We start from the raw sequence: 57,671 nt of genomic DNA, 5'->3' as shown, positions 1-57,671 counted from the left end.
GTGATGCTGACGGAAAAGCCAGATGCAGTCCTGGTGTATGGCGACACCAACTCGACGCTAGCGGGGGCGTTGGCAGCCGCCAAATTGCACATCCCGGTTGCGCACGTCGAGGCGGGGTTACGGTCGTTCAACATGGTGATGCCCGAAGAAATCAATCGCATACTGACTGACCGGGTAGCGGAATGGCTGTTTACGCCCACGAGTGCCGCGGACCAGCATTTGTTGCGCGAAGGCGTAGCGGAGAATCGCATACACCAGGTCGGCGACGTCATGTTCGACGTCGCGCTTCGCCATGGCGCCCGTGCCAGCGCCCAGAGCGATCAGGTGCGCAAGCTCGACCCTGCGCTGCAGTCGCAAGCATACTGCCTGATCACGATTCATCGTGCCGAAAACACCGACAATCCGGCACGCATGGGCGTCATCGTCGATGCCTTGGCAGCCTTCGCCGAGCAAACGCCGGTGATCTGGCCCCTGCATCCGCGCACCCGCGCTGTGTTTGCCAAGCAAGGCACGCTGGAAGCCCTGGCACGTTCGGTGACCCTGCTCAATCCGCTGGGTTATCTGGACATGGTCTATCTTGAAAAGCAGGCCTCCCTGATAGCAACGGACTCAGGCGGTGTCCAGAAGGAGGCCTTCTTCTATCGCGTGCCGTGCGTCACCTTGCGCGACGAGACGGAATGGACCGAGCTGGTGGAGGGAGGATGGAACCGCGTGGCGCCGCCCACTGGAGCGGCAACGGTCCTGGCAGCGCTGCGGGCCAGTCTCGGTACCTGTGGCGATGACATCATGCCTTATGGCCGCGGCGATGCTGCCGAGCGCATCGTCCAACAGCTCGTCACAGACCTGGATTGAGCTCGATCAGAACCCGACCGCAACTCTCTCGCAAGGCCTTCCACTATGGAGTCACTCGCCCGTCACTTCGCCACCATCGTCGAGATCATCCGGCTGCCGGTCGCCGCGCTGAACTTCCATTCGCACATCGATCCTGCCGGGATTCCGGAAGCGTACCGCTACCATACCAAGCCCCACCCGAAATACCGCATCATCCAGAACAAGAGCGTGGGCGCCGCGCTGATCGACCTGCGCGCGAGCGCGGACCGCGACAGTTACTTGGAACAGATCCGGGGTAAAAACCGCGGAGCCTTCCATGCAAAGCGCGCGCGGGCGCGCGGCTACGTCGTCACCGAAATCGAACGCAACAATTTTGTCGACGAGATCCACGCCATTAATACCTCGGTCGACATCCGGCAGGGCCGGCCGATGGAGGCGCACTATCTGCAGAAAGTGTCCCACTTCGAAAAATTGCCATATTTTAAGTACTTCGGTGTGTTCGACGCCAAGGGCAAACTGATGGCTTACGCCAATCTGGCCATCTACGGTGATTTCTGCGCCTTCTCGCACGTGATCGGCCACCGCAACAACGACGGCATCATGCACCTGATGGTAGTCGACATCGTTTGCAGCCTGATCGAGGAAAGGGCTCTGAATTACATCATGTACGACACGTTCTTCGGCGCTCAGCCTGGGTTACGGCAGTTCAAGCTGGCCCTCGGTTTCAAACCGTACCGCGCCAAGTACCGGCTGAAATGACTTTCGCCGACAGGGAATCGTCAGGATCGGGCATGCGCTCCGACTGCAGATAGGAATCATATGAGCACCCTACGGCCCGATTTTTGGCGCAACGTCGTTACCGTTCTGACCGGGGCGACCGGCGCGCAAGCCTTGCCCTTGATGGCGGCGCCACTCCTTACGCGCATGTGCACGCCGGCCGAAATGGGCGCCTTCAGTATCTGGCTCAGCGTGATCACGGTGGCCTCGATCGGCGCCACCTTGCGCATCGATGTCACCATGGTCCTCGACCGTGACGAACAGCAGCAACGGCTCTGCTTCGGGGTGGTTGCCTACTCCGCAGCCGTGCTGGCGTTGGCGATAACGCTGTTCGCAGTGCTGGTGCGCTTCCTCGACCTGCCGACACTGCAGGACATCACCTGGTTCGAACTGCTCACAATCGGGGTCGGCACCTGGCTCACCGCCTACACCCAGGCAACGTACGCCTACGCGACCTCGCACAACGAGTTCGGCAAGGCGGCAAAAGCCAAAATGCTGGGTGCCGGAACAATTGCCGGGACTCAGCTGGCTTTGCTCGCCATGGGCCTGAGCGGAACCGCGCTGCCAGGCGGCCAATTGATCGGTCTTGCCACCGGGCTGTGGGTGGCGCGATGGCTGCTGTCACCTCCCGCCGCACGCATTGGTCTGAAGCTCGACACCGAACAACGCAACTACCTCCGGAAGCACCAGGCATTCTGGCGCTTTTCCTTGCCGTCGAGTTTGCTTAACGCGCTGGTTGGCCAGTTGCCACTTTTTATAATCGGCTTAAAACACGGTGCGCTCGCAGCCGGCCTCTTTGCACTCACTCAGCGCGTGGTGGCCGCGCCGATTTCCTTGCTCGCATCCTCGGTACTCGAAGTATTCAAGCGCCAGTCGGTACACGACTTCCAGACTGTCGGCAATTGCGAGGAAGTCTACCTTGCTACCTTCAAGGCCTTGGCCTTGCTGGCCTTGGGGCCATCGCTGATTCTGTTCCTGTTTGCGCCGGAACTGTTTGCCATCGTATTCGGCCAGGCCTGGCGCCCGGCTGGGGAACTAGCGCGCATCCTTGCCCCGCTGTGCTTCCTGAACTTCATTGCCAGTCCGCTCAGCTATGTTTTCTTTGTCGCAGGCAGGCAGAAGATGGAATTGCTCTGGCAAGTGGCGCTGTTCCTGATGACAACCACCGTGTTTATGGTGTCGGCGTCCCTGCATCAGAGCGTACTCTGGTATGTGATCGGCTATTCCCTGCTCTATCTGGTATACCTGTATATGTCGTACCAGTGCTCCCAGAACCGGACGGTAGCCGCATGATGACACCTTACATCCGCAGACACCGGCTCGAACGCCTCACCTTGACTGCGGCCTTCCTGGCGCTGTTTCCCGGTTTCTTTTTCTATCACTTCCTGTTGGGGACGGGACGGATACGAGCGTTTCTTGGAGGATATTTTTCCCCCGTATCGCTGGCGTTTGCGCTACCGATCCTTGTGCTTTACGTAAGACAGTTTCGCAAGAAACGCAGCCATTTGCTGCCAACCGAGCTGTATTACGGCGGTTTCCTGGCCTTTGTTGTCGTCGTGGTCGTGGTCAATGGCGTGAACGGCGCGAACCAGCTCATCGTTGTCGCTCACCTGTTCGGCGTGCTGTACATGGCGAACACCTTCGTCATGTTCAAAATGCTCGATTTCGCGCACCCGGAAGTTCGTTATCCGGCCATATTGTGCCTGCTGGGGATGTCGGCCGTCATCTTCTCGTTTTCCGTCGACGGGGTGTTTCGCATGGACGCAATGGGTCTTGCCCTGGATCCCAGCGCCCTGTCGACCTACCAGGGACTGGCGCGTTCCTATCTCGTGAATTGTTTATGCGTCGTCGCCTTTACCCGCAGCCTGCCATTACGCGTATTTCTCTACATCATTGGCGTCATCTCCCTGTTTCTCAACACCGCGCGTAGCGAATTCGTCGCCTTGTTGTTCGCAATACCTTTCATCGAATTTTATTTCGCCAAGCATAAAGTACTGTTTGCCATGGTCTTGGCATTGCTCGCAACGCTGATTACGATGCATATAGACCTTTTGCTTTCCATGATGCCGGACAACCGTATCATGGAGCTGCTTGACTTGTCGCATTCCACCTCAGCCATTGCACGCCGTCACTTGGCCGAACTAGCAATTCGGACTATTTCAAGCTATCCGATATTTGGCGATTACGCCAGTTACGCACCCGGCCATTATGCGCACAATATCTTGTCGGCCTGGGTCGACCTGGGCATATTCGGTTTTCTTTACCTGATCGCCTTACTCGTTTTTCCGACCGTCGCGATGATTATCTGCGGCTATTTTTCGAAAAATGACGACGGTGATCTCGTGCTCGGATTTGCGATGGCTTGCGTCACCATACTATTACTGATCAAGTCGCATTTTTATACGGACATGTTAATCGGGGCGATGCTCGGCGCCTATTCGCGATACAAACTCAAAGGAAAATATCCCATGGCGCGTACAACTGACCTGAACCCACCATCTACGCAAGCTCAACTGGATCAGGTAGTGCCGCGCCAATCAGGTTGAGCCTGCCTACTTCCGCCACGACAGGAACCACCGTGTACAAATCCATAGGCGTTAGCGTGCTAATTGCTGCAAGCGGGTTTGCTTGTGTCAGCAGGACCGCACCTGAGCCCGGAATTGTCGAAAACAAAATGTATGTAGCGACCACAGGCGCGGATTCGAATCCGGGCAGCGAGGCAGAACCGTTCCGGACGATCCAGCGCGCCGCAAGTCTCGCAAGCCCCGGCACCTCGGTGCATGTCGCCGCAGGTACCTATCCCGAAAACGTCACGACCAAGGTGCATGGCACGCCGGCCGCGCGAATTCGCTTTGTCTCCGACACCAAATGGGGGGCACGGATCGTCGGCAGCGGCACCGAAGGCACGTGGACCAATCACGGCGACTACACCGACATCGTCGGCTTCGATATTTCTGGGACCGGTCGCGTGGGTATCCTGAACCTCGCATCGCACACGCTCATACAGGGCAATCACGTGCACGACCTGACCGTGTCGGGTGGCTGTACCGGCGCCGGCGGCGCCGGCATCAACAACGCCAACTACCGCGCTTCGGACGGCGACATCATCGGTAACATGGTGCACGATATCGGCGTGCCGGGCTCCTGCATTGGCATCCACGGCATCTATGTGGCTAACCTTCGCAGCAGGATCTTCAACAACATCGTGTATCGGGCGTCGGCATGGGGCATCCACTTGTGGCATGCCGCCGACAACGTGACGATCGCCAATAACACGGTGTTCGAGAACGGCTCGGCCAAGATGGGGGGCGGCATCGTGATCGGCGTCGGCGACAGCCCGGGCGGAAGAACCCTGACCGACACCAAGGTCATCAACAATATTGTTTATAACAACCCGGCCAAGGGCATCGTGGAGTTCTGCTACCCGCGCCACGACTGCATCGGCCCCGGGAACATGGTAGCCAATAACCTGGTGTACGGCAGCGCCTCGGCCGTCATCATGAAGGTGGGCAAGGCGATCGGCACCATCATGGAAGATCCGCAGTTCATCAACTACCATCCCAAGGGCCGCGGAGATTACCGTCTGAAGTGCACCTCACCAGCCATCCAGAAGGGGCTCGCGAGTTTCGCGCCAACCACCGATATCGAACATGTCCCCCGCCCGCGCGGCGCGGCGCCCGATATCGGCGCCTACGAAAGCTACTAGGCAATCAGCCCTGCCGCCGTCACCGGTCCCCTCTCATCGAGCCACAGCCCAATAGCGACGGAAACGTTCGCCCCAAGGGTACTTTGCAGGCAATCAAGCTTGTATCCGGCGCCTATTAACTATTAGCGCCCTTCAAAATAGGTCTGCCAAAAACACGGCCCCTCGCTGCGGCGCGATCACGCCCGCGCCCTCCCTTCTCTTCCCCATGTGATTTCCAAGAAGAAAATTTTCTTGAAAGCTTGATACGCTGCGGAAATTTTTCGGTAAATCCATTGAACTTTGGAAGTTTCCTGCTCTCAAAGATTACGCATTGCAACATAGAGCGCACCCGGAACTCTTCTTTAAAACTTTGATACGTCGTAGAAATTTTTCCGAAAATCTATTGAACTTAGGAAGTTTCCAGTACTCAAAGCTTACTCATTTACTCGTTGTCGTTAGGATTTTTTTACATGAAAAATGTCGTTACCTTTACTTCGAATGCCCGTCTCCATGCCCTGCTGTGCGGCGCCACCGTCCTGCTGACCGCCGGCATCACCCAGCAAGCTTCCGCTGCCGTGACCCTGTCGAACACCGACCAGGCGCTTGCCGCGCCAGCCGATGCAACCGCCCAGCTGATCGCCGCCTACGCCACCGCCGCTGCCGCCTCGCCGTCGATCTACAACCTGTACGTATCGCCGACCGGTTCCGATTCGAACCCGGGTTCTGCCGCCCGGCCGTTCAAGACCATCCAGCGCGCCGCCAACATGGCAAAACCGTCGACCACCGTCCACGTCGCGTCCGGTACCTACCGCGAAAACGTCACGACTAAGGTGCACGGCACCTCGAGCGCACGTATCCGTTACGTGTCCGACACCAAGTGGGGCGCCAAGATCATCGGCAGCGGCACCCAGGGCATGTGGACCAACAACGCCAACTACACCGACATCGTCGGCTTCGATATCAGCGGCCCGGGCCGCCTGGGCGTGCTGAACCAGGGTTCGTACACCCTCGTGCAAGGCAACCACGTGCACAACCTGACCATTTCCGGCGGCTGCACTGGCGCCGGCGGCGCGGGCATCATGAATGCGGTCTACACTGCGTCGGACGGCGACATCATCGGCAACGTCGTCCACGACATCGGCGTGCCCGGCAAGTGCAACGCGGTGCACGGCATCTACCACGCCAACCTGCGCGGCCACATCTACAATAACATCGTCTACCGCAGCTCCTCGTGGGGTATCCACCTGTGGCACGCTGCCGACAAGGTCATCGTTGCAAATAACACTTCGTTCGCCAACGGCGCCGGCGGCATGGGGGGCGGCATCGTCGAAGGCGTCGGTGACGCCCCGGGCGGCAAGATCCTGACCAACACCAAGGTCATCAACAACATCGTCTACAACAACCCGGCCAACGGCATCCTGCAGTACTGTGCGTCGGGCCAGAAGTGCATCGGCAGCGGCAACGTCGTCGCCAACAACCTGGTGTACGGCAACGGCAGTGCGATCACGATGAAGGTCGGCAGCGCGACCGGCACGATCTCGGCCAATCCGCAGTTCGTCAGCTACGCGGCCAGCGGCACCGCCGGCAACTATCGCCTGAAGAGCACCTCGCCGGCCATCAACCGCGGTATCGCCACCTCGGCACCGACCACCGACATCGACGGCATCGCCCGTCCGCGTGGCGGCGCATTCGATATCGGCGCCTACGAAAGCTTCTAAGCAGTAAGCGCAACGGCCGGACACTGTCCGGCCATTACCTCGACCCACGCGGAGCCCTGCTTCGCGTGGGTTTTCTTTTGTCGGTCGGCTTGTCTTCCAGGCCTGGTCGGCTTTCCCCGCCAGCTGCGTCCTTCTCGTTTGTGTAGCTTCAAAGCGCCTGCTCACTAAGTTGATATCGTCCATGCATAGCATTCTCAGACTCGAACCGGATCGACTGGCTCAGCGTGAACATTCTACTTATCAATCATTACGCAGGCTCGCTACGGCATGGCATGGAATATCGGCCATATTATCTGGCGCGCGAATGGCAGCGACTGGGCCATCGGGTGCGGATCATCGCGTCGGCCCACTCGCACGTGCGCACACACAATCCCGATCTGCGGGGACATTCGCGGCTCGACGAAGTCATCGACGACATCGAATACACCTGGTTCAATACGCCCGCTTATAGCGGCAACGGCGTCGGCCGGGCTCTCAACATGGCCGCATTCGTCGCGCGCCTGTACCGCGAAGGCCCGGGCCTGGCGCGCGAGTTCCGCCCCGATGCCGTCATCGCCTCCAGCACTTACCCGCTCGACATCTGGCCCGCCCACAAGATCGCCCGTCTGTCCGGCGCGCGGCTGCTGTTCGAGGTACACGACCTGTGGCCACTGTCGCCGATGGAACTGGGTGGCTATTCCAACCGCCACCCCTTCATCATGCTCCTGCAGGCGGCCGAGAACTATGCCTGCCGCCATGCCGACGCGGTGGTATCCATCCTGCCCAAGGTGCGCGAACATCTGGAGGCGCACGGCATGGCGCCGCACAAACTGCACCTCATCCCCAACGGCACGGACCCGGCCGAGTGGCTGGGTGCCCCCTCCCCCTTGCCGTCTTCGGTCGCGGACACATTGGCGGGCCTGCGCCGACGCGGCCATTTCATCGTCGGCTTCGCCGGAAGCCATGGGGTGGCCAATGCGCTCGAGACCCTGCTCTCGGCCGCCGCGCTGATGCGTGACGACCCGGTCACGTTCGTACTGGCCGGCGGCGGCCCCGAAAAGGAACGGCTCCAGCAGCGCGCCCGCGACGAAGGCCTCGAAAAAGTCTGCTTCCTCGACCCACTCTCCAAGGAATACGTGCCCGCGCTGCTCGCTTCCTTCGACCTGGCCTACATCGGCCTGCAACGCCAGCCGCTGTTTCGATTTGGCGTCGCCCCGAACAAGCTGATCGACTACATGATGGCCGCGCGCCCGGTCCTGTATGCCATCGAGGCAGGCAACGACCTGGTGTCGGAGGCGGGATGCGGTATTTCCGTCACGGCCGAACACGCGACTGCCGTGGTGCAGGGCATCCGCGCCATGCGCGCGATGGACCCACACCAGCGCAACGCGATGGGACTCCGGGGTCGCAAATTCGTCCTGGAGAACCTCACCTATCCGGTGCTGGGACAACGCTTCCTGAAAGCCTGCGCCTGACCTTTCAAACTGAGGACATCATGATCGAACCGCTCGTGGCACCTGCCGACGTCTCGCCCTTCCTGCCCTTTGCGCTGCCGGACATCGGTGAAGAAGAAATCGCCGAAGTAGTGGCCTGCCTGCGTTCCGGCTGGGTGACGACCGGCCCCAAGACGCGCCAGTTCGAACAGGAATTCGCCGCCTACCTTGACGCCAACGTCGAGACAGTGTCTGTCAACTCGGCCACCGCCGGATTGCACCTGGCACTCGAAGCGCTTGGCATCGGCCCGGGCGACGAAGTGATCTTGCCGACCATGACCTTCACCGCCACCGCCGAAGTAGTGCGCTACCTGGGCGCGCAGCCGGTGCTCGTCGACGTCGAGCCGGATACCCTGAACCTGAGCGCTGCCGCGGTCGATGCCGCGATCACGCCCCGCACCAAGGCTGTGATCGCAGTGCACTATGCCGGCCTGGCATGCGATATGGACGCGATCCTTGCACTCGCAGCAGAACACGGACTGCGCGTGATCGAAGACGCTGCGCATGCCCTGCCAACGGTCTACAAGGGACGGCTGGTCGGTACACTGGGCAGCGACGTCACGGTCTTCAGCTTCTATGCCAACAAGACCATGACGACCGGTGAAGGCGGCATGGTGGTCACGCGCGACGCTGCCCTCGCGGCACGGGTACGGATGATGCGCATCCATGGCATCAAGCAGGACGCGTTCGCGCGCTACACCTCGACCACGCCGGCCTGGTTCTACGAAGTGGTGGCGGCCGGGTTCAAGTACAACCTGACCGACATCGCCGCCGCCATTGGCGTCCAGCAGTTGCGCAAGCTTGACCGGTTCCTGCTGCGCCGCCGGCAACTTGCGCGCGGCTATGCCGATGGATTGGCGGGCTTGCCGCTCCAGCTGCCCCCGGACGCTCCGCCGAACTCGGGCCATGCGTGGCACCTGTACCCGGTACGGCTAACCAAGGCCGCCACGCTGGGCCGCGACGAGATGATCGCTGCACTGTCCCAGCAGCGGATCGGCACCAGCGTGCACTTCATCCCCCTGCACCGCCATCCTTACTGGCGCGACAGTTGCAACTTGTCTCCGGATCAGTTTCCTGTTGCCGAAGCCAACTATCACTCCATGCTGACGCTGCCCTTGTACACAAAAATGAGTGACGCCGACCAGGCCCGCGTCATCGCGGCTGTACGCGCGACCTTGTCATGATCAAACGCCTGTTCGATATCGCTGCCTCGCTCGTCGGCCTGGCGCTGTTGGCGCCGCTGTTTGCGCTGATCGCCCTATGGATTAAGGTCGACTCGGCAGGTCCGGTATTTTTTCGGCAGCAGCGCGTCGGCCGGTGGGGGCTGCCTTTCAATATATTCAAGTTCCGCACGATGAGCACGGGGACTAATGAAACGCGCCAGCTGACCGTTGGCAACGACTGCCGCATCACCAGGACCGGTCGTTTCCTGCGCCGTTACAAGCTCGATGAACTACCCCAACTCATCAATGTCCTTTACGGAGCGATGAGCCTGGTGGGCCCGCGGCCGGAGGTGCCGCGCTACGTGGATTACTATCCACCGGATGCACGCATGATCGTGCTTTCGGTCGCGCCGGGCATCACCGATTGGGCCTCGATTTTGTACCGCGAGGAAAACCAGATACTTGGGCAGGCTACCGACCCCGAAAAGGCCTACATCGACACCATTCTTCCCATCAAAATCAGCTACTACGTTCGGTATGTCCAGGAGCGCAGCTTCTGGATCGACCTGCAGATCATCTGCAAAACGTTGGTGGCAATCATCCGTTGACGAGGACTGACGATGTTCTGGCGCGAACTCGTGCATATCGGTGACGTGCCACTGACACTGGCGGCAGCGGCCGCCGTGGCGATGTGGTTGGTGATGGGGCGACGATGGCGCCTGGCGCTGTTGTGGAGCTTGCTGTTCACGCTCGGTCTCGGCCTGGTCGTGACGACCAAGGTGGCCTTTATCGTATGGGGATCGCCACTGCCTGGGAGCGACTTCAAGGCCGTCAGCGGACACGCCGCCGGCGTGACCGCGGTGCTGCCGACGCTGTTGTTCTTGCTGCTGCAGCAATGGGCGCCGCGTCTTCAACGCGCCGGCGTGGCAGCCGGGCTGACGGCCGGCGCGTTGATGGGTGTGCTACTGGTCGAACAGGGCCATCACAGCATCGCCGAGGTGATGGCCGGCTGGGCAATCGGCGCCGCCGTCAGCCTGGGCGGGATCTGGCTGGCCAACTCGACGCCGCGCCCCCCTGGCTATGCGCTCTGGTGCTCGACGGTGGTGTTTGCAGCGACCATCTACACCATGCATTCCTTTCCGTTTGGTTACGTTATGCATCGCGCGGCACACGCCCTGACAGGCAATTCCACGTCTATTCCATTCACTGCGCCGGTCAGGGAATGCAAGATTCGACCAAAGAAGGAGGCATCATGTCTACCAGAGAAATGCGTGGTCCAGCCCGCCCGCGGCTGGCATTCCAGCGAAAGAGTCAGTTAGGAGATGACTATTGGCACTCCGTCCTGATATCGCTGCTGCGCGGCGCCGCCGCCATCATCGTGGCGGCCGCCCATGTGCGCGCCGCCATGTACCCGGGCTTGCGCACGATTGCCGAGCCCACCTTATCGTTTCAGGGCTTGGCCTTCGTGACAGGGTTTGCTCATCAAGCTGTGCTGGTATTTTTCATCATCAGCGGCTGGCTGGTGGGGGGCAGCCTGCTCAACAAGCTCGATAAGCCGGGCGCATTCCTGGACTATACGATCGACCGTATGACGCGCTTGTGGACAGTGCTTATCCCAACCTTCATCCTGACGCTGTTGTGCGGCCTTGCCATCGGCGCCGTCGATGCCGGCACAGTCGATTACTCGGCCACCAACGAGTATTCCGCCTTGGTATTCCTCGGCAACCTGGTGGGCTTGCAACGGGTGCTCCTGCCCGATTTCGGCGGCGACTTTCCCCTGTGGAGCCTGGCGAACGAGACCTGGTATTACGTACTTTTCCCGCTACTGACGCTGCTGTTCGCCGCACGCGCGCACATGGCGCGCGCAGCGGCCGCATCCGCTGTGCTCCTGATCGTCGCCGTCTTGCCAGTTGCGATCACTGCATACTTCCTGATATGGCTGCTCGGCGTTGCGTTTTCGCGCGTCCGGATCGAGTGCAGCCCTGCCCTGCGCCTGGTCTGGCTGGGACTGCTGTTCGTGGTGGCGGGCTATTTCCGCCTCACCGGCACGCTCGACGATTTTTCGATAGACACGCTGTGGCAGGACCTGGCGTGCAGCCTGATGTTCCTGGTTTTCCTGTCGAGCCTGCAGTTCCGGGCCGCGCCGTCCTCGACGCTGTTGCGCCCACTCGCCAATGGCGGGCGCTTCTTCGCCGAATTCTCGTTTAGTCTTTATGTCCTGCACGTTCCGCTGATCGCGCTGCTTGCGCATTGGAGTGCCACCTATTTGGGACTACGCCAGCTCTCACCGCACCAGCCTCTCCATCTTGCAATCTACTTCGGCATACTTGCGATCTGCCAGGTGGCAGCATACCTGTCGTACCGGCTGTTTGAATCGCAGACCTATCACATCCGGCGCATCGTCAAACAGTGGGTGGCGAGCGCTCGCCGCGCGAGCCAGTACCGCACCGGTTGAACGCCACCGAATAGTGCGTTACCTGCTTGTATGTTTGGGACTAGGCCAGTACGGTAAAGCCTGAAATCCGGAATTATTGGAAGCAGACCGGTGTGTGCAGCTTGTTCGCCGCTGGGGTATTCGAGCCCGTGACTGAGTTGAAAGCGCACGCCGACCGTGCTGGTCTTCCTGATCCCGAACGGTTACGAGCGCCGATAATGGTCGAGCGCGCGTGCACAAGCAGGGAGCCGAGGACCATGTCTGTTACTTCAGTGGTAGGCAACGACGTCGCCAAGGCACATGTGGATATGTGTGTCCTAGGTGGAGAATTTCCCGCTCGACGTTTTGATAACGAAGCCGAAGGCCATAGCGCGCTGGCGGCGGCGCTCAAGCCGCTCGATGTTCGGCTGGTAGTCATGGAAGCAACTGGCGGCTATGAAGTAGCGTTGGCGTGCGTTTTGCAAGCCGCAGGTCTGCCGGTGGCCGTCGTCAATCCAAAGCAGGCGCGACTTTGCCAAGGCAATGGGCAGACTGGCCAAGACTGACACGGATCAATGCCCGGATGCTGGCAGAATTTGCAGAGACACTGTCGCGTCGCGAAGACCTGGCCGACTTTATCCGGCCTCTGACTGACGAAAGCCAACGCGATCTTGCAGCGTTCGTCACGCGCCGGCGTTAGTTGCTGGCGATGATGCTGTCCGAACTGCAGCGAATGCAACTAGCCGTGCCCAAGGTTTGGCCAAGCATTGAAGCCATGATCGAAGCCATCAAAGCTCAACTTGATGAGGTCGAGTCGGATATGGTGGGCTACGTCCAGGAGCATTTCGGCAAGCGCGATGCGCTGCTTCCTTCGACCAAAGACATCGGTCCTGTTGCAAGTGCTACATTGATCGCCGAGTTGCCTGAGCTCGGCAAACTCAATCGCCGTGAGATCGCTGCTCTGGTCGGTGTGGCGCCCATGGCAAATGATTCGGGCCATACGCGTGGCCGACAGCGCGTGCAGGGTGGCCGCTTCGAGATTCGTCGAACGCTCTACATGGCCACCCTCGCGGCGACGCGCCATAACCAGGCCATTAAACTCGTCTACGAGCGGCTGACCAGCTCCGGCAAGCGCAAGCTACTAACCATCCTCAATGCCATATTTAAATCCAACACGACCTGTCCGCCAGACTTCAAATTTGCTCGACGACGCGGACGGCTACTCAGTCGATCGAACACGTGCGCGCATCAGGGGCTTTTATCCGGCCCTGGCTGCGAAGCAGTTCATGAATGTCGATCTCAACTGGGCCAACCATGCTTAGCTGCTCGATTTGCCTTCACACGTATCGCAGCCTTGCCGGATTCGGATGGACTGTCGAGTGACCTCGACGGCAGCGCCAGCCCAGCTGGAAAAGCGTGTAATGAGGATTTCCTCGCGTGTCGGATGGGCCGTAGATGCCGGCCCACGAATGTGGCCAGCTACGGATGGGAGCATGAACCCGCGAGTCTAGGCCCCTAGCTGACCAATAGGACCCATTAGAAATGGCACATGGTAGCCGCCGATCCCGTAGGTCATGTTATTGAACAAGACCCCTTGCGGCGACAAGCCCGCATGGTTCAGCCGCTTGACGGATTCGGTGATCTCGGCATCGGTCGTTACATTTGCACGTGCGAGCAAGAATATGGCACCAGCACGATTGCCGATAACGAGCGCGTCCGCGGCCAGCAATAGTGGCGGCGTATCGATCAGCACAAGGTCATAGTTGGCACTTGCAGTGTCGATCAGGCTGCCGAGATTTACGTGGTGCAGGAAGTCGGAGCAGTTCGCCGGCAACTGCCCCGTAGGGATGAGGTCCAGATTTTCGATCACGTCGTGATGGATGACGTCCTCCACCGGGACGGATCCATTGATTGCCTTGGACAATCCCTGATCGCGGCTGACGCCGAAATAGCGGTGCAATTGGCCGCTGCGAAAATCGGCATCGATCAGCAGAACGCGCTTACCGCTGCCCGCCATCACAGCGGCGAAGTTGACGGTGACGAAGGTTTTCCCAATGCCGTGTGTCGGCCCGACGAACATCACAATGTTGTTTCTGAAGTGAGGCATGGAGAACTGCAGAGTGGCGCGGAAGCCGCGCAGGCTCTCGACGGTGGGATCTTCGGCGATGATCGTGGCCAGCAACGGCAACACGCCATCGTCGCCCTTCGCTTTACGCATCAGCTTGTCCTGATTGCTGCTATGCGGAATGGTGGCGTAGACCACGCGTGCGCGTAGCAGGCGTTCGATTTTCTGCGGATCGTCGATCCCGCCCATCATGGCCTTGCGCGTGAAGGCGACTAGGGAACCCAGGAAGAGACCTGTCACCACGGCCAGCGCCACGATGAGTGGACGGTTCGGCTTGATCGGCTTTTCAGGAGGAATAGGCGCGTCCACCATGCGCACGTTGCTGACCCGCCCCACCGAGATCAGGCGCAGCTGCTGGGCGGTGTTCGACAAGGCAGTGTAGAGATCGGTGCTGACCTTGATATCGCGCGTCAGGCGCGCCTCATCCTGCTCCAGCATGGGCAAGGCCTTGATGCGGGCATTGACTTCTTCGATCTCGGCATCGACCTCCTTGCGCTGGCGGTCGATGGCCGCCACGACGGGGTGGTCCTCCGTGAAACGCGCCAGCAACTCGGTCTTCTTCTGGATCAGCTCGATCCGCCGTGTGCGTGCTGCGGTCGCTTGCGCCAGGCTCATGCGTGCTTCTTCCTGCAGGTCGACCGTGCTGTGGAGGTTGCGGAACTGGTTATAGCGGTCTTCAGCCTGCTCAAGCTGACGCTTGAGTATGGGCAGTTGCTGGTTCAGGAAAGCCAGCGACTTTTCCGCTTCCTCGGTCTTGCGCGCCAAGTTCTGGCGCATGTACTCGCGGCCGATCTCGCTCAGCACGCTGTGCGTTCGGCATGCATTTTCGCCCTGCAGCTTGACTTCGATGATGCCGGACTGCTTGCCCTCCTCGGTGATCACGAGCGCGTTCTGGATGGACTCGATCATTGCCAGGCGCGACATGCGCCGCAGCACGAAGCGCGCCCCCGCGTTGGCCGACATGCGGTCCACCTTCAATTCGATCACGCCGTCGGGCGTGGGTACCCGGTAGCGCAGGCCGACGTCGCCGTCGAACACGATCCGCTGGTCGCCGCCGGAAAAGCGGAAACGCTGGTTGCCCAGCGCAGTCAGGGTGAATTCGCGTCCCAGCCAGGCATCCGGCACCTCGAACTGCGACACCTCGGCCTTCTCGGCGCCCCAGACGTAGCCGCCATAGCCGAACAGCCCGGGTTCCGACAGTCTGCCGCCTTTCTGGTTGGCGAACCAGAACCCCGCGATAGGGAAGTATTTCGGGCTTACGTCGATATACAGCTGCAAATTGTCGACCGCGCGCGACACGACCATGCGCGAGCGCAGCAGCTCCATTTCGGCGATCGCTGCTTTCTTCGTCTCGAACAGCGAAGACGCTTCGCTCAGGATGTTCTTCGATGCATTCGGGCTCTCCTCCTCGACGTGGATCATCATATTGGTCTCGAACACCGGCTTGGCGACCAGCGCATACAGCACCGCCGCAAGGGTGATGACGGCGGTGATCCCGCCGATCAGCCCGCGACTGTCGTCCAGTGTGCGCAAATAGCCCTTGAGATCGATGGAAGATTCATCCTGCGGCCCTTCGACGGCACGCGGGTCGAAGGGAACCCCGACGATGGGCGGGCGGGGGGCGACATGGGTCAAGGCGTGCTGCTCACTTGCGTTACTCATTGTCGTGCTCCATGCTTTGATGAAGGCCGCCGCATTGGGGATCAGGGCCGGTTGGTCGCGCTCACCGCCGAGGTTAGCGCGCCGGGGATCAGCAGGCTGAGGTTGCGGTTCCAATTGGCCAGCGGCGTGGCGGCCACGTAGACGATGTCCTTCGGCTGCAGTTCGAAGGATTCGGCCATCGCCAGCGAGCCGGCCACGCGGGCGTCGAGCTGGAACACGCGCGTACGGTCGGGCGTCTTGCGGACCACGTAGACCTGGCGCGCGTCGCCACTCAGCGGACTGATGCCGCCGCTCTCGCCGAGCGCTTCGTTGAGCGTCAGGCGGCCATCATGCATCGTCAGGGCTTTTGGGGTCAGGACTTCGCCGGAAACGAAGACCTTGCTCTCATCGCGCGAATGCACGCGCACGACGTCGCCCGGAGCCAACATCACGCTGCCGGGATTGATGCCCTTCTGCACCAGGTCGCGCAGGTTGACGCGGTAGCGCTGCTCGCCGCGCTCCAGCATGATGCGACTCTGGTCTGCACTGGGCAGCAGCCCGCCGGAGCGGTTGATCGCCTCGACCAGCGTCATCGGTATATCGTTGATCGCCTGCAGGCCGGGCGACTTGACCTCGCCGTCGATGTACACGCGCTTGCTGCGGTAGGACTGGACCCGCAGCGTGACGTTCGGATTCGCGATGTATTTCGACAGCCTGGTCGTCAGGAGCGCGCGCGCCTGTTCCTCAGTCAGCCCGTCGACGCTGACCATACCGATCAGCGGGTACTGGATGCGGCCCTGGTGATCGACCACGAAGCCCGGTGGTGAAGAATTGGCGCCGCTGGGATCTGGCGCGACGGAGCCGACGTTCATCGCATTGCCGGCCAGTTCGGGATGGTCCCACACCATGATCGACAGCACGTCGCCGCTGCCGATGGCGTACGGAGGCGGGTTCGGCACCAGCAGCTTCTCGAGGTCCTGATTGGCCAGTTCCCGGTGCTGCTGGCGCTCGGACGCAATCAGTTTTTCGGTGATCATTTCCGTCGGCGGCGCAGGCTCGTCCGAACCGGCCTGGTCCTGCGAGCGGAAATGGATGGAAGGCGCGCAGCCCGCAAGGGTTAACGCAAAAGCAGGCGCCAGCACAGCGGCGCAGGCTCTTGCCAGAAATTGCATAGTGGAAGCGTTCATGGTGGCCCGTCGAAATGTGCTGCCAGCCTTTGGCGATCAGAGTCAGGGTAAGCCCCCTACCCAGAATGGCTTTGGCGCACGTCAAACGACAGGCTCAGGTCAGCCGTGAGCGCTGTTGCAGGCGCTCAGCGCACCTCCTCCACCAGGCGAAGGGCCTCGGCGAAGGTCCAGATCCGGCGCAATTCGATCACGTCGTAATTGGCCGCGACATTCGGCGGAAAGGCTGAGTAGCGCGCATTCAGGCTGACGATCCGGCGCACCACGTCGTCGATGTCCGGGCGCCCGCTGGAGCGCAGGATGGTCACGTCCTCGACGCTGCCGTCGCTGCGGATGGCGATGCTGACCACGGGATCGGTATGCACCTTGCCGCTGGACAGCTGCATCTGGCTGACGATGGCGTTGCGCTCGATCTTCTGGCGCACGCTGTCCATGTACAGGCGCAGCGGCACGTCGCGGCGCGCGGCGTCGGCCAGGGCACGCCGTACCGCCTGCTGGGCCTGCTGCGCGGCGCGCACCGCCGGCGGCACGGCTTTCGTGATGTCGATGCCGCGCAGCAGTTCTCGAGCGCGAGAGCCAAACTCCTTGCCCGGCAGGCCGCGCGAGCCAGTGCCGGCGCCCTGTCCTGATCCGAAGTCAATGCCTGAGCCGGCGCCGCGGTCCGCTTGAATGGTGTTACCGCCCGGATTCACGGATGATTGGCCGGGCGTAGCGCCCTGCATGGCCAAGCGCTGCGTCGCTTCGGCGTCTGCGGCCTGGCGGCGCGCCAGCTCCTCGGCACGCTGGCGCGCGGCGGCCTGCTGGGCGCGCTCCTCGGCCTGGCGCTGCTCCGCTAGCTGCTGGGCCCGCTGCTGTTCGGCCTGCTGTTGACGGGCGAGTTCGTCCGCACGGCGCTGCTCGGCCAGCTGCCGCTCGGCCAGCTGTTGACGCGCCAGCTCCTCTGCGCGGCGCTGTTCCGCCGCCTGCTGTGCGCGCTGCTGCTCGGCCACTTGCTGGCGAGCCAATTCCTCGGTACGGTACTGCGCGAGCAACTGCTGTGCCCGCTGTTGTTCCGCCAGTTCCTGGCGAGCCTGCTCCTCCGCCTGCTGCCGCTCCGCAAGTTGCCGGTCGCGTTGCTGCTCGGCCTGCTGCTGCTGCGCCAGTTCCTCTGCGCGCTCCCGCTCCGCCAGTTGCTGCCGTGCGAGCGCGTCGACACGCTGCTGCTCGGCCGCCCTGTTCTCCTCCTCCGCGGCACGCTGCTGCGCCAGCTCGCGCTCGGCCTCGGCGCGCGCCTGCACCATCGGCGCCTCGTCGGCCAGCTGCGGCAGCTCCGGTACGGGCGTAACCGTTTCGTCGGACACGTCCGCCACGGTAGGCGGTTCCGGCTGCGGAAGGACGAAACTGGGGTCTTCGCTGGCCTGGCGCGCGATCACCTCGGTGTGCAAGGCCTCCTTCGGCGGCTGGGGGCGCGGACGGGGGCGCCGCCGCGGCACGCGGCGCGCCGGCGGTGCGGGCTTGGGCGTGGCGGGAGCCGGCAGTGCCGGAGCCGGATCGCGCAGGGTGAAGCCGCGGCGCGGCGGCGGCGACGACTGTCCAGCCGGCGGCATCGGCGCGGTCCGGGCCGGCGTGGGCACGGCCGTCACGGGCGGCGGCACGGCAATGCTGGGCAATAGCGGGGGCTGGGTGACGGCCGGCGGTGTCGGCAAATCGACAGACTGCGCCGGCTGTACCGGATTCGGCGGCGCTAGCACGATGCTCAAAGGCCTGCCCGCCCCCATCCGCATGCCCGGTACGCCGAACTGCAGCGCCAACAGCAGCGCATGCAACAGCAGCGACACCAGCAAGCCTCCGGCCAGCCGGCGGTTGGCAGGCGCCAGCGTCGATAGCGCGCACGGAACGGCGGCCGGGATTGCGGTGAGTGTGGACATGCCGATGGCAGCAGGAAATATTGTCTAAGTGTTACACATCTTATCACTCTGCAGTATGGGCGGCGCGCACAGTTCGGAACGGCAAATCCGATCCCGGCTACAATGAAAGGACGCGTTCAGGATAAAGGAGGTCTGATGTCTCCAGGATTTATCTTCGCCACCGGCATCGAAAACAGCAATCCGACCATCGACAATGGACGCGTCCGCATGGACGAGCTGGAAAAGTGCGCCCATTACAAGCATTGGCGCACCGACTTCGACCTGGTACAGGAGCTCGGCCTCAAGGTACTGCGCTACGGTCCTCCACTGCACCGGACCTGGCTCGGCCCGAATCGCTACGATTGGGAGTTTTCCGACCTCGCGTTCAACGACCTGCGCCAGCGCAACGTCGCGTCCATCGTCGACCTCTGCCACTTCGGCGTGCCCGACTGGATCGGGAACTTCCAGAACCCGGACTTTCCCGAACTGTTCGCCGAATACGCGGGTGCGTTTGCACGGCGCTATCCCTGGCTGCAGCTGTACACGCCGATCAACGAGATGTCGATCTGCGCCCTGTTCTCCGCCCTGTACGGCTGGTGGAACGAACAGATGACAACCGACCGCAGCTACATCACCGCCACGAAGCACCTCGTCAAGGCGAATATCCTGGCCATGCATGCGATCCTGAAGGTGCGCCCGGATGCCCTGTTCGTGCAAAGCGAATCGACGGAGTATTTCCACGCCGAGAGCCCGGCGGCCATCGGACCGGCCGAACTCTACAATTCCCGGCGCTTCCTGTCGCTCGACCTCAACTATGGCCGGCGCGTCGATTCCGAGATGTACGAGTACATGCTCGACAACGGCCTGACGCGCGACGAGTACCACTTCTTCCTGAATAATAATCTGAAGCACCACTGCATCATGGGCAACGATTATTACCAGACCAACGAGCACTATGTCTCGGCCGACGGACTGACCCGTTCGGCCGGCGAAATCTTCGGCTACGCCGTCATCACCCACCAGTACTACAACCGCTACCGCCTGCCCGTGATGCACACCGAGACCAACCTGTGCCAGGGTCCGCGCGGCGACGAGGCGGTGCAGTGGCTGCGCAAGGAATGGGCCAACGTACTACGCGTGCGCAACAACGGCGTGCCGCTGGTGGGCTTCACCTGGTATTCGCTGACCGACCAGGTCGACTGGGACACGGCCCTGCGCGAGAACAACGGCACCGTGAACGAGCTCGGCCTGTTCGACCTGGACCGCAAGATCCGTCCGGTCGGGATCGCCTACAAGGAACTGGTGCGCGACTGGATGGAAGTCCTGCCGACCCAGAGCGTATGCCTGCAGGTGCCGATCGTGATGCCGCACGAGTTCCAGCGCGTGGTGCCGCCGTACACCGGCTGGCCGTTCGACGACGACGCCACGCTGGCGCCGCGTACCGAGGAACGCGAATAGCCGCCTAGTGCGCCCGCGGCGTGAAGGTATAGGTCTCGCCATGCGCGAGGTAGCTCACCTGCTCGTCCAGCCCGGCCGCCTTGACCTCGCGCGCGAAATCCGCAAGCGGCGATTTGAACACGTCGTAGTCGTTGTAGTGGATCGGGATCGCGTGCTGCGGGCGAATGATCTGCAGCAGCTGCACGCCGTCCTTGCCGTCCATCGTCACCTTGAACACGCCGAGGATGCGGGTTCCTCCAAGGTGCAGCAGGGCCAGGTCGATGCCGGGGAAGCGTTGCGGAATCGCCTTCAGGTCGTCGTACACCAGGGTGTCGCCGCTGATGTAGATGCGGTAGTTCGGTGCGCCCTTGCCCGGGCCGAAGTCGAGCACCGAGCCCATCACGCTGGGCAACAGGGCCTGCATGCCGGCCTTGCCGTGGCGTCCGGGCGCGGCCGTGATGCGCAGGCGCGCTTCGCCCTTCTCGACCTCGACCTGATCCCATTTCCCGAGCCCGGTGGTGCGCGTGAAGCCGAGCTTCTTGAGCGCGGCGGCGGCCTCCTTGGTGGTCACGATCGGCGTGTCCTTCGCCAGCTTTTCCTGCACCAGCTTGTCGAAGTGGTCTTCGTGCATGTGCGACAGCACCACCAGGTCGATCGGCGGCAGCTTGTCCAGCTCGATGGCGGGATTGGTCAGGCGCTCGGAGGTAATGCCATAGCCGAGGTGCACGTGGTCGCCCTTGTGCAGGAAGTTCGGGTCGGTGAGGATGGTGAAGCCCTGGTAGCGGATCAGGACGGTGGCGGTGCCGATGAACTGCACGCTGCCATTCGCCTCCGAGGGCGCGGTGGCGGTCGTCGGCAGCTTGAGCGTGAACACCTCCCCTCCCGTCGTGGACACGGCAGGCTCCTGGGCGTGTACGGAAACGGCGAACGAGACGGCGAGCGCCATGAACAACGCGGCGGCACGCCCCGCAGTGGCGGGCCACGGCAATCGGCAAAACGGCATGGTTCCCCCTGATGTCATCCGGACGATGTTGTCGGGATGGACACTATCATGGGCGCTGCCGTGGCGGCGTTCGCTAGCAGGAAGGAAATATGGTGGCCTGCCCAGCTGGGTTCGAACCAGCGACCCTCAGCTTAGAAGGCTGCTTCTTCTTAGATTGATCGAGCTAGAGCGAGCTAGACGATATCTGTCAATTCCTGAAAAATCAAATAGATACGAAAATCCCACTCAGCCGTTGTCTGGACCGAACTAGACTGATATGCTTCAGTTCCGCTTACAACCAGCTTACCAGACAGCTTATACATGGCTAGAGTGAACTTCACAGCACCGCGCGTCGAGTCGTACAAGTGCGACGATGGCAAAGCGCAGTCGATCCTCTGGGATTCCGCCGCGCCGGGCCTCGGCCTTCGCGCCACTGCCGGAGGAAAAAAGCAGTACATCTTCCAAGCGAAGATTCGAGGACTGGGCATTGACCCCCGCATTCCAATTGGCGATGCTGCCGCTTGGCGCTTGCCGGAAGCGCGGGAACAGGCTCGTCAGTACAAACTGCTGACCGACAAGGGGCTTGACCCGCGCGAAGTGATGTCGGCGAAGCGCACGGAAGAACAAGCCGCGACCGCCGCACAGGCCCGCGCCACTGCCCGCGAGTCCGTCACCCTTGGCGACGTATGGCCCACCTACATCGAAGATCGCAAACCAAAGTGGAGCGAAGGCCACCTACGCAACCACATCAACCTTGCCTCTGTTGGCGGCGAGACGAAGAAGCGCGGCAAGGGCGTTACCGTAGCTGGTCCGCTCGCCTCTCTGATGACCGCCCGACTCTCAGATCTGACTAGCGACCGCATCGCAACTTGGCTGGATAAAGAGGCCGCTACTCGCGCAACGAACGCAGCGCAGAGCTTCCGTATCCTTCGCGCCTTCATACGCTGGGCCGACGATCAGCCGAGTTACAGCGGCATCATCCCTGCTCGCGCGTACGACTCCCGTAAAGTCCGCGACGCTGTGCCGAAGAGCGAGACGAAGGAAGGCGACAGCCTTCAACGCGAACAGCTGAAGTTATGGTTCAAGGGCGTGATGCAGCTCTCCAATCCGTACCGCGCCGCATACCTGCAAGCGCTCCTGTTGACTGGAGCACGTCGAACCGAGCTTACCGAGCTACGCTGGGCGAACGTAGACTTCCAGTGGAAGACAATGACGATCAGCGACAAGGTTGAAGACACACGCACGATACCTCTTCCACCATACTTAGCGCACATCCTGTCTAACCTGCCGCGCGAGAATGAGTGGGTGTTCTACAGTCCGCAGGCAGCTTCAGGTCATCTGGAAGAACCAAAGGATGCACACGCGAAAGCACTGAAGGCAGTCGGCCTGCCGCACCTCTCGATACATGGCCTGCGCCGCTCGTTTGGCACGTTGGCGGAATGGCTGGACGTTCCGGTTGGCGTTGTCGCACAGATCAACGGACATAAGCCCAGCGCCATCGCCGAAAAACACTACCGTCGCCGCCCCATCGACATCCTACGGATGCACCACGAACGAATCGAGACATGGATTCTCGAAGAAGCGGGGATCAAATGGAGCAACTGAGGCTGACAGCCCTGCGAGACTTCGCCATCGAGTACCTACCTCGCGCTAAGCGAGTCAGCGCGCAGCCGCACGCAACGCACGACGCCTACCGTATCGCCCTGTACGGCGCTGCTGTGCTCAGCCACGGTTCACCCACCGCTTCCGCCGTCGAACTGGCAGCGGCCCGCCTACTGCGTACGGTAATGACCTTATCCGTCAACTGGGAAGGCGAGTACAAACTGACGCAGCGACAGCGCCATGAGCAGCAGCATGAAGCGATCAGCGCAGCGAACGATCTTTGCACCCTAACGGGCAAAACACTGACGTGGTTGGCTGACGCCTTCAAGGACGAACCGGCTCCGCCGCCCGACCCTGCACCAACCGAGAACGTGGAGACGCGCGACCCAGCGCCACCTACCCGCCGCCCTGCCCCACCTTCTGGGATCAACCTGAGCACGAAGGAAGCCGCCGAGTACCTAAACGTGAAAGAGCAAACGCTTCATAAGTGGGCAAGCACGGACACAGGCCCGCTCAAGCCGGTACGGTCCGGGATTCGCCGATTGGCCTGGCCGTCCGACGAAGTAATCCGACTCATGAAGGGCAAGTAGAGCCAACGAAAGCGCCCTAGGACGCACCAGAACGGCTCAGGAGGCGTTAAAAGACATAGGCAAGGGCCAGATTGCCCGAGGCTGGAACGGCGTCCCTACGACCCGCAAATCCTTCCGGCAGTCTCTACGCTGTTGTACTACTGAAGTGTTTCCTACTTGTTATAAACATGTAGCTATATTGCTATAGCTTTACTACTACTCTCCACACCACTTCTCCAAAGAATAAACCTAGTAGTAAGCTTTAGCATACAACATCTGTTGTATTACTCTTATAGCCTCGCTCCCTGCGGTCGCTCGGCCAGCTTAGCACACTTTTTTCTGGTGTCAAGTTAGGCACGCGGAGGGCATCTGATCTTGCGTGTTTGATCTGGGTCAACACACCGATCTAATGATGAAGTGAAGCTATAGCAATGGAAATACATCGCTCACAGTTGATCTATCGCAGAGCCATCTTACTGATGGCAGCTGTCGTACTAAGACGGACGCACGGCACGAAATACGCCGTCAGCCTGCTGGAAGAATACGGGTTCGACGCAGGCGTAATCGGCGAACTGCTGGAAGTGCCCGTATCTACGGTTGTCGAAAATGGCTCGTTTGCTTAACTAGCGCGTGTGTGCAAAACGTTTTTCTTTCAGCCGCCGATGTTCGGCACTACCTATTAGGTAGGTGAAACCTGCATCTGTCGCAGAGCGGGAAGCACTGGTGTTTGTATGCTACAGCCGAGATACATTACGTTACAAAATAGTTGACCAATTAGCCCTTGATTCGTGCTAGAAAAGCTTGACACCAGTGGCATATGGTGCTATAATGGAACATATGAAGGCCGGGAGGCATCAGCTCCGGCCTTTTTCCATTTCACAACCGATAACGTCGTTATCCAACCAATACTGGAGGATCAGCCATGTCTGAGACATTTGCAACAGCACCAAAATTCGGCGGGAAAGCCCGCGCCGATGATTATTATCGCCAAGTGAACGCGATCATTGCGACCCTGCGCCCTACAGCCAGCCAGCGAACGATTGCCGAGCACTTAAACAAGAGCGGGTTCACGACTCCGCGCAGTTTGCCTTGGGATCGGCAGCGCCTAGCCTGCTACCTTCGCAACACTCGCGTCTAACAACAACGAAAAGGAAATAACATGACCAAACCGAAAGCCACCCTATCGACCAGCGTACAGCCAGCTCCGGCAGAAGCCGCAGCGCCAGCGCCAGCGATGACCCCGGCAAGCATCACCACGCTTCCGCCAACCATCCGCCTATTCGGCGCAACCCTTCCGACCTTGGCCGAAATGATCGTCCACGCAAGGCTAGGATACGTGCTCGACATGATGGCACCCGTTGACCAGTTCGGGGCAGCAGGTACGATTAGCCTCTACATGAAGCTGGGTACACCGGAAGACAGTATCGTGAAGCAGGCGCAAGCTACCGTAGAAGCCGCAGCCGCGCAGCAGCGTTTGCAGTATGCGCATGATGTTCAGGAAGCAGCGCGACAGATGCTAGAAGACGATGCCAAGGCCAAGCGAGCAGCAGAAGTCGCCGCAGAGGTTGCCGCCACAAGAGCCAAGATCAAAGCCCTAGAAGCATCCCTGCAAGCCTGACCCTGCCTCTTGCCACCTGCAAGGGTGCGCATCCCACCAGCCCCAGCGCTGGATCATTAGTACAAACAACCCGCCGCGTACCGTCGCCCGTTAAAACGTCGAGCGCGCATTCGTCACGCCTGTACGCGGCCAACAACAAGGAAAACAGAATGAACAACACAAGTATCTACCGCACGCGTTCCCAGCACGTCACGACCGCTTCCGGCACCGTGCTACAACGGCGCTACGTCTACATGGAAGACGCGGCGTGGGAAGCCCTAACGCGACTCTGCATCACCCAGCATCGATCTGGAAGTCAGATACTCGCAAGCCTAATCAACATCGCAGCAGCCCACGTCGGCGACCGTACAGAGAAGCGTGATGAGCAAGCTAGCCCTCGTACAATCTGACCCAGCGCCGCAGGCTGAGGAAGCACCGAAGTACTCCCAAGCCGCACGAGAGCTGATCGCGGACTATCAAGCCGCCCTTGAGGCTGGGCGCTACTTCAAGCTGTACAGCGCGGACTCGCAGCATGCCCGGTTGATCTCTGGCGACTGCTACATGGAGCCGTTGCCGATGTCATTTCTGCCCGACGACTTCGCCGGTTTCTGCCGCGAGCAGGGCCGCACTCCGCCCAGCCCGCTTCCGAGTCCAACATACCTGGGCTGTCGACTTCAAACCGTTACCGGCACTATCTTCACCCCGAACGGTCCGCCGTTGGTACGTCCGAAGCGCTCTCGGCATCGGTATGTAAATACTTTCAGGCAGTTCGAGCCTGAGCACGCACCGCTCCCGCTGTCGCCGCACTTCCTGCTGCTGCTCGAAGCGATGTTCCCCGACCCAGCCGAGCGCCATACGTTCACGCAGTACGTGGCTCATATGTTCCAGCGGCCCGAAGAGCGTCCTTCGTGGCACCCGATGCTTCTATCCGTAACAGGTGCTGGGAAGGGCTTCATTTTTGACTCCATCCTGACTCCTCTTCTGTGCGGGCAAACACGTCTAGTGAAGCGCTATAGCGAGCTTACAGGCCGCTTCGCCAACGTCATGCGAGGTACGCTGCTGGTGCAGCTTGACGACTGCAAAAGCAAACGCGACGACCAGCAAACGCAGCTCAAGAGCTTGATGAGTGAAGAGCGAGTACTACTCGAAGAGAAGGGCTTGGCCGCTGGCATGGTAGCCACCTACACGCGCTTCTTCCTCGCCTCGAATGAGGAAGTGCCACTGGACATAGACGATACAGACCGCCGCTGGTGGATTCCCGCTCGTATGGGCTACTCACACGGCCTTACCGGCGACGAAGGCCGAAAAGAGCGGAAGAGCAACATCATCCAGCCACTCGCTGATTGGCTGAAGCTACCCGGCGCACTCGAAGCTATTCACGCCTATTTTATGGGCTACGACCTCGCCGGGTTCGATGCGAAGACCCCGCCAATGACAGAGACACGCCGCGAACAGATCGCCAAGTCCGTCACCGTTGAACAAGCCTTCGCGCTCGATTTCTTAACGGCACACGGTACACACGTACTCAAGTCCGAGGAACTAAGTGCAGCGTTCACGGAAGCAGGCATGACGAAGCCGGGGAATCAAGCGGTTGGCAAGCTGCTGGCGGATGCGGGCTACCGGCAAGAAGCCCTGTACGTGAGCGGCAAGAAAAGCCGCTGGTGGCTCCCTGTAGCGATGCCGAAGCACGAAGCGGAAGTCGTTCTGGCGCTACCCGCCGACTTCTAGCACGGACGCAGAACGGACGCGGAACGGACGCAGAACGGACGACTCTCCTATGAGGAACGGACGGAACGGACGAACTGCAAAGTACTACTCAATAATGCGCACTCGCGCCCCTGACAAGGAGAGATACAACATGCACGCATCAACACAATCGGCGTCGGAGCGCGCAGCGCTCGCCTTCTACGCCACCCTACCATTCCCGGTAGACCCGGCGCAGAGCTTCGCGCCTCATCTGCCGATTTACTACCGGGATGGAGCCGGGATCGAGCTGGAAGGCAGACCAGACGCGCTCTGCACTCAGCACCACACCTTCATCGAGTCCAAAGCCGGGACGCTCAACAACCACCGGGACAAGGCAAGTAGTCACTGGGCGCTACAGCAGGAATACACGCGCAGGATGCAGGACGGACGAGACAAGCCGTACAACTTCCTGACCGACTACTTCTACTGGGTCGATCCTGGCTTCCTGCACGACAACGCATGGAACCAGAGTCTTTTTAAGGTACTGGCCTTGCAAGCGCTGCACGGCTGGGAGCGGTACGTGGTTTGCTTCCAGCGAAACCCATCCGCCGCCGATGCCAAGCGTTACGCCGAAGCGGGGCTTGTCTTCTGCACGGAAGCCACCCTCAGCCAAATGCTAGGCGTGATCGACCTCGCCTCACACGGCTTCTACTACCCGTTCACGCTTCGAGCGCCGCGCAGCGGCTACAGCATCACCGTCAACCCAGCCCCCAATCCGGATTACGCGGGCTTTACACCGGAACAGATCACTAGTGCCAACCGCGCCAAGTATGAAGCAGTGGTAGCTGACGCTCGTGCGGCTGCGCAGGCTGACGACTGCTTCTAGAAGTTCAACGATTGTTTGCAGCAACTAAGGCTTGGATGGACTTCGCCGCAACCTGCAACTTCTTGCGTCTTGCAGCTTCTTCCAGTTTTGCGTCCAAAATGATTTCGATGCCCAGCTTCACAGCGGGAAACGCTGCAAGGCACTCGTCTTCAGATAGCTCGTGCACCCCTTTACTGAGGATGCCGTAAATTGCCCTGTTTTGAACAAGGAACTCAGGCAAGTACTTACTCAGCAAGAGGATCTTTTCGCCCATCCTTCCCCGCTCGTATTCTTCCTCGTTCCACCCTACATCATTTTTAGCGACTTGGTGGGCCTCTTCTACAAGAGTCTCGAAGACGCGCCTCAGGTAGACGAACGATCCCACTCCTACACCATGGGCGGCGAGACCGATTGCCTTCGTCAGCTCTCTAAAAATCGGCTTTGCCAATACATCCGCATACTGCTTAACGTCGTGCATGCTTAGGTCAGCAAGTGACGGGTACTGCCCAACCTTTTGCAGGGTACGAGTGAGCTTATCTACTCGTAGGTAGAACCGCAGTTGGTGGCTTGCGTTGCGTGTGCACTGAAACTCCACTCCCCAGTACATATAGTCAAGCCAATCGTTGAAATACTGTGGGCTTGCGACGTCACGGCTAAAAATGCTGTGCCCCTTGCAACCCGGGCAGTAGGAATCCATTGGTCCTCGGAAGTGAGTGATGGCAACCGCCTTCTTGTCGTCGGTCTCAGGAACGTTGATGCGCTCATATAGCGGGAATCCGAGGTAAAAATCGACCGGGGACGGTACAGACTCGGTAGACGGAGTAGCGCTAGGGGTCTCAGTAGTAGTCACAGTGTTTATGCCCAGTAGGTCGTTGGCGAAAAATGTAACTTTACCAAGATTTGGCTATTCTCGTCTATTAGGGCTCAAAACTTGTAAGAATTGAGCTACCCCGGAAACAGCTGAGTAGAGTAGGTCACAAGATACTTCACAAGAGTTCTGGACTAGGTCATAATAGAACCACTAACTTCTGAACCGAAAAGGATTAGCATGACCCAGATCGCCTACTATCGCGTTAGCAGCAACAGCCAAAGCATTGACGCTCAACGCGCTGCCCTGTCCAACGGTAGGACGCTCGACCGCGAGTTCATGGACGAAGGCGTGTCGGGTGCTGTTCCTGCTGCCAAGCGTCCCGGCTTCGCTGCCATGCTGGACTACGTGCGCGAAGGCGACGTGATCCATGTGTACGCTGTAGATCGCCTTGGCCGTGATGCCATCGACGTGCAGACCACCATCCGCGCCCTGCTGGCGAAGGGTGTAACGGTGGACGTTCGCGGGCTGGGCCAGATAGCACCGGGCGTCGGAGAACTGATCGTTGCCGTCCTTGCACAGGTTGCCGATATGGAGAGGCAGCGTATCAACGAGCGCACAGCATCGGGTCGCGAGCTGGCTAAAGCTACGCTGGCTGCTACCGGCAAGACCCACAAGGGCAAAGACAGCCTAGGCCGCAAGCCAAAAGCAGATGCAGTAGCCGTCAAGGTATGGAAGGAAGAGAAAAAAGCGTCGATCAGCGCCACCGCTAAACACTTCAAGCTGTCCGAATCGACCGTCAAGCGCTATTGCGCAGCCTGATACCGCTCAGACCGCCTAGGACGTTCTACAAGGCCACGATCCCGCCCGGTAGTGGTCAACCTCTCACCAGCGCCAGCGAACGGCGCAGAGCAATATTTCATCGGCGGCAGCGCCGGAAGTATTCCACCCCCGGCCTGTGCTCTACCAAGCGTTCGCCCTCCGAACTATCCAGTTCGCACCCCTGCCACGAGTGCTACGCGCAGCCCTCCAGATACTTTTCGGATTTAGGTTTAGGTATTTCCGTTCCCACCCGCTTGCCCAAAAATTTTTTGCAAGTTTTTCGTCTGGCTTCTGTAGTCGCGGAGTACCTTCCGTATTGCCGATTGGACACTTATCGTGTCAACGGCTACACTAACCCGACTGCTACTTTCCCCACCTCGACCCTACCGCCCCAGAAGGAAGCCATGAGTTCAGAAGCGTTTGTTATCCAGCCTCAGCAACGCCCCGTTCCAGCCGCTTTGAAGGCTGCTGTAACCGCTCTCGCCGTCACGTCCGTGGTGCTGGGTGCGCTCTACTATCAAGCTACCCGCGACATCGAAACCCAGAAGGCAACCGTAGCCGGTTTGCAGTTGGAGCTTGCCAAGGAAGTTGCACGCGCTGCCGAGCTCAAGTCAGACTTGAACGCTGCACGTACCGACGCCCAGACTCAAGCAACGAAGTCAGCCCAGCTTTCATCCGAAGTGCAAAGCAAAGAACAAGCTCTAGCAGCCGAGAAGTCCAAAGCAGAGTCCGTGCAGGCAGCGCTCGATCAGGAGAAGTCTCGCCTGCCGCCTGTACCATTCCGAATCGAGATGCGACGTTCTACGGTGGGACGTGGCCTTGTTGCAATGCTCACTAACACCTCAGCCATGCAACTCTCGGTTATTATGACAACCCGTAATCCGACAACTGAAGCTGAGAAGGAAAAGTCGCTTCAAGTCGCACCTGGCAGGAAGGTGGAGATTGGGCATCTCGAAGGCGTCCAGTTTGCCTCGGGCGATCAGATACGCTTACGTAGTTCCGGGTTTGAAGAGCTGCACTACACGGTCCAGTAAATACGCCCCTCGTCGCTAAAACGCAAAGTGGACTAGCCTTCCATGTAGACCTTCGTTAACTTATTGAACTCATCAGCAGAGGTACACTGACGAATTTCTCCAGTGGGGTTCGTCAAAGTACAGTGCGTCACTCGGTCGTCTTGGGACTCTCCTCGGGTTATAACCTGTCGAACGTAGTTCGCGACCTTTTTGTTTTCAAGAACGTTCATGATGCTGCTGAACTCGATGACGAGGTTGTTCCCGAAGAACTTACTTTCAACAGCAATTAGGCACCTGTTTAGTTTTGCGTTGTAGTGGTTCTCGTACGACGCAAGATCGTTCACGCGAAACTGCTGCTCAGCGAACCACTTCCGCGCTTCGTTCGCACACCGTTCCTGCTGGGCTAACGAAATAGCCTTGATTTGTTCCTCCGCAGCGGAAAGCCGGGTTTGTTGATCCTTGATGGTAGCCGCCTGCTGGCTTGCCAAGACTCCAAGGCCGGTTGCTGCTGCCAGTAGTAAAAGAATGATCGCACGCACTAATTGTCCTCCGATAACCGTTTGACAACATCATGCGACCACGAACGGCGAAGGGCAAGTAAAAAATGCTCAAAGTCAACGTAAAGCGCTTACAGTCCGCTTACACAGTCTCAGGACAACAGCTCTGCCACTGGAGTCACATCCAGAAATTGATCGCATCACGTTGAATTTAAAGGGAATTTTTGGCCTGCCCAGCTGGGTTCGAACCAGCGACCCTCAGCTTAGAAGGCTGATGCTCTATCCAACTGAGCTATGGGCAGTAAGCTTGGCAATGAACATTGCCGAGGAAATGAAAACGGGCCGTCGAAGACAGCCCGCGTTCGAAACGGTGGTCGGAGTACAAGGATTCGAACCTTGGACCCCCTGCTCCCAAAGCAGGTGCGCTACCGGGCTGCGCTACACTCCGATTGGAGACGATCATACGCCTCCGCCCCCGAAGCGTCAATGCAGGACGCTATGCCCTCAGACCTCGAAACGCGAGGCGATGCGCTTGGCCATCGATTCCGCCAGTTCGGCTTCCTTGGCCTCGACCATGACGCGCACCAGCGGTTCCGTGCCCGAGGGACGGATCAGCACGCGACCGCGTTCGCCCAGCTCGCCCTCGACGGCTTCCTTCTCGGCCACGATGGCCTGGTGTTTGGTCCAGTCGAAGCCCTGCTGCACACGCACATTGATCAGGGTTTGGGGGAACAGCACCAGGTCCTTGCAGCAGTCGGCCAGGCTCTGCTTGCCGCGCTTGAGGGCCGACAACACCTGCAGGGACGAGACGATGCCGTCGCCGGTGCTGTGCTTGTCCAGGGCCAGCAGGTGGCCCGAGCCTTCGCCGCCGAACAGCCAGCCCTTCTCCTGCATCATTTCCAGCACGTAGCGGTCGCCGACCTTGGCGCGTGCGAAGCCCACCCCCATTTCCTTGAACGCCAGCTCGAGCGCCATATTCGTCATCAGCGTGCCGACCGCGCCGTCCACCTTGCCGGTGGCCATGCGCGCGCGCACCATCACGTACAGCAGCTCGTCGCCGTTGTACAGGCGGCCGTTGGCGTCGCACATGATCAGGCGGTCGGCGTCGCCGTCCAGCGCGATGCCGAGGTCGGCCTTGTGCTCGACGACGGCCCGGGCCATGGCCTTGGGCGCGGTGGCGCCGACACCGTCGTTGATGTTGAAGCCGTCCGGTTTGGTTCCCAGCTCGATTACCTCGGCGCCCAGTTCATGGAACACGTGCGGGGCGGTGGCGTAGGCGGCGCCGTGGGCGCAGTCGACCACGATCTTCAGGCCGCGCAGGTCGAGTTCGTTCGGGAAGGTGCTCTTGCAGAATTCGATGTAGCGGCCCTGGGCGTCGCGCAGGCGGGTCGCGCGGCCCAGCTTTTCGGACGAGACGCAGCCCATCGGCTGGTCGATCGCTTCTTCGATTTCCAGTTCGACCGCGTCCGGCAGCTTGGTGCCGTGCTCGGAGAAGAATTTGATGCCGTTGTCCTGGAAGGGGTTGTGGGAGGCCGAGATCACGACGCCGGCCTGCAGGCGCAGGGCGCGGGTCAGGTAGGCGATCGCCGGGGTCGGCATCGGGCCGGCCAGCATCACGTCGACGCCGGCGGCCGAGAAACCGGCTTCCAGCGCGGCTTCCAGCATGTAGCCGGAGATGCGGGTATCCTTGCCGATCAGCACATTCGGGCGGCCGCTGGCGCCGGTGCTGCCCTTGGCCAGCACCTTGCCGGCGGCATAGCCGAGACGCATCACGAAATCAGGGGTGATGGGTCCTTCGCCCACCAGGCCACGTACGCCATCGGTACCAAAATATTTGCGTGCCATGTTGTTCTCTTGTTCTCTTCTATTCAGTTGTTGTGACAGCTGCGTTCCACACTTTCAGCGCATCCGCCGTCTCTGCGACATCATGGACCCGCACGATGCGAGCGCCATGCGCTACCGCAGCCAGCGCGCCGCCGAGACTGCCGGCCATGCGCTGCTCGACGGGACGCCCGGTCAAGGCGCCGATCATCGATTTGCGCGACAGCCCGGCCAGTACCGGCAGGCCCAGCTCGCGCTGCATGCGATTGATGCTACGAAGCAAAGTCACATTATGCTCGACAGTCTTGCCGAAGCCAAATCCCGGGTCAATCGTGACGCGGTCCCGCGCTACCCCGGCAGCCAGCACAGCCTCGACCCGCTCGCGAAGGAAGGCGATGACCTCCTCCACCACGTCATGGTAAACCGGCTGGGCCTGCATGTCCTGTGGCGTACCCCGCATATGCATGATGCATAGACCGCAATCGCTGTCCGCCACCGCCTCGATCGCGCCGGGCGCACGGAAGGCATTGATGTCGTTGATCATGTCGGCGCCGGCGATGATCGCTTCGCGCATCACTTCCGGCTTGCAGGTGTCGATCGACAGCGCATAGCCGAGCTCGCGCAAAGCGTAGATGGCCGGCATCACGCGCGCCAGTTCTTCCTGCACGGAAACGCTGGGCGAGCCGGGACGGGTCGATTCGCCGCCGATGTCGATGATGTCGACCCCGTCCTTGATCATCTGCTCGGCCCGCTCCATGGCGAATTCGAGGCCTTGGTAGCGGCCGCCGTCGGAGAATGAATCGGGAGTGACATTGAGGATGCCCATCACCAGCGGGCGCTGGGTGAGATCGTAGCCGAAACGGCCGCATTGCAAATACTGGCGCATAATGAAAAGTTAACGAAGTACAGAAAAAAAGACACCCCGCGGGGTGTCTTTCGTGAATGCCCTGCCTGGCGATCAGGCCGGTGCCGGGGCGTTGGTGGCTACGCCGCCCGAACCGTCGCCGCTCGACGGACGCTTGGTCAGCTGGACCGACTTCGGCGGAGTCGGCTCGCGGCCGGCCATGATGTCGTTGATCTGCTCGGCGTCGATGGTTTCCCACTCGAGCAGGGCCTTGGTCATCATTTCGACCTTGTCGCGGTTCTCTTCCAGCAGGCGGCGCGACAGCGCGTACTGCGTGTCGAGGATCGAACGGATTTCGGCGTCGACCTTCTGCTGGGTTGCCTCGGAGATGGTTTTCACCGAGCCGCCGAAGAAGCCTTCATTCGCGTCGTCCTCGTACACCATCACACCCATGCTCTCGGACATGCCGAAGCGGGTGACCATCGAACGCGCCAACTTGGTCGCGCGGGCGAAGTCGTTCGAGGCGCCGGTCGACATCTGGCCGACGAAGATTTCCTCGGCAATGCGACCACCGAACAGGATCGAGATCTCTTCCAGCATCTTGTCCTTGTAGCCGGACAGGCTGTCGTGCTCCGGCAACTGCCAGGTCAGGCCCAGCGCGTAACCGCGCGGCATGATCGTGACCTTGTGCACCGGATCGGCCTTCGGCAGCAGCTTGGCGATCACCGCGTGGCCCGACTCGTGGTAGGCCGTGTTGCGGCGCTCTTCCTCGCGCATGACCATCGACTTGCGCTCCGGACCCATGAAGATCTTGTCCTTGGCATCCTCGAAGTCGCTCATCTCGACCAGGCGCTTGCTGCGGCGCGCGGCGAACAGGGCCGCTTCGTTGACCAGGTTGGCCAGGTCGGCGCCGGAGAAGCCGGGAGTGCCGCGGGCCAGGATGTCGGCCTTCACGTCGGTGCCGATCGGCACTTTACGCATGTGCACGTTCAGGATCTGCTCGCGGCCGCGGATGTCCGGCAGGCCAACCATCACCTGGCGGTCGAAACGGCCCGGACGCAGCAGCGCCTTGTCCAGCACGTCGGCGCGGTTGGTCGCGGCGATCACGATCACGCCGGAGGAGGCTTCGAAGCCGTCCATCTCGACCAGCAGCTGGTTCAGGGTCTGTTCGCGCTCGTCGTTACCGCCGCCCATGCCGGCACCGCGGTGGCGACCGACGGCGTCAATCTCGTCGATGAAGATGATGCAGGGCGAATGCTTCTTGGCGTTCTCGAACATGTCGCGCACGCGGGACGCACCCACGCCGACGAACATCTCGACGAAGTCGGAACCGGAGATCGAGAAGAACGGGACTTTCGCTTCGCCGGCGATGGCGCGCGCCAGCAGGGTCTTGCCGGTACCCGGGGGGCCGACCATCAGCACGCCGCGCGGGATACGGCCGCCCAGCTTCTGGAACTTGGTCGGATCCTTCAGGAAGTCGACGATCTCGGACACTTCTTCCTTGGCTTCGTCGCAGCCGGCGACGTCGGCGAAGGTGACCGTGTTGTTGGTTTCATCCATCATGCGCGCCTTCGACTTGCCGAACGAGAAAGCCCCGCCCTTGCCGCCGCCTTGCATCTGGCGCATGAAGAAGACCCAGACGCCGATCAGCAGCAGCATCGGGAACCAGGAAATGAAGACTTGCTGCAGGAAGGACGGCTCTTCCGGCGGCTTGACGTCGAAGCGCACGTTGTTGTCGCGCAGGTCGCCGATCAGGCCACGGTCGAGCATGGTCGCAGTGGTACGCACCTTGGTGTCGTCCTGGCGGGTTGCCGTGATGCTCGAACCCTCGATCACGACATCCTTGATCTTTTTCGCCTTCACATCATCGAGCAGCTCGGAATAAGCGATCGTCTTGCTGCCGCCCGCGACGCTGTGGTTGTCGAACTGCTTGAACAGCATGAACAACAGCAGCGCGACGACCACCCAGATGGCGGATTTGGAAAACATATTATTCACGAAAACTCCTCTGATGCGGACGCATCTTTTCCCATTGTTTCAAACACGGATTTTACCGCAATAAGCAGGCGGTGCCACGCACAGCTACCCGCGAAGCCCGCTCTTGAAGCCCGCTTTGAATCCTTACCTCGTCACTATAACGGTTTTTTATTTCCGACGCGCACGAATAACATCGCAGAAGCGGCAGGATGGCGTCAAGTGGCTTCAGCAAGACTTACCATCCGTTGGCTGATGTGTGGCTGTAGCCCCGAATATCAAGGGTAAAACCGTGAATAAATCCGCATTTTTCGCATTTTTCGCTAAGCCGGATTCTTGAGACCGCGGCCCAGCAGGAAAATTTCGGATGACTTATCGCGGCTGGCCTTCGGCTTGATCTGTTTGACCACTTTGAATTCGTCGCGGAAGCGTTCAAGATTTTGCGTAAAGCCCATGTCCTTAAAGCATTTTACTAACAATGCGCCGGACGGCTTGAGGTGCGCTTGAGAAAACTCAATAGCGATCTCAATCAAATCCTCCATGCGCGCCGAGTCCGCCGACGGAATACCCGACAGGTTCGGCGCCATGTCAGACAGCACCAGGTCGGCCTGGCGCCCGTCCAGGAGCTCGGCCAGCTGATCCAGCACGATGTCCTCGCGAAAGTCGCCCTGGATATAGTGCACATCGGCGATCGGCTCCATCGGCAGGATGTCCAGGCCGATCATCGTGCCCTTGATCCTGCCATCGTCGCCGCCGGCCAGCTTGCGCCGCGTGTACTGGCTCCAGCTGCCGGGCGTACAGCCGAGGTCGACGATCACCTGCCCCGGCTTGATCAGCTTCTCGGCCTCGTCGATCTCCTTCAGCTTATAGGCCGCACGCGCCCGGTAACCCTCTTTCTGTGCCAATTTGACATAGGGGTCGTTAATGTGGTCGTGTATCCAGTTTTTATTGAATTTGTTCTTGGCCATTCGCGTAAAATACTGCTTTTAATAGGTACATCAAAAAAGAACCATTATGATCAAACTTACACCGGCCGAGCGCGCAGCCCTCCGTGCGGAGGCCCACGGGCTCAACCCTGTCGTCATGATCGGCGAAGCCGGCCTGACCGAGGCCGTCATGAAAGAAATCTCGTCCAGCCTGGACGCACACGGCCTGATCAAGGTACGTGTGTTCGGCGACGACCGCGAAGCGCGCGCCGCCATCTACGAACAGATCTGCGAGGAACTGGAAGCGGCACCCGTGCAGCATATCGGTAAACTGCTGGTCCTGTATCGTCCGAAGAAGGAAGCCGTCAAGGAACGCTCGGTCAAGACCGGCAAGGGCATGCGCGAAGTCACCATCGTCAAGCCGAGCCCGAGCGGCACCAAGAAGCCCAGCGTCACCAAGGTTCTGCTCAAGGGGAATGAACGCGTGACCCAGGGCGGCAACATCAAGCGCGCCAAGACGCGCCAGGCCAGCACCAAGAAAACCGTGCTCAAGTGATGCGCACCGGTGACGCGCCGAACGCGCACCGCGTCAATGCAGACAACCGGGGCGCGCCCCGGTTTTTTTATCGGCTCTTCACCACCAGCATCGCGCCCAGCACGGATTCGAGCAGGTACAGCGCCTGCGACACCCCATGCAGGGCCGCGAACCTGCCCCACTGCGGCGACGCCCTCACCCCGGCCGGGCCGGCGGCTTCGCGGATCGCCGCCATCATCGGCTGCAGGCCCAGGTAGACCGCCAGGCTGCAGGCCAGCATGCCGCCCGCCAGCCAGAACAGCCAGCGCCGGCGCTTCGCATCGAGGTCGGTGGCGCGCCACGCCAGCACGGCCAGCAGCGGCGCCAGCGCGATCGACAGCCAGGCAAGGCGGGTCAGCATGATGCCGACCACCGTGCCGGCCTGGGTGCTGTCGAGGGCCGCGAACGCGCTCGGCGCGGCCAGGTAGCTGACCGCCCACACGCTGCCCGCCCACAGGCTTGCTGCCAGCAGGCGCAGGTTCGCCAGCATGCTCACATCCCGGCTCAGACGTAGCGGACTTCGAGGATCTCGTATTCGCGCGGGCCGGACGGGGCCTGTACTTCCACCACGTCGCCGGCGTACTTGCCGATCAGGGCGCGCGCGATCGGCGAGGTGACGGACACCTTGTTCTGCTTGAGGTCGGCTTCGTCCATGCCGACGATCTGGTAGGTCACTTTCTGGCCGCTCTCGAGGTCCTCGAGATCGACGGTCGAGGCGAACACCACGCGGCCTTCGGCGTCGAGGGTGCTCGGATCGATGACCTGGGCGGTCGACAGCTTCTGCTCCAGCTCCGCGATGCGGCCCTCGACGAAGGCCTGGCGCTCCTTGGCGGCATCGTATTCGGCGTTTTCGGACAGGTCGCCATGCGAACGCGCTTCGGCGATCGCATCGATCACGATGCGGCGCTCCTTGGTCTTGAGCTGATGCAGTTCTTCCTTCAGGAGTTCGGCACCGTATTTGGTCAATGGAGTGTTCATGGTCGTCTTTGTGGTGGGGCTCCACCCTGTTGCGTACGTATAGTAAAAGTGAAAACCACAGAGTCACGCAGCGCGAGCCGCGCGAACTCTGTGGTTCCAGGTACTTCTCTAATGCTTAGTGTAGTGTTTTATGCAGACCTTGTAAATCGTAGACCCGCAACTCGTCCAGCTGGCGCATGCCCTGCACCGCCGCTTCGGCGCCGGCGATGGTCGTGTAGGTCACGACGCGCGCCTGCAGGGCCGAGGTGCGGATGGTGCGCGAGTCGTTGATCGCGCTGCGCTTTTCCTCGACCGTGTTCACCACCATCGCGATCTCGTGGTTCTTGATCATGTCGACGATGTGCGGACGGCCTTCCAGCACCTTGTTGACCGGGGTGACCGGGATGCCGGCGGCGGCGATCACCGCGGCGGTGCCCTTGGTCGCCACCAGCGAGAAGCCCAGCGCCACCAGGTCACGCGCCACGACCACGGTACGCGGCTTGTCGGAACCCTTCACCGACAGGAACACGCGGCCCGAGCTCGGCAGGCTGATGCCGGCCGCCAGCTGCGACTTCACGAAGGCTTCGCCGAAGGTCATGCCGACGCCCATCACTTCGCCGGTCGACTTCATCTCGGGGCCGAGGATGGTGTCCACGCCCGGGAATTTCACGAACGGGAACACGGCTTCCTTGACGCTGTAGAACGGCGGCACGATTTCCTTGGTCACGCCCTGCTGTTCCAGGGTCTGGCCGACCATGCAGCGCGCCGCGATCTTGGCCAGCTGCAGGCCGGTCGCCTTCGACACGAAGGGCACGGTGCGGCTGGCGCGCGGGTTCACTTCCAGCACGTACACGGTGTCCTGGACCTTGCCGTCCACTTCGGCGCGCTGGATCGCGAACTGCACGTTCATCAGGCCGACCACGTTGAGGGCCTTCGCCATCAGCGAGGTCTGGCGCTTCAGCTCGTCGATGGTGTCCTGCGACAGCGAGTACGGCGGCAGCGAGCAGGCCGAGTCGCCCGAGTGCACGCCGGCCTGTTCGATGTGCTCCATCACGCCGCCGATGAAGGTGGTCTGGCCATCCGAGATGCAGTCGACGTCGACTTCGATGGCGTCGTTCAGGAAGCGGTCCAGCAGCACCGGCGAATCGTTCGAGACCTTGACCGCTTCGCGCATGTAGCGCTCCAGGTCGCGCTGCTCGTGGACGATCTCCATCGCGCGGCCGCCCAGCACGTAGGACGGGCGCACCACCAGCGGGTAGCCGATCTCGGTGGCCAGCGCCAGCGCTTGTTCTTCGGTGCGCGCGGTGCGGTTCGGCGGCTGGCGCAGGTCCAGCTTCTGCAGCAGCTGCTGGAAGCGCTCGCGGTCTTCGGCGGCGTCGATCATGTCCGGCGAGGTGCCGATGATCGGCACGCCGTTGGCTTCCAGGTCCAGCGCCAGCTTCAGCGGGGTCTGGCCGCCGTACTGGACGATCACGCCTTCCGGCTTCTCCAGTTCGACGATTTCAAGCACGTCTTCGAGGGTCAGCGATTCGAAGTACAGGCGGTCCGAGGTATCGTAGTCGGTCGACACGGTTTCGGGATTGCAGTTGACCATGATGGTCTCGTAGCCGTCTTCGCGCATGGCGAGGGCCGCGTGCACGCAGCAGTAGTCGAACTCGATGCCCTGGCCGATCCGGTTCGGGCCGCCGCCCAGCACCATGATCTTCTTCTTGTCGGTCGGGTTGGACTCGCACTCCTCGTCATAGGTCGAGTACATGTAGGCGGTGTTGGTCGCGAACTCGCCGGCGCAGGTGTCGACGCGCTTGTAGACCGGGCGGATGCCCAGCGCGTGGCGCTTTTCGCGCACGGCTTGCGGCGTGGTCTGCATCAGGAAGGCCAGGCGGCGGTCCGAGAAGCCCTTCTGTTTCAGCTTGTACAGCACCGGCTTGTCCAGGCTATCCAGCTTCTGGTGATCCAGCCACAGTTCGATGTCGACGATTTCCTTGATCTGGATGAGGAACCACGGATCGATCTTGGTCAGCGCATGCACTTCTTCCAGCGTGAAGCCCTGGGCGAAGGCATCGCCCACATACCAGATGCGCTCCGGTCCCGGCTCGCCCAGTTCCTCTTCGATCTTCTCGCGGTCGCGGGTTTTTTCGTTCAGGCCGTCCACGCCGACTTCGAGGCCGCGCAGGGCCTTCTGGAAGGATTCCTGGAAGGTGCGGCCGATCGCCATCACTTCGCCCACCGATTTCATCTGGGTGGTCAGGTGCTTGTCCGCGGCCGGGAATTTTTCGAAGGTGAAGCGCGGGATCTTGGTGACCACGTAGTCGATCGAGGGCTCGAACGAGGCCGGGGTCGCGCCGCCGGTGATGTCGTTGCGCAGCTCGTCCAGCGTGAAACCGACCGCCAGCTTGGCCGCGATTTTTGCGATCGGGAAGCCGGTGGCCTTCGACGCCAGCGCCGAGGAACGCGAGACGCGCGGGTTCATCTCGATCACGATCATGCGGCCGTCGGCCGGGTTGATCGAGAACTGCACGTTCGAGCCGCCGGTGTCGACGCCGATCTCGCGCAGCACGTTGATCGACGCGTTACGCATGATCTGGTATTCCTTGTCGGTCAGCGTCTGCGCCGGCGCGACGGTGATCGAGTCGCCGGTGTGGACGCCCATCGGATCCAGGTTCTCGATCGAGCACACGATGATGCAGTTGTCCGCCTTGTCGCGCACCACTTCCATCTCGTATTCTTTCCAGCCCAGCAGCGATTCCTCGATCAGCAGTTCCGAGGTCGGCGAGGCTTCCAGGCCGCGCTTGCAGATCGCTTCGAATTCTTCTTCGTTGTAGGCGATGCCGCCGCCCGAACCGCCCATCGTGAAGGACGGACGGATGATGACCGGGAAACCCAGCTCGCGCTGTGCGGTACGCGATTCGTCCATCGAGTGCGCGATGTAGGAACGCGCCGAACCCAGGCCGATCTTGGTCATCGCGTCCTTGAACTTGGCGCGGTCCTCGGCCTTGTCGATCGCTTCCGGCGAGGCGCCGATCAGCTCGACCTTGTACTTGTCCAGCACGCCGTTCTTGTGCAGGTCGAGCGCGCAGTTCAGCGCGGTCTGGCCGCCCATGGTCGGCAGGATCGCGTCCGGGCGCTCCTTCTCGATGATGCGCTCGACCGCCTTCCAGGTGATCGGCTCGATGTAGGTGACGTCGGCCGTTTCCGGGTCGGTCATGATGGTCGCCGGGTTCGAATTCACCAGGATGACCTTGTAGCCTTCTTCGCGCAGGGCCTTGCAGGCCTGGGCGCCGGAATAATCGAATTCCACCGCCTGGCCGATGACGATCGGGCCCGCGCCAATGATCAGGATGCTTTTAATGTCGGTACGTTTTGGCATTTATTTCTTCTCGGCAGAATTAGCTTTGGCCTGCATGAGGCTGATGAAACGGTCGAACAGATACGAAACGTCGGTCGGGCCGGGCGAGGCCTCCGGGTGGCCCTGGAAGCAGAACGCCGGTTTATCCGTGCGCTCGAAGCCTTGCAGCGAGCCGTCGAACAGCGAGACGTGGGTCACGCGGCAGTTGGCCGGCAGCGTCTCCTGGTCCACTGCGAAACCGTGGTTCTGGGAGGTGATCAGGACCTTCTTCGAATCCAGGTCCTGCACCGGGTGATTCGCGCCGTGGTGGCCGAACTTCATCTTGAGCGTCTTGGCGCCCGAGGCCAGGGCCATGATCTGGTGGCCGAGGCAGATGCCGAAGGTCGGGATGCCGGAATCGATCACCTGCTTCGTCGCTTCGATCGCGTAGTCGCAGGCGGCCGGGTCGCCGGGGCCGTTTGCCAGGAAGATGCCGTCCGGGTTCAGGGCCAGCGCCTCGGCTGCGGTGGCCTGGGCCGGCAGCACGGTGACCTTGCAGCCGCGTTCGGCCAGCATGCGCAGGATGTTGCGCTTGACGCCGTAGTCGAAGGCGACCACGTGGAATTGCGGATTGTCCTGCTTGCCGAAGCCTTCGCCCAGCTTCCATTCGGTTTCGGTGAACACGTACGGCTCCTTGACCGACACGACCTTCGCCAGGTCCATGCCGTTCAGGCCGGGGAAGGAGCGCGCCAGTTCGAGCGCCTGGGCTTCCGACGGTTCCACGCCCTGCTGGGCGGTGAGGATGGCGCCGTTCTGGGCACCCTTCTCGCGCAGGATACGGGTGAGCTTACGCGTGTCGATGCCGGCGATGGCGACCACGTTTTCCTGCTTCAGGTAGTCCGACAGCGATTGGGTCGAGCGGAAGTTCGATGCCAGCAGCGGCAGGTCGCGGATGATGAGGCCGGCGGCATGCACCTTCGAGGCCTCCACGTCGGCCGGGTTCACACCCTGGTTGCCGATGTGCGGATACGTCAGGGTGACGATCTGACGCGAATAGCTGGGGTCGGTAAGGATCTCCTGGTAGCCCGTGATCGCGGTGTTGAACACCACTTCACCGGTCGTGTGACCGATGGCTCCGATCGAATATCCTTTGAAAATGGTTCCGTCTGCGAGGGCCAGGATGGCTGGAACGGCTGGGCCAGAAAAAAATGGCGGCAAGGGCAACTCTCCAATAAGGTTGCCGTAGCCGCGCCACGTCAGACCGACCATGTTGCGCGGCAAAGCCGTTAGCTGCGCCTGCGCTCGGGGTCGTTATGAAGAAGGAGTGAGTGGGTAAGCGCTACGGCAGGTGAGTGATGGATAAACTTCCGAATTATAGCGCGAATACTCCTACGCGGCAATCGGATGCCCTAGCACTTACCTGCCGTTCCTTGCGGAAATTAAGCGCCCAGCGCGGCGATGCCGGCCTTGGCGATCTGCGCATCCTCGGTCGACTTCACGCCGGACACGCCGACCGCGCCGATGACGTGGCCGTCGACCACGATCGGCACGCCGCCTTCCAGCATGCCCTGCAGTTCCGGCGCGCTCAGGAAGGACATGCGGCCGTTGTTGATCATGTCTTCGTAGACCTTCGATTCGCGGCGGCCGAGGGCGGCGGTCTTGGCTTTCTGCGGTGCGATCTGCGACGAGATCGGCGCGGCACCGTCCATGCGCTGCAGCCACAGCAGGTGGCCGCCATCGTCGACGATCGAGATCACGACGTTCCATTTGTTGGTGACGGCTTCGTTTTCGGCGGCGGCGGCGATCTTCTTGGCGTCGTCGAGGGTCAGAAAGGGTTTGGTTTGCATTGTTGTCTTCCTATCGTGGTGGTTGTTATCGGTCGGCTCAGGGAGCCGGGCTCAATTGCATGGCCTTGAGCCTGGCCTTCAGTTGCGGCATGACGCTTGCTGCGGCCTGTTCGCCCGCCAGCACCGCCGTGTTGCGTCCGTTGAAATCGGCGCTGCCCATCGCGCCCAGGGCCGGGGTGATGACGATGTCGGCATCCTTCAGCTCGTGCTGGTTCAGGCGCTGCCCCATGATGGTAAAGGTCTGCATCAGGACGTCAAGCGAGCTGGCCGTGGCCTGGGCCTCGGTGGCACTGGAGATGTTGACGGCGATGATGAACTCGGCGCCCATCTCCTTCGCGAAGCGCACCGGCACCGGCGCCACCAGGCCGCCGTCCACGTAGCTGCGGCCGGCGATGCTCACCGGCTGGAACACGCTCGGCACGGCGGACGAGGCGCGCACGGCCATGCCGGTGTTGCCGCGCCTAAACAGGATCGGCTGACCGCTCCTGAGGTCGGTGGCGACCGCGCCGAACGGGATCTTCAGCTTCTCGATCGGCTGGTTGTGGACGGCCTTGTTGACGTAGGCCTGCAGGGCCTCGCCTTTCAGCACGCCCGAGGACTTGCTGAAGAACGGCAGCGCCCAGTCGGAGATCGACGCCTCGTCCATCTCCATCGCCATCTTCTGCAGCGTGAAGCCGTTATAGCCGTAGGCGTACATGGCGCCGACCACCGAGCCGGCGCTGGTGCCGACCACGATGTCGGGCACGATGCCCTGGGCTTCCAGGGCCTTGATCACGCCGATGTGGGCAAAGCCGCGCGCGGCGCCGCCGCCGAGGGCGAGGCCGATCCTGAGCTTGCGCGGGACCGGCGCCGGGGTGGGCGCCGCGGCGACCGAGGTGGCGGGCTGCGTGGGGGCGCTGCCGCAGCCGGCCAGCAGAAAGGCGCCGGCCAGGGCGGACAGCAGGGAGCGTCGAGACAACATCATCCGGGGTTTAAATCGGGTAAAAAAGCGATTGTAACCCGAGTCTGGATGAGGCTGATGTAGATAAGGCTTAAGCCGCGCGGCGCCTGCGCGGGGACGACGGTAGCGGCTTATCCCGGCAGGGACGTATTCGGCAGCACCGCCGTGAATACACTCCCCTGCCCCGCCTCCGAGGCGATGACGAGCTTGCCGCCATGCCGCAGCAGCACGTGCTTGGCGATCGCCAGTCCCAGCCCCGTGCCCTGGGTCTCGCGCGAGCGGCTCTTGTCGACCCGGTAGAAGCGCTCGGTCAGGCGCGAAAGGTGCTGCTCGTCGATGCCGATGCCGGTATCGGCCACCGAGAAGCGCAGATCGTTCGCGCCGCGTTCCCACGCAAGCTTGATGCTGCCGCCCTCCGGCGTATAGCGCACCGCGTTGATGGCCAGGTTACCGAAGGCGCTGCGCAGTTCGTCCAGGTTACCCATCACGTCCGGACCGTCGACCGTGACCTCGATGCTGTGGCGGCCATTCGACAGCGCGCGCGCTTCCAGCGCCACCTGCTCGACCAGGGTCTTGACGTCGACCCGTTCGCGCCTGAGCGGATACTCGTCCGACTCCAGGCGCGACAGGGTCAGCATGTCTTCGATCAGGCGCTGCATGCGCTGGGCCTGTTCCGTCATCAGCTTCAGGTGGGCGATGCGGGTCTTCTCGTCCATGCCCGGATCGGCCATTGCGATCTCGAGGAAGCCGACGATCACCGTCAGCGGCGTGCGCAGTTCGTGTGAAGCGTTGGCGATGAAGTCGCGGCGCATCGCCTCGATGCGCTCGGTCTCGGTCGCATCGTGCGTGACCAGGATCTGGCGCCGGTTCTCGAACGGGATGATCTGCACCACCAGCTTGCGGCCGCGGAACGCGAGCGTCAGCGGCTGCCCGTAGCGGCCCAGGATGATGTAGTCGATGAATTCCGGATGGCGGATCAGGTTCGTGACGCGGCGGCCCTTGTCCTTCTCCAGGGTCAGGCCCAGGTGGCGTTCGGCGGCCGGGTTGCACCATTCCAGAAACAGCACGTCGTCCATGATCGCCACCCCTTCCGGCAGCAGGTGCATGGCCTGGCGGAAGCGCGCCAGCCATTCGGCCAGCTCGTGCTGGTTGCGCTCGTCGTCGCGCCGCAGGCGGTACAGGCGCGCGAACACGTCGGCCCAGGCGCCCCAGCCATCCGGCAGGCGGCTGCTGTGCGGGTGGATCAGCCACTCGCCGAGCTGGTGCAGGTAGGCCAGCTGGACCACCAGCAGCGCCAGGGTGACGACCAGCGCCAGCGTGAGGCCGGCGGCGAGGCCGAACAGCCACCAGGCCACGCCGGCGGCAACGAAGACGAGGGTCAGGCGCAGCAGCGCCGGAACCCAGAACAGCAGGCGCGGATGCACGCCGGGCGGCGGCGCCGCGGGGGCATCCGGGGTGGCGCCGGGAGTGGTGTCGGGAGTGGTGTCGGGAGCGGCTTGCATGGCTTACTTCTCTTTCTCGCTCAGCATGTAGCCGACGCTGCGCACGGTTTTGATCAGCTTTTCGGCTTCCTTCAGCGCCTTACGCAGCCGCAGCACGTGGACGTCGACGGTGCGTTCCTCGACGGCCGAGGCGTCGCCCCAGACTTTATCCAATAACTGGCTCCGCGAGAACACGCGCTCGCGGTGGGCCATCAGGAATTTCAGCAGGCGGTATTCGGCATTGCCCATCTCGAGCTGGCGGCCGTCCAGGGTGACGGTGCAGCTGCCCGGGTCCAGCGTCACCGCGCCGGCCGAGAGCGGAGCCTCGGCCAGGTGCGGGCTCTTGCGCCGCAACAGTGCCTTGGAGCGCGCCAGCAGCTCGCGCGGCGAGAACGGCTTGGTGACGTAGTCGTCCGCGCCCGTATTCAGGCCGGCGATCTTGTCCTCTTCCATGCTCTTCGCGGTCAGCATGATCACCGGGATGTCTTGGAAGTCGCGGTCGCCGCGCAGGCGCGAGAGCAGCCGCAGTCCGCTCTGGTCGGGCAGCATCCAGTCCAGCAGCAGCAGGTCCGGGCGCGCATGCACGATGGCGTCCCAGGCCGCCGCCACGTTGGCGGCCGTGCGGATCTCCCAGCCGGTCTCGCGCAGCGAGTAGCTCACCAGCTCGACGATCGCCGGCTCGTCCTCGACGATCAGGACACGCGTGTTGGACGCCATCGTGTCAGCTTTCCCCGTGGCCCGCGAGGGCCGGTTTCGAGTGCCGGATGTCGCGCCCCTCGGCCACGTAGATCACGTATTCCGCGATGTTCTTGGCGTGGTCGCCGATCCGCTCGATCGCCTTGCCGACCCACAGCGTGTCCAGGGCCGGCGAGATGGTGCGCGGGTCTTCCATCATGAAGGTGATCATGTTGCGCAGGATGGTGCGGAATTCGAAGTCGATCTCGTCGTCGCGCGCGATGATCTGCAGCGCCTGCTTGCCGTCCAGGCGCGCGAAGGCGTCGAGGGCATCGTGCAGCATGTCGGCGGTGTTGCGCGAGATGGTGCGCACGATGTCGTAGTGATTGAAGCCGATCATGCCGCGCTCGTGCAGGCTCTTGGCGGTGCGCGCGATCTTGCTGGCCTCGTCGCCGATGCGCTCGAGGTCGGTGATCACCTTGATGGTCGCCATCACGGTGCGCAGGTCGTTGGCGGCCGGCTGGCGGCGCACGATCAGGTGGCTGCAGGCGTCGTCCAGCTGGACTTCGAGCTGGTTGACGGCCTGGTCGTCGGCCATGACCTTGTCGGCCTGCTCGGCGTTGCCGACGCGGAAAGCCTCGAGCGCCTCGTCGAACTGGGTCTCCACCATGCCGCCCATCAGCAGCACCTTGGAGCGGATCGCTTCAAGCTCTTGGTCGTACTGCTTGGATGAATGCTCGCCTACCATGTCATCAATTCCTATCGAATATCGTTATATTAGCTTGCCAGCCCACTTAACTTGTCAGCGCACCATTAGCTTCACAAGGGGCTCGACAACCGTAGCGAGCGGCTGCTGGGGTGGCCGAGAAGCGCAGCCATACTTACGGTATGGCGAGCATCGCAGGCCGGCCCAGCGGCCGCGCAGTAGGTTGTAGAGTCCCTCACCCAAAGCGACCGGTGATGTAGTCCTGGGTTTCCTTACGGGCCGGATTCATGAACAGCTGGTCCGTCTCGCCAAACTCGACCAGCTCGCCCAGGTACATATAGGCCGTGTAGTCCGAGCAGCGCGCCGCCTGCTGCATGTTGTGGGTCACGATGGCGATCGTGTAATCGCCCTTCAGCTCGCTGATCAGCTCCTCGATCTTCGCCGTCGAGATCGGGTCCAGCGCCGACGTCGGCTCGTCGAGCAGCAGCACGTCCGGTTTGACGGCGACGCCGCGCGCGATGCACAGGCGCTGCTGCTGGCCGCCCGACAGCGAGAGTCCGCTCTTGTTCAGCTTGTCCTTCACCTCAAGCCACAGCGCCGCCTTCTTCAGCGCCCACTCGACGCGCTCGTCCATCTCGCCCCGCGACAGGTTCTCGTACAGGCGCACCCCGAAGGCGATGTTGTCGTACACCGACATCGGGAACGGGGTCGGCTTCTGGAATACCATGCCGACCTTCGCGCGCAGCATGTTCACGTCCACGCCCGGCTCCAGGATGTTGCGGCCGCGGTAGAGGATCGATCCTTCCGCGCGCTGGCCCGGGTACAGATCGTACATGCGGTTCAGGGTGCGCAGCAGGGTCGACTTGCCGCAGCCCGAGGGGCCGATGAAGGCCGTGACCTGCTTGTCGTGGATGTCGAGGCTGACGTTCTTGAGGCTCTGAGTCTTTCCGTAGTAGAAGTCCAGGCCGGAGATCTCGATGGTCTTGGTCTTCGGCTTGGTCATGGGTGCGTTCACGGCGGCTTGGTTCATCATGGTCCGGTTTAAATCTCTTTATTGCGGGTTCTTCTGGCGGAACAGGGTCCGCGACAGGATATTCAGGGCCAGCACGCTGAAAGTCACCAGCAGGGCCGCGCCCCAGGCGAGCGACTGCCAGTCTGCGTACGGGCTCATGGCGAAGCGGTAGATCACCACCGGCAGGTTGGCCATCGGCTGGTTCATGTCGGCCGTGAAGAACTGGTTGTTCAGGGCCGTGAACAGCAGCGGCGCGGTCTCGCCCGAGATGCGGGCCACGGCCAGCAGCACGCCGGTCACGACGCCGGCCTTCACGGCGCGCAGGCGCACCGTGGTCGCCACCTTCCAGCGCGGCGCACCGAGCGCGAAGGCCGCTTCCAGGAGGCTGTTCGGCACCAGGTGCAGCATGTTGTCGGTGGTGCGCACCACCACCGGTATCGCGATCAGCGACAGCGCCAGCGTGCCGGCGTAGCCCGAGAAGTGGCCCATGCGCGGCACCAGCAGCGCGTACACGAACAGGCCGATCACGATCGAGGGCGCCGACAGCATGATGTCGGTGACGAAGCGGGTGACGGCGGCGAACTTGTTGTTCTGGCCGTACTCGGCCAGGTAGATGCCGGCCAGGATACCGACCGGGGTGCTGACGAGCGTGGAGAGTCCGACCATCAGCAGGCTGCCGACGATGGCGTTGCGGATGCCGCCCTCGCTGCCCGGCGCCGGCGTGTCCAGCGCGAACAGGGTGTGCGAGAGCGCGCCGAAACCGTGCACCAGCAGGGTGAACAGGATCCAGGCCAGGAAGCCCAGGCCGACGACCATGGCCAGCACCGACAGCGCGATGCCGACGCGGTGGCCGAGCAGGCGGCGGCGGTAGACGGGGTTCACGACACCTTCCATTATTTTGCTCCTTCTTTGCGGGACATCCCCAGCAGCATCAGTTTGGCGGCCGACAGCACGATGAAAGTGATCGCGAACAGGATCAGGCCCAGCGCGAACAGCGAGGACACGTGCAGCGGCGAGCTGGCTTCGGCGAACTCGTTGGCCAGGGTCGAGGAAATGGAATTACCGGCCGCGAACAGCGACCACGAAAGTTCGTTGGCATTGCCGATCACGAAGGTGACGGCCATGGTCTCGCCGAGCGCGCGGCCGAGGCCCAGCATCACGCCGCCGACCACCCCGGTACGGGTATAGGGCAGCACGACCTTGCGCACCACTTCCCACTTGGTACAGCCAAGGCCGTACGCCGATTCCTTCAGCACCGCGGGGACGATCTCGAACACGTCGCGCATCACGGAAGCGATGAAGGGGATGATCATCACGGCCAGGATCAGGCCTGCCGTCAGGATGCCCAGACCCATGGTCGGGCCCTGGAACAGCGGCCCGATGAGGGGCAGCACGCCGAGGGTCTTTTTCAGCAGCGGCTGGACGTGGTCGCCGAACATCGGCGCGAACACGAACAGTCCCCACATGCCGTAGATGATGGAAGGGACGCCGGCCAGCAGCTCGACCGCGGTACCCATCGGGCGGCGCAGCCAGGCCGGGCAGATCTCGGTCAGGAACAGCGCGATGCCGAAGCTGATCGGCACCGCCACCAGCAGCGCGATCAGGGAAGTCGCCAGGGTGCCGGTGATGGCGATCAGGGCGCCGAACTGGTCGTTGACCGGATCCCACTCGTTGCGGACGATGAAATGAGCACCGAATTCGCGAAACGCCGGAACGGCACCGACCGCCAGCGAAGCGATGATGCCGACCAGCACCAGCAGCACGGAGGCCGCGAACAGCAGCGTGATCTTGTGGAAGAAGAAGTCCTGGATGCGCTGCTTGCGCATGGTGCGGCGCAGGCGGGCAGCGCCGGCGTCATCGAGGAGGGCCTGCTGGACGGCGGCGTCGGCGGTGGTAGCGGTTTGCGCGCTCATTTCTTTGTTCACTATGTACACCTCGTACGCCGACCCCGCGAAGGCAAGGACCCATGCCGAGCACCCGGAATCGGCTCGGCATGGGCCCCGCCTGCGCGGGGCCGACGTGCATAAGTTATCGACTTACCAGATTGCCTTGCCCGAAGCGTCCTTCATGTTGGCCTTCCAGGCTTCCTCCACCAGCTTGGTGACGGCGGCCGGCATCGGCACGTATTCCAGTTCGGTGGCGGCGGCGCCGCCGTTCTTGAAGGCGTAGTCAAAGAACTTCAGGACTTCCTTGCCCTTGGCGGCGTCGGCCTGCTGCTTGTACATCAGGATATAGGAAGCACTGGTCAGCGGCCATGCATTCTTGCCCGGCTGGTCGGTCAGGATCACGGCCATGCCCGGTGCCTTGGTCCAGTCGGCATTCGAGGCGGCGGCCTTGAAGGCGTCGTCGTCCGGTTGCAGGAAAGCGCCGTCGCGGTTCTTCAGCTGGGTGTGGCTCATCTTGTTCTTCTTCGCGTAGGCCCACTCGACGTAGCCGATCGAACCCTTGATGCGCTGGACGTTGGCGGCGACGCCGTCGTTGCCCTTGCCGCCCACGCCGGTGGCCCACTTGACCGCGGTGCCGGCACCGATCTTCGACTTGAAGTCCTGGCTGGTCTTCGACAGGTAGTCGGTGAACACGAACGAGGTACCCGAGCTGTCGGCGCGGTGCACGACGGTGATGTCCTCGGCCGGAAGTTTCACGCCCGGATTCAGGGCGGCGATGGCGTGATCGTTCCACTTGGTGATCTTGCCGAGGTAGATATCGGCGACGACCGGGCCGGTCAGCTTCAGCTGTCCCGGGGCGATGCCATCCAGGTTCACCACCGTGACCACGCCGCCCATGATGGCGGGGAACTGGAACAGGCCTGCCTGGTTCAGTTCATCGGCCGGCAGCGGCATGTCGGACGCGCCGAAGTCCACGGTCTTGGCCTTGATCTGCTTGATGCCGGCGCCCGAGCCGACCGATTGGTAATTGAGGCCGTTGCCGGTGGCCTTCTTGTACATCTCCGCCCATTTGGCGTAGATCGGGTACGGGAAGGTCGCGCCCGCACCGGTGATGTCCGCTGCCAGGGTCGCGGTGCTCGCGACGGCGGCCGAGGTGCCGATGATCAGGGTTGCCAGCAGTTGCTTCATGCGCATATCAGGTCCTTGGTTACTTGGTTAAGGGTGTGACACGGTGTTCATGCTATGCAGTGTAGGGCGTAAATATGACGGCTTTATGACATGGCGGTCACGCCTGTATAGACGGCTTTTTGCCGGTTACGAAACACGGGAAAAGCGCCTTGTAAATACGCAGGGGTCTGCTACCGTGAAGGTGTCGGTGTTGATTGGAGGGCTTGTACAGTGCGAGCATGCCACGCCAGCGAAGCATGCGGAATCATCGGGGAGGACGCGCCGAAAGGCGTGTGAAGTCCATGTTAAGCTTGATTGTGACAGGAGTGCTGGCTGGGATTGCCGGGCTGGTGATCTTCGAAGCCATCTGTGAAGGACACGGTTGCTCCGGAAAGTTGCGGGACCGTTATCACGAATAGCGGGACAGGTTGGAAAGCCTGATAAAACGAAAGCGGCGAGGCCCTCCGGACGCTCGCCGCTTGCCGCTTTCGGAAACGAGATGACTAGACAGGTTAGCGCAGGAAGCGCGAGAGCTGGGTCATGGCATTCAGGTCCAGGTTCAGGAACTGGAAGCCGGCCTTGAATTCGCCGGCGCTGAAAATGCAGTAGATGACTTTCGCGCGCGCCGCGATCGGTGTCAGCTTGCCTTCGACCAGCAGGTCGAAGCCGACATGCCCCGTCTGCCCCAGCTGCAGCGGATGTTCCACCGTGATGCTGACGCCGTTCGAGCCGACGTCCGAGGTCCGCCCCGGCATCGGCGCCATGCCCTCCATCGCGATGACCGCCCTCACCTTCACGATCTTGCGTGCCGATTGCCTTTGATCTGTCATACCGCCTTACCTTGCTACCTGATATCAAACAAGGCAGGGATTATAAGGCTTCAGTCCAGTTCGCGCAGTTTGTTGAAGGCTTCGTCGATACGCTCGACGGCGACCACCGTCATGCCCTCGATTTTCTGCTTCGGCACGTTGGCCTTCGGGATCATGGCGATCGAAAAGCCCAGCTTGGCCGCTTCGCGCAGGCGTTCCTGGCCACGCGGCGCCGGGCGGATCTCGCCGGCCAGGCCCACTTCGCCGAACACCACGAGGCCGCGCGGCAAAGGTTTGCTGCGCATCGAGGAATTGATCGCCAGGAGGACCGCCAGGTCGGCCGCCGGCTCCGCGATCTTGACGCCGCCGACCGCGTTGATGAACACGTCCTGGTCGAAGGCGGCGATGCCGGCATGCCGGTGCAGGACCGCCAGCAGCATCGCCAGGCGATTTTGTTCCAGGCCGACGGACAGGCGGCGCGCATTGGGGAGGTGGCTGGTGTCGACCAGTGCCTGGATCTCGACCAGCAGCGGCCGCGTGCCCTCCTGGGTCACCATCACGCAGGAACCCGGCACCTGGCTGTCGTGCTGGGACAAGAACAGGGCCGACGGGTTCGACACCCCTTTCAGGCCCTTCTCCGTCATCGCGAACACGCCCAGCTCATTGACCGCGCCGAAGCGGTTCTTGATCGCCCGCACCAGGCGGAAGCTGGACTGGGTATCGCCCTCGAAATACAGCACGGTGTCGACGATGTGCTCCAGCACGCGCGGGCCGGCCAGCGCGCCCTCCTTCGTGACGTGGCCGACCAGGATGATGGTGACGCCCGTCTGCTTGGCCACGCGCGTGAGCTGGGCCGCGCACTCGCGCACCTGGGACACCGAGCCCGGCGCCGAGGTCAGCGCATCCGAGTACAGGGTCTGGATCGAGTCGATGACCGCCACTTCCGGCTTGACGTCGGCGAGCGTACCGAGGATCTTCTCGAGCTGGATCTCGGCCTGCAGCTTCAGGTCCTTGGCGTCCACGGCCAGGCGCTTGGCGCGCAGGGCGATCTGGGCGCCGGATTCCTCGCCCGACACATATAAGGTGTTGCGGGTCGCGGCCAGGTTAGCCAGCGCCTGCAGCAGCAGGGTCGACTTGCCGATGCCGGGGTCGCCGCCGATCAGCACCACGCCGCCGGCCACCAGGCCGCCGCCCAGCACGCGGTCGAATTCCTCGATTCCGGTGCCGAAGCGCGGCACGTCGATCGCCTCGATGTCGGCCAGCGACAGCACCGGCGCGGTCTGCGCCAGGCTTTTATGTTGATGCGCGGTCTGCGACATGCGATTCAGGCCGGCGGTCTCGACCTGCTCGGTCATGGTGTTCCATGCCTTGCAGTCGCCGCACTGGCCGGTCCAGCGGCTGGCCACGCTGCCGCAATCGTTACAGACGAAACTGGTACGGGATTTTGCCATTGCTTTATATATGGGGTTAGTCGGTGCCGACGCGGCCTTCGCTCACGCGTACGCGCGGCGCCAGGGCGCACATCAATTCATAGCCGATCGTGCCGGCCCCCTGCGCTACCTCGTCGACCGGCAGGCCGTCGCCCCACAGGGTGACCTTGCTGCCCACGCGCGCGTTGGCGACCGGGGTCAGGTCGACCGTCATCATGTCCATCGACACCCGGCCGACCAGGGCCGTGCGCACGCCGTCCACCAGCACCGGCGTGCCCTGCCCGGCATGGCGCGGATAGCCGTCCGCGTAGCCGCAGGCGACCACGCCCACCGTCATGGGAGCATCCGCCACGAAGCGGCTGCCGTAGCCCACGGTGTCGCCGCGCTCCAGCCGCTGGATGCCGATGATCTCGGATTTCAGCGTCATGGTCGGCAGCAGCCCGTAGGCATCGGCCGAGACGCCGCCGCCCGGGGTGCCGCCATACAGCATGATGCCAGGGCGGACCCAGTCATTGTGCAGCTCCTTGGCCAGGGCCGCCTGGTGCAGCACGCCGCCGGAATTCGACAGGCTGCGCTGGCCCTCCAGCCCCGCCGCCCCCTCGCGGAAGCGGCGCACCTGCTCGGCAATGGAGAGCCGCGGGTGTTCCAACTCGTCGGCGTTGGCGAAGTGGGTCATCAGGGTGATGTTGCGGATGCCGGGAATCGCGCGCAGGCGCTTGTACGCCGCCGCATAGTCGTCGGGCCGGAAGCCGAGCCGGTTCATCCCCGTGTTCATCTTCAGGTGCACGTCGATCGGACGGTACAGCTGGGTGTATTCCAGCATCTGGACCTGTTCGATGCAGTGGACCGCGCTATTGATATTGTGCTCGGCCAGCAGCGGCACGTCGGAGTCGTCGAAGATCCCTTCCAGCAGCAGGATCGGCTTGACCCAGCCCAGCTCGCGCAGGCGCAGCGCGTTCTCGGTTTCGATCAGGGCCAGGCCGTCGGCCTCGGCGAAGCCGCGCATGCCGCGCTCCAGGCCGTGGCCGTAGGCATTGGCCTTGACCACCGCCCACACCCTGGCCGTGGGCGCGCAGGCGCGCGCGCGGGCGAGGTTATGCTGCATGGCGTCGAGATGGATGATGGCGTGGAGCGGACGTGGCATGGGCGAAAGATGGGGTCGAAACCGGCGAACGGAAGGGCTATTTTAGCGCCAACCGGACTCCCTGCTGTTGAAATGGCGTGTTGTCGATTTCTTTGGGCTGGCGGCCTTTCATGGTATAAAGCAACCCACACTAGTTTTTAGAACGTCTCGAATGAATCGTGGTTTTTATACCATCATGGCGGCGCAGTTTTTCTCGTCGCTGGCGGATAACGCATTGATTTTCGTTGCGATCGGCCTGCTGACGGCGATGAAAGCCCCGCCTTCGCTGACGCCCCTGCTGAAGCTGTCGTTCGTGCTGTTCTATGTCCTGCTGGCCGCGTTCGTCGGCGCGTTCGCCGATTCGATGCCCAAGGGCCGGGTGATGTTCATCGCCAACCTGATCAAGGTATTCGGCTGCACGCTGATCTTTTTCGGCGTCCATCCGCTGGTCGCCTGCGCGGTGGTCGGCTTCGGCGCCGCCGTGTACTCGCCGGCCAAGTACGGCATCCTGACCGAACTTCTGCCGCCTGAAAAACTGGTCGCGGCCAACGGCTGGATCGAGGGCCTGACCGTGATGTCGATCATCCTCGGCACCGTGATGGGCGGCGCGCTGGTGAGCACGCATGGCGGCGCCTGGCTGATGTCGCTCGACTTCCCCGTCATCGATACCGGCATCGACACTCCGGTCAAGGCCTCGCTCGCGGTGCTGATCGCGGTGTACGTGCTGGCCGCCCTGTTCAACCTGCGCATCCCCGACACCGGTGCGCGCTACGAACACCAGGAGCGCAATCCGCTCAAGCTGATCGCCGACTTCGCCGAATGCTCGGCCACGCTGTGGAAGGACAAGCTGGGCCAGATCTCGCTGGCGGTGACGACCCTGTTCTGGGGCGCCGGCGCGACCCTGCAGTTCATCGTGCTGAAGTGGGCCGAGCGCTCGCTGCACATGAAGCTGGACAAGGCCAGCACCCTGATCGGCGTGGTCGCGATCGGCGTGGCGGTCGGCGCCGCGATGGCGGCCAAACTGATCCCGCTGCGGAAATCGCTGACCGTAATTCCGCTCGGCATCATCATGGGCATCGTCGTGATGGGCATGACGCTGGTGTACTCGGTGTCGGTCGCCGTGCCGCTGCTGCTGATCATCGGCCTGCTGTCCGGCTTCTTCGTGGTGCCGATGAACGCCCTGCTGCAGCACCGCGGCCACGTCCTGATGAGCGCCGGTCACTCGATCGCGGTACAGAACTTCAATGAGAACCTGTCAATCCTGACCATGCTGGCCGTGTACGCCATCATGATCACGCTGAACCTGGACCTGAACGTCATCATCGTCCTGTTCGGCTTCGCCCTCGCCGGCCTGATGTACATGATCGGCCGCCGCCACGCCGCCAACCAGCGCGAGCACGACTCGCTGGCGCTGATTGGCGAGCACAAGCACTGACCTGCCTCAAACCGGGGTCAGACTCCGGTTTTTGGCAATTTCCCTCGCGCTTCACTATCTCGCCATTCGTGGAATATGTCTCGTCGCTGGGCGCTTGTTCCCTCAAATCCATTTCCAAAATTCGGAGTCTGACCCCGGTTTGAGAAAGATCACGGGTGCAGGCGGGCGCCGGCGCGTTCGCGCCAGTCGTCGGGGACGATGAAGCCGCGCTCGGTTTCGACGATGGCACCCAGGCCGCTGCTGCGCTCGTCGCGCACCACCGCCACCAGCACCGGCGTGCCCGAGGCCGCGAAGTGGTCTTCCAGCTCGGCCACCAGCTGGGCGCGGTCCAGCATCCAGGTGGCGGACGCGGCGCGGAACGGCGCCAGCCATTGCAGGCGCGGCAGGATCAGGAAGCGGTCGGCGTCCATCCGCTCCAGCTCGGACAGCGCGCACCAGAAGCCGCGGCAGTGGCCGGCGGCGATGCCGTTCATCGCAAAATACGTCCCGGCCGGATAGAACAGCCAACCCTTCACCAGCGCGCGCGCAGCCACCACCGGCCGCGGCAGCACCTCGCGGGCGGCCGGGTGCGACCCGAGCTGCAGTTGGCGGTCGAACACCTTGCGCATCTTGCGGCCCAGGCTGTCGGCCAGGTTGGGACCGACGAAGCTGTCGAAGCTCGATGCGATGTCGCCATGCACCTCGCCCTGCAGCAGGTAGAACTTGGTGGCGAACTCGATGTGCTCGACGCCCTCCGGCCCGGCATCGAGCAGGAAGTCGAATTCGCCGATGGTGGCATCGCGCCCGGCCCGCACCTGCACGCCGTGCGCCACCAGCCTGCCCTGCTGGGCGAAATAGAAGGCCAGCAGCTTTTCGGCGTACAGGCCGAGGCGGGTATGCACTTTGGCGCCGAGGGCGGCGTCGAGTGCCGACGGATCCCGGTCCAGTCCGAGCAGCCAGCGCTCGGTCTCGGGTGTCATCGGGCCGAGGGTGGCGATCCTTCCTTCCCAGTGCGGGTCGTGGATGTCGAGCAGGTCGGGCGCGTCCAGCAGCCAGGCCAGGGCGCGCACCCGCGCGCGCCGCAGATGGCTCCAGCGGCGTTCGAAATACGACTGGTAATTCTCAGCCGCCGCGGGCACCTGGCGTTCCACCAGCGGATCCACCCGCCGACCGCGCCCGGCACAAATCGGCCCAGGCCAGGGCCTTGTCACCGCCGCGCCGCAGCAGCTCGCCCGGATGCAGGGTCGCCACCAGGGTCGCCCCGGCGCCTTGCAGCGGATACGCCTTGCCGCGCACGCCGGCCAGCGGCTCCGCCAGCGGGCGCCCGAGCAGGGTGTTGGCCGCGATCTGCCCCAGGGTCAGCACGGTGCCGGCGCCGGTGAGCGCGAGTTCGCGCTCCAGGTAGGGGCGGCAGGCCGCCGCTTCCTCGGGCGTGGGCGCGCGCTCGCCGCCGCCGGAGGTGGTCGGGCGGCACTTGATCAGGTTGGTGATGTAGACCTCGCGCTCGCGCGACAGCTCCACCGCCGCCAGCATGTTGTCGAGCAGCTTGCCCGCATCGCCGGCCAGTGGAATGCGGGCCTTTTCATCGGCAGCCGTCGAGGCGCCGGCCGCGACCAGCCAGCGCGCCTTCTTCGCCCCCGTGCCCGGTACCGGCGCGCGGCCGTCGCGGCAGGCACTGCAGCGGCGGCAGGCGGCGATCGCCAGCTGCAGCTGGTCCCAGTCCATTTGTGCGATCTCTTCGGGCGTGGCGTCGGCCGGCAGCGCGGCGTCGTCCCAGGCCAGGTCTTCGGGCGGGACCGGCGCCAGCGCCGATACCGACTGGGCGACCGGCTGCAGCGGGCGCGGGCCCTGCTGCCGCGGCGGCGGCGCGGACGGAGCCGGGGCCGGCTGCGCGGCCGCCGATGGCGTCAGCGGCGGCGCGGACGGAGCCGGCGCGGCATCGGCGAACGCATCCTCGGCCACATCCTGCTGCGCCGGCGCCGGCGCC

Annotated in this window: 50 protein-coding genes, 2 tRNA genes and 1 pseudogene (1 of these 53 running past the window's edge); 23 read left to right on the top strand and 30 right to left on the bottom strand. The window is 62.3% G+C overall.

Features of this window, described 5'->3' with window-relative positions; genetic code table 11:
• The 12 genes and pseudogenes from wecB to ACI48D_RS08320 form a co-directional block, all read left to right on the top strand.
• Positions 1–852 carry the 3' portion of a non-hydrolyzing UDP-N-acetylglucosamine 2-epimerase gene (wecB, locus tag ACI48D_RS08375; RefSeq protein WP_435570762.1) on the top strand. The gene continues 252 nt to the left of window position 1, outside the view, so 852 of the gene's 1,104 nt are visible here — the last part of the coding sequence; the start codon falls outside the window, past its left edge; the stop codon is at positions 850–852.
• 45 nt (positions 853–897) lie between these two features.
• On the top strand, positions 898–1,590 hold the full coding sequence (locus ACI48D_RS08370) for a hypothetical protein (protein ID WP_435570761.1): 693 nt from the start codon (positions 898–900) through the stop codon (positions 1,588–1,590).
• Positions 1,591–1,650: 60 nt separating this feature from the next.
• The gene (locus ACI48D_RS08365) at positions 1,651–2,901 is read left to right on the top strand and encodes a lipopolysaccharide biosynthesis protein (RefSeq protein ID WP_435570760.1); all 1,251 of its coding nucleotides are present in this window, start codon (positions 1,651–1,653) and stop codon (positions 2,899–2,901) included.
• Positions 2,898–4,154 (top strand): hypothetical protein, encoded by a 1,257-nt coding sequence (locus ACI48D_RS08360; protein ID WP_435570759.1) that lies wholly within the window; start codon positions 2,898–2,900, stop codon positions 4,152–4,154. Before ACI48D_RS08365 ends, ACI48D_RS08360 begins: the two co-directional genes overlap by 4 nt.
• Before the next feature lie 128 nt (positions 4,155–4,282).
• A complete protein-coding gene (locus ACI48D_RS08355; RefSeq protein WP_435570758.1) occupies positions 4,283–5,314 on the top strand; it encodes a DUF1565 domain-containing protein in 1,032 nt (343 codons plus the stop codon).
• 449 nt (positions 5,315–5,763) lie between these two features.
• Complete coding sequence (locus ACI48D_RS08350) at positions 5,764–7,011, top strand: choice-of-anchor Q domain-containing protein (protein ID WP_435570757.1); 1,248 nt, start codon at positions 5,764–5,766, stop codon at positions 7,009–7,011.
• Between the two features lie 272 nt (positions 7,012–7,283).
• Positions 7,284–8,465, top strand: coding sequence for a glycosyltransferase family 4 protein (locus ACI48D_RS08345; RefSeq protein ID WP_435570756.1), 1,182 nt, complete (start codon positions 7,284–7,286; stop codon positions 8,463–8,465).
• A gap of 20 nt (positions 8,466–8,485) precedes the next feature.
• Positions 8,486–9,667, top strand: a complete 1,182-nt coding sequence (locus tag ACI48D_RS08340) for a DegT/DnrJ/EryC1/StrS family aminotransferase (RefSeq protein ID WP_435570755.1) — start codon at positions 8,486–8,488, stop codon at positions 9,665–9,667.
• Positions 9,664–10,254 carry a sugar transferase gene (locus ACI48D_RS08335; RefSeq protein WP_435570754.1) on the top strand — a complete coding sequence of 197 codons (591 nt, stop codon included), beginning with the start codon at positions 9,664–9,666 and terminating at the stop codon, positions 10,252–10,254. Before ACI48D_RS08340 ends, ACI48D_RS08335 begins: the two co-directional genes overlap by 4 nt.
• A 12-nt stretch (positions 10,255–10,266) precedes the next feature.
• Entirely contained in the window at positions 10,267–10,965 is a 699-nt protein-coding gene (locus ACI48D_RS08330; protein WP_435570753.1) for a phosphatase PAP2 family protein, read from the top strand.
• The gene (locus ACI48D_RS08325) at positions 10,899–12,101 is read left to right on the top strand and encodes an acyltransferase family protein (RefSeq protein WP_435570752.1); all 1,203 of its coding nucleotides are present in this window, start codon (positions 10,899–10,901) and stop codon (positions 12,099–12,101) included. Before ACI48D_RS08330 ends, ACI48D_RS08325 begins: the two co-directional genes overlap by 67 nt.
• A gap of 236 nt (positions 12,102–12,337) precedes the next feature.
• Positions 12,338–13,236: pseudogene (locus tag ACI48D_RS08320) on the top strand (IS110 family transposase); the annotation flags it as partial.
• Between the two features lie 330 nt (positions 13,237–13,566).
• Here ACI48D_RS08320 and ACI48D_RS08315 read toward each other — a convergent pair.
• The 3 genes from ACI48D_RS08315 to ACI48D_RS08305 form a co-directional block, all read right to left on the bottom strand.
• Entirely contained in the window at positions 13,567–15,846 is a 2,280-nt protein-coding gene (locus ACI48D_RS08315; RefSeq protein WP_435570751.1) for a polysaccharide biosynthesis tyrosine autokinase, read from the bottom strand.
• A 41-nt stretch (positions 15,847–15,887) separates the two neighbouring features.
• A complete protein-coding gene (locus ACI48D_RS08310) occupies positions 15,888–16,862 on the bottom strand; it encodes a polysaccharide biosynthesis/export family protein (RefSeq protein ID WP_435570750.1) in 975 nt (324 codons plus the stop codon).
• A 275-nt stretch (positions 16,863–17,137) separates the two neighbouring features.
• Positions 17,138–18,916, bottom strand: coding sequence for a TonB C-terminal domain-containing protein (locus ACI48D_RS08305; RefSeq protein WP_435570749.1), 1,779 nt, complete (start codon positions 18,914–18,916; stop codon positions 17,138–17,140).
• 135 nt (positions 18,917–19,051) lie between these two features.
• Here ACI48D_RS08305 and ACI48D_RS08300 point away from each other — a divergent pair, with 135 nt between their 5' ends.
• Entirely contained in the window at positions 19,052–20,353 is a 1,302-nt protein-coding gene (locus tag ACI48D_RS08300) for a family 1 glycosylhydrolase (protein ID WP_435570748.1), read from the top strand.
• Between the two features lie 4 nt (positions 20,354–20,357).
• Here ACI48D_RS08300 and ACI48D_RS08295 read toward each other — a convergent pair whose 3' ends face one another.
• Positions 20,358–21,227 (bottom strand): MBL fold metallo-hydrolase, encoded by an 870-nt coding sequence (locus ACI48D_RS08295; RefSeq protein ID WP_435570747.1) that lies wholly within the window; start codon positions 21,225–21,227, stop codon positions 20,358–20,360.
• 408 nt (positions 21,228–21,635) lie between these two features.
• On the opposite strand from ACI48D_RS08295, the gene ACI48D_RS08290 reads away from it, so the two are divergent.
• From ACI48D_RS08290 to ACI48D_RS08265, 6 genes are all read left to right on the top strand, one after another.
• Positions 21,636–22,919 carry a tyrosine-type recombinase/integrase gene (locus ACI48D_RS08290; RefSeq protein WP_435570746.1) on the top strand — a complete coding sequence of 428 codons (1,284 nt, stop codon included), beginning with the start codon at positions 21,636–21,638 and terminating at the stop codon, positions 22,917–22,919.
• Positions 22,907–23,506 carry a helix-turn-helix transcriptional regulator gene (locus tag ACI48D_RS08285; protein WP_435570745.1) on the top strand — a complete coding sequence of 200 codons (600 nt, stop codon included), beginning with the start codon at positions 22,907–22,909 and terminating at the stop codon, positions 23,504–23,506. Before ACI48D_RS08290 ends, ACI48D_RS08285 begins: the two co-directional genes overlap by 13 nt.
• A 901-nt stretch (positions 23,507–24,407) precedes the next feature.
• A complete protein-coding gene (locus ACI48D_RS08280; RefSeq protein ID WP_435570744.1) occupies positions 24,408–24,623 on the top strand; it encodes a hypothetical protein in 216 nt (71 codons plus the stop codon).
• Between the two features lie 21 nt (positions 24,624–24,644).
• The gene (locus ACI48D_RS08275; RefSeq protein ID WP_435570743.1) at positions 24,645–25,103 is read left to right on the top strand and encodes a hypothetical protein; all 459 of its coding nucleotides are present in this window, start codon (positions 24,645–24,647) and stop codon (positions 25,101–25,103) included.
• Positions 25,104–25,463: 360 nt separating this feature from the next.
• Positions 25,464–26,810 carry a primase-helicase family protein gene (locus tag ACI48D_RS08270; RefSeq protein WP_435570742.1) on the top strand — a complete coding sequence of 449 codons (1,347 nt, stop codon included), beginning with the start codon at positions 25,464–25,466 and terminating at the stop codon, positions 26,808–26,810.
• Between the two features lie 130 nt (positions 26,811–26,940).
• Positions 26,941–27,654: a hypothetical protein gene (locus tag ACI48D_RS08265; RefSeq protein WP_435570741.1), complete on the top strand. Its 714-nt coding sequence runs from the start codon at positions 26,941–26,943 to the stop codon at positions 27,652–27,654.
• A 4-nt stretch (positions 27,655–27,658) separates the two neighbouring features.
• Here the strand turns inward: ACI48D_RS08265 and ACI48D_RS08260 are convergent, their stop codons facing one another.
• Positions 27,659–28,111: a hypothetical protein gene (locus ACI48D_RS08260; protein WP_435570740.1), complete on the bottom strand. Its 453-nt coding sequence runs from the start codon at positions 28,109–28,111 to the stop codon at positions 27,659–27,661.
• 570 nt (positions 28,112–28,681) lie between these two features.
• Between ACI48D_RS08260 and ACI48D_RS08255 the strand changes: the two genes are divergently transcribed.
• On the top strand, positions 28,682–29,263 hold the full coding sequence (locus ACI48D_RS08255; protein ID WP_435570739.1) for a recombinase family protein: 582 nt from the start codon (positions 28,682–28,684) through the stop codon (positions 29,261–29,263).
• Between the two features lie 404 nt (positions 29,264–29,667).
• Positions 29,668–30,297: a hypothetical protein gene (locus ACI48D_RS08250; protein ID WP_435570738.1), complete on the top strand. Its 630-nt coding sequence runs from the start codon at positions 29,668–29,670 to the stop codon at positions 30,295–30,297.
• Between the two features lie 32 nt (positions 30,298–30,329).
• On the opposite strand, the gene ACI48D_RS08245 is transcribed toward ACI48D_RS08250, so the two are convergent.
• From ACI48D_RS08245 to ACI48D_RS08215, 7 genes are all read right to left on the bottom strand, one after another.
• Entirely contained in the window at positions 30,330–30,815 is a 486-nt protein-coding gene (locus ACI48D_RS08245) for a hypothetical protein (protein WP_435570737.1), read from the bottom strand.
• A 183-nt stretch (positions 30,816–30,998) separates the two neighbouring features.
• Positions 30,999–31,075 (bottom strand) — tRNA-Arg (locus ACI48D_RS08240).
• A gap of 69 nt (positions 31,076–31,144) precedes the next feature.
• Positions 31,145–31,221: transfer RNA gene (locus ACI48D_RS08235), tRNA-Pro, on the bottom strand.
• 56 nt (positions 31,222–31,277) lie between these two features.
• Positions 31,278–32,618: a phosphoglucosamine mutase gene (gene glmM / locus ACI48D_RS08230; RefSeq protein ID WP_435570736.1), complete on the bottom strand. Its 1,341-nt coding sequence runs from the start codon at positions 32,616–32,618 to the stop codon at positions 31,278–31,280.
• 19 nt (positions 32,619–32,637) lie between these two features.
• Positions 32,638–33,480: a dihydropteroate synthase gene (gene folP / locus ACI48D_RS08225; RefSeq protein WP_435570735.1), complete on the bottom strand. Its 843-nt coding sequence runs from the start codon at positions 33,478–33,480 to the stop codon at positions 32,638–32,640.
• A 72-nt stretch (positions 33,481–33,552) separates the two neighbouring features.
• The gene (gene ftsH, locus ACI48D_RS08220) at positions 33,553–35,436 is read right to left on the bottom strand and encodes an ATP-dependent zinc metalloprotease FtsH (protein WP_435570734.1); all 1,884 of its coding nucleotides are present in this window, start codon (positions 35,434–35,436) and stop codon (positions 33,553–33,555) included.
• A 299-nt stretch (positions 35,437–35,735) separates the two neighbouring features.
• On the bottom strand, positions 35,736–36,380 hold the full coding sequence (locus ACI48D_RS08215; RefSeq protein WP_435570733.1) for an RlmE family RNA methyltransferase: 645 nt from the start codon (positions 36,378–36,380) through the stop codon (positions 35,736–35,738).
• Between the two features lie 46 nt (positions 36,381–36,426).
• Here ACI48D_RS08215 and yhbY point away from each other — a divergent pair, with 46 nt between their 5' ends.
• Positions 36,427–36,894, top strand: a complete 468-nt coding sequence (gene yhbY / locus ACI48D_RS08210) for a ribosome assembly RNA-binding protein YhbY (protein WP_435570732.1) — start codon at positions 36,427–36,429, stop codon at positions 36,892–36,894.
• A gap of 67 nt (positions 36,895–36,961) precedes the next feature.
• Here yhbY and ACI48D_RS08205 read toward each other — a convergent pair whose 3' ends face one another.
• The 16 genes from ACI48D_RS08205 to alr form a co-directional block, all read right to left on the bottom strand.
• Entirely contained in the window at positions 36,962–37,402 is a 441-nt protein-coding gene (locus ACI48D_RS08205) for a DUF4149 domain-containing protein (protein ID WP_435570731.1), read from the bottom strand.
• Between the two features lie 14 nt (positions 37,403–37,416).
• A complete protein-coding gene (greA, locus tag ACI48D_RS08200) occupies positions 37,417–37,890 on the bottom strand; it encodes a transcription elongation factor GreA (RefSeq protein WP_435570730.1) in 474 nt (157 codons plus the stop codon).
• 115 nt (positions 37,891–38,005) lie between these two features.
• Positions 38,006–41,236: a carbamoyl-phosphate synthase large subunit gene (gene carB / locus ACI48D_RS08195; RefSeq protein WP_435570729.1), complete on the bottom strand. Its 3,231-nt coding sequence runs from the start codon at positions 41,234–41,236 to the stop codon at positions 38,006–38,008.
• Entirely contained in the window at positions 41,237–42,412 is a 1,176-nt protein-coding gene (gene carA, locus ACI48D_RS08190) for a glutamine-hydrolyzing carbamoyl-phosphate synthase small subunit (RefSeq protein ID WP_435570728.1), read from the bottom strand. It abuts the gene before it with no gap.
• 221 nt (positions 42,413–42,633) lie between these two features.
• Positions 42,634–43,041: a GlcG/HbpS family heme-binding protein gene (locus tag ACI48D_RS08185; protein WP_435570727.1), complete on the bottom strand. Its 408-nt coding sequence runs from the start codon at positions 43,039–43,041 to the stop codon at positions 42,634–42,636.
• A gap of 37 nt (positions 43,042–43,078) precedes the next feature.
• Positions 43,079–44,002, bottom strand: a complete 924-nt coding sequence (locus ACI48D_RS08180; RefSeq protein WP_435570808.1) for a patatin-like phospholipase family protein — start codon at positions 44,000–44,002, stop codon at positions 43,079–43,081.
• Positions 44,003–44,112: 110 nt separating this feature from the next.
• Positions 44,113–45,405, bottom strand: a complete 1,293-nt coding sequence (gene phoR / locus ACI48D_RS08175) for a phosphate regulon sensor histidine kinase PhoR (RefSeq protein WP_435570807.1) — start codon at positions 45,403–45,405, stop codon at positions 44,113–44,115.
• A gap of 81 nt (positions 45,406–45,486) precedes the next feature.
• Entirely contained in the window at positions 45,487–46,179 is a 693-nt protein-coding gene (locus tag ACI48D_RS08170; protein ID WP_435570726.1) for a response regulator, read from the bottom strand.
• Between the two features lie 4 nt (positions 46,180–46,183).
• Positions 46,184–46,885: a phosphate signaling complex protein PhoU gene (gene phoU / locus ACI48D_RS08165; protein WP_435570725.1), complete on the bottom strand. Its 702-nt coding sequence runs from the start codon at positions 46,883–46,885 to the stop codon at positions 46,184–46,186.
• A 193-nt stretch (positions 46,886–47,078) separates the two neighbouring features.
• On the bottom strand, positions 47,079–47,873 hold the full coding sequence (gene pstB / locus ACI48D_RS08160; RefSeq protein ID WP_435570806.1) for a phosphate ABC transporter ATP-binding protein PstB: 795 nt from the start codon (positions 47,871–47,873) through the stop codon (positions 47,079–47,081).
• A 21-nt stretch (positions 47,874–47,894) separates the two neighbouring features.
• Positions 47,895–48,749, bottom strand: coding sequence for a phosphate ABC transporter permease PstA (gene pstA, locus ACI48D_RS08155; RefSeq protein ID WP_435570724.1), 855 nt, complete (start codon positions 48,747–48,749; stop codon positions 47,895–47,897).
• A complete protein-coding gene (pstC, locus tag ACI48D_RS08150; protein WP_435570723.1) occupies positions 48,749–49,768 on the bottom strand; it encodes a phosphate ABC transporter permease subunit PstC in 1,020 nt (339 codons plus the stop codon). Before pstC ends, pstA begins: the two co-directional genes overlap by 1 nt.
• A 123-nt stretch (positions 49,769–49,891) precedes the next feature.
• Positions 49,892–50,935 carry a phosphate ABC transporter substrate-binding protein PstS gene (gene pstS / locus ACI48D_RS08145; protein ID WP_435570722.1) on the bottom strand — a complete coding sequence of 348 codons (1,044 nt, stop codon included), beginning with the start codon at positions 50,933–50,935 and terminating at the stop codon, positions 49,892–49,894.
• A 485-nt stretch (positions 50,936–51,420) separates the two neighbouring features.
• The gene (locus ACI48D_RS08140) at positions 51,421–51,738 is read right to left on the bottom strand and encodes a PilZ domain-containing protein (RefSeq protein ID WP_435570721.1); all 318 of its coding nucleotides are present in this window, start codon (positions 51,736–51,738) and stop codon (positions 51,421–51,423) included.
• A 50-nt stretch (positions 51,739–51,788) separates the two neighbouring features.
• Positions 51,789–53,168, bottom strand: coding sequence for a DNA repair protein RadA (gene radA / locus ACI48D_RS08135; RefSeq protein ID WP_435570720.1), 1,380 nt, complete (start codon positions 53,166–53,168; stop codon positions 51,789–51,791).
• Positions 53,169–53,184: 16 nt separating this feature from the next.
• Positions 53,185–54,291 (bottom strand): alanine racemase, encoded by a 1,107-nt coding sequence (gene alr, locus ACI48D_RS08130; protein ID WP_435570719.1) that lies wholly within the window; start codon positions 54,289–54,291, stop codon positions 53,185–53,187.
• 151 nt (positions 54,292–54,442) lie between these two features.
• Here alr and lplT point away from each other — a divergent pair, with 151 nt between their 5' ends.
• Positions 54,443–55,705: a lysophospholipid transporter LplT gene (lplT, locus tag ACI48D_RS08125; RefSeq protein ID WP_435570718.1), complete on the top strand. Its 1,263-nt coding sequence runs from the start codon at positions 54,443–54,445 to the stop codon at positions 55,703–55,705.
• A 149-nt stretch (positions 55,706–55,854) separates the two neighbouring features.
• Here lplT and ACI48D_RS08120 read toward each other — a convergent pair whose 3' ends face one another.
• On the bottom strand, positions 55,855–56,838 hold the full coding sequence (locus ACI48D_RS08120; RefSeq protein ID WP_435570805.1) for a DUF1853 family protein: 984 nt from the start codon (positions 56,836–56,838) through the stop codon (positions 55,855–55,857).
• On the bottom strand, positions 56,807–57,671 hold an 865-nt coding region (locus tag ACI48D_RS08115), incomplete at its 5' end, for a uracil-DNA glycosylase (RefSeq protein WP_435570717.1). The genes ACI48D_RS08120 and ACI48D_RS08115, both read right to left, overlap by 32 nt.

Origin of the sequence: Massilia sp. LXY-6, assembly GCF_051233485.1 — a bacterium.
GTDB lineage: Bacteria > Pseudomonadota > Gammaproteobacteria > Burkholderiales > Burkholderiaceae_D > Telluria.
The sequence above is the reverse complement of the archived record's forward strand: the minus strand, read 5'-3'. Positions and strand labels throughout refer to the sequence as shown.

Bases quoted from the DNA above. Each gene is read 5' to 3' on its own strand.
- ACI48D_RS08280 (WP_435570744.1), top strand. From the start codon at position 24,408: ATGTCTGAGACATTTGCAACAGCACCAAAATTCGGCGGGAAAGCCCGC.
- ACI48D_RS08335 (WP_435570754.1), top strand. From the start codon at position 9,664: ATGATCAAACGCCTGTTCGATATCGCTGCCTCGCTCGTCGGCCTGGCG.
- ACI48D_RS08360 (WP_435570759.1), top strand. From the start codon at position 2,898: ATGATGACACCTTACATCCGCAGACACCGGCTCGAACGCCTCACCTTG.
- ACI48D_RS08205 (WP_435570731.1), bottom strand. From the start codon at position 37,402: ATGCTGGCGAACCTGCGCCTGCTGGCAGCAAGCCTGTGGGCGGGCAGC.
- phoU (WP_435570725.1), bottom strand. From the start codon at position 46,885: ATGGTAGGCGAGCATTCATCCAAGCAGTACGACCAAGAGCTTGAAGCG.
- pstS (WP_435570722.1), bottom strand. From the start codon at position 50,935: ATGCGCATGAAGCAACTGCTGGCAACCCTGATCATCGGCACCTCGGCC.
- pstB (WP_435570806.1), bottom strand. From the start codon at position 47,873: ATGAACCAAGCCGCCGTGAACGCACCCATGACCAAGCCGAAGACCAAG.
- ACI48D_RS08350 (WP_435570757.1), top strand. From the start codon at position 5,764: ATGAAAAATGTCGTTACCTTTACTTCGAATGCCCGTCTCCATGCCCTG.
- ACI48D_RS08270 (WP_435570742.1), top strand. From the start codon at position 25,464: ATGAGCAAGCTAGCCCTCGTACAATCTGACCCAGCGCCGCAGGCTGAG.
- ACI48D_RS08285 (WP_435570745.1), top strand. From the start codon at position 22,907: ATGGAGCAACTGAGGCTGACAGCCCTGCGAGACTTCGCCATCGAGTAC.
- ACI48D_RS08260 (WP_435570740.1), bottom strand. From the start codon at position 28,111: ATGCACGACGTTAAGCAGTATGCGGATGTATTGGCAAAGCCGATTTTT.
- ACI48D_RS08340 (WP_435570755.1), top strand. From the start codon at position 8,486: ATGATCGAACCGCTCGTGGCACCTGCCGACGTCTCGCCCTTCCTGCCC.
- ACI48D_RS08305 (WP_435570749.1), bottom strand. From the start codon at position 18,916: ATGTCCACACTCACCGCAATCCCGGCCGCCGTTCCGTGCGCGCTATCG.
- ACI48D_RS08315 (WP_435570751.1), bottom strand. From the start codon at position 15,846: ATGAGTAACGCAAGTGAGCAGCACGCCTTGACCCATGTCGCCCCCCGC.
- ACI48D_RS08140 (WP_435570721.1), bottom strand. From the start codon at position 51,738: ATGACAGATCAAAGGCAATCGGCACGCAAGATCGTGAAGGTGAGGGCG.
- ACI48D_RS08215 (WP_435570733.1), bottom strand. From the start codon at position 36,380: ATGGCCAAGAACAAATTCAATAAAAACTGGATACACGACCACATTAAC.
- ACI48D_RS08265 (WP_435570741.1), top strand. From the start codon at position 26,941: ATGCACGCATCAACACAATCGGCGTCGGAGCGCGCAGCGCTCGCCTTC.
- carB (WP_435570729.1), bottom strand. From the start codon at position 41,236: ATGCCAAAACGTACCGACATTAAAAGCATCCTGATCATTGGCGCGGGC.
- ACI48D_RS08370 (WP_435570761.1), top strand. From the start codon at position 898: ATGGAGTCACTCGCCCGTCACTTCGCCACCATCGTCGAGATCATCCGG.
- ACI48D_RS08310 (WP_435570750.1), bottom strand. From the start codon at position 16,862: ATGATCACCGAAAAACTGATTGCGTCCGAGCGCCAGCAGCACCGGGAA.
- radA (WP_435570720.1), bottom strand. From the start codon at position 53,168: ATGGCAAAATCCCGTACCAGTTTCGTCTGTAACGATTGCGGCAGCGTG.
- glmM (WP_435570736.1), bottom strand. From the start codon at position 32,618: ATGGCACGCAAATATTTTGGTACCGATGGCGTACGTGGCCTGGTGGGC.
- ACI48D_RS08345 (WP_435570756.1), top strand. From the start codon at position 7,284: ATGGAATATCGGCCATATTATCTGGCGCGCGAATGGCAGCGACTGGGC.
- greA (WP_435570730.1), bottom strand. From the start codon at position 37,890: ATGAACACTCCATTGACCAAATACGGTGCCGAACTCCTGAAGGAAGAA.
- ACI48D_RS08325 (WP_435570752.1), top strand. From the start codon at position 10,899: ATGTCTACCAGAGAAATGCGTGGTCCAGCCCGCCCGCGGCTGGCATTC.
- pstC (WP_435570723.1), bottom strand. From the start codon at position 49,768: ATGAGCGCGCAAACCGCTACCACCGCCGACGCCGCCGTCCAGCAGGCC.
- folP (WP_435570735.1), bottom strand. From the start codon at position 33,480: ATGCGCCAGTATTTGCAATGCGGCCGTTTCGGCTACGATCTCACCCAG.
- pstA (WP_435570724.1), bottom strand. From the start codon at position 48,749: ATGGAAGGTGTCGTGAACCCCGTCTACCGCCGCCGCCTGCTCGGCCAC.
- ACI48D_RS08255 (WP_435570739.1), top strand. From the start codon at position 28,682: ATGACCCAGATCGCCTACTATCGCGTTAGCAGCAACAGCCAAAGCATT.
- ACI48D_RS08365 (WP_435570760.1), top strand. From the start codon at position 1,651: ATGAGCACCCTACGGCCCGATTTTTGGCGCAACGTCGTTACCGTTCTG.
- ACI48D_RS08275 (WP_435570743.1), top strand. From the start codon at position 24,645: ATGACCAAACCGAAAGCCACCCTATCGACCAGCGTACAGCCAGCTCCG.
- ACI48D_RS08290 (WP_435570746.1), top strand. From the start codon at position 21,636: ATGGCTAGAGTGAACTTCACAGCACCGCGCGTCGAGTCGTACAAGTGC.
- ACI48D_RS08300 (WP_435570748.1), top strand. From the start codon at position 19,052: ATGTCTCCAGGATTTATCTTCGCCACCGGCATCGAAAACAGCAATCCG.
- yhbY (WP_435570732.1), top strand. From the start codon at position 36,427: ATGATCAAACTTACACCGGCCGAGCGCGCAGCCCTCCGTGCGGAGGCC.
- alr (WP_435570719.1), bottom strand. From the start codon at position 54,291: ATGCCACGTCCGCTCCACGCCATCATCCATCTCGACGCCATGCAGCAT.
- ACI48D_RS08170 (WP_435570726.1), bottom strand. From the start codon at position 46,179: ATGGCGTCCAACACGCGTGTCCTGATCGTCGAGGACGAGCCGGCGATC.
- ACI48D_RS08180 (WP_435570808.1), bottom strand. From the start codon at position 44,002: ATGTTGTCTCGACGCTCCCTGCTGTCCGCCCTGGCCGGCGCCTTTCTG.
- lplT (WP_435570718.1), top strand. From the start codon at position 54,443: ATGAATCGTGGTTTTTATACCATCATGGCGGCGCAGTTTTTCTCGTCG.
- ACI48D_RS08330 (WP_435570753.1), top strand. From the start codon at position 10,267: ATGTTCTGGCGCGAACTCGTGCATATCGGTGACGTGCCACTGACACTG.
- ACI48D_RS08185 (WP_435570727.1), bottom strand. From the start codon at position 43,041: ATGCAAACCAAACCCTTTCTGACCCTCGACGACGCCAAGAAGATCGCC.
- ACI48D_RS08355 (WP_435570758.1), top strand. From the start codon at position 4,283: ATGTATGTAGCGACCACAGGCGCGGATTCGAATCCGGGCAGCGAGGCA.
- ACI48D_RS08250 (WP_435570738.1), top strand. From the start codon at position 29,668: ATGAGTTCAGAAGCGTTTGTTATCCAGCCTCAGCAACGCCCCGTTCCA.